The sequence below is a fragment of the Oceanicaulis sp. genome, from assembly GCF_051859625.1.
Taxonomy (GTDB): Bacteria; Pseudomonadota; Alphaproteobacteria; order Caulobacterales; family Maricaulaceae; genus Oceanicaulis.
The window spans coordinates 895,276-952,305 of sequence record NZ_JBHYFH010000001.1 but is presented as its reverse complement, the minus strand read 5'-3'; the positions used below and the strand labels follow the sequence as shown (position 1 = coordinate 952,305).

General features: G+C 61.5%; 49 protein-coding genes and 1 tRNA gene (2 of these 50 cut by a window edge). 26 read left to right on the top strand and 24 right to left on the bottom strand.

Features of this window, described 5'->3' with window-relative positions:
• Positions 1–900 carry the 5' portion of an MFS transporter gene (locus ACTIGF_RS04560; RefSeq protein WP_439635740.1) on the bottom strand. It extends 387 nt beyond the left edge of the window, so 900 of the gene's 1,287 nt are visible here — the first part of the coding sequence; the start codon lies at positions 898–900; its stop codon lies off the left edge, out of view.
• Between the two features lie 219 nt (positions 901–1,119).
• Here ACTIGF_RS04560 and motA point away from each other — a divergent pair, with 219 nt between their 5' ends.
• The 3 genes from motA (at position 1,120) to ACTIGF_RS04545 (ending at position 5,188) form a co-directional block, all read left to right on the top strand.
• Entirely contained in the window at positions 1,120–1,986 is an 867-nt protein-coding gene (gene motA / locus ACTIGF_RS04555) for a flagellar motor stator protein MotA (RefSeq protein ID WP_439635739.1), read from the top strand.
• 68 nt (positions 1,987–2,054) lie between these two features.
• Complete coding sequence (gene mnmD, locus ACTIGF_RS04550; protein ID WP_439635738.1) at positions 2,055–3,950, top strand: tRNA (5-methylaminomethyl-2-thiouridine)(34)-methyltransferase MnmD; 1,896 nt, start codon at positions 2,055–2,057, stop codon at positions 3,948–3,950.
• A 383-nt stretch (positions 3,951–4,333) separates the two neighbouring features.
• Entirely contained in the window at positions 4,334–5,188 is an 855-nt protein-coding gene (locus tag ACTIGF_RS04545; RefSeq protein ID WP_439635737.1) for a WecB/TagA/CpsF family glycosyltransferase, read from the top strand.
• Positions 5,189–5,301: 113 nt separating this feature from the next.
• Here ACTIGF_RS04545 and ACTIGF_RS04540 read toward each other — a convergent pair.
• Positions 5,302–5,378, bottom strand: a tRNA-Val gene (locus ACTIGF_RS04540).
• Between the two features lie 336 nt (positions 5,379–5,714).
• Between ACTIGF_RS04540 and ACTIGF_RS04535 the strand changes: the two genes are divergently transcribed.
• The 3 genes from ACTIGF_RS04535 (at position 5,715) to ACTIGF_RS04525 (ending at position 11,117) form a co-directional block, all read left to right on the top strand.
• A complete protein-coding gene (locus ACTIGF_RS04535; RefSeq protein ID WP_439635736.1) occupies positions 5,715–5,984 on the top strand; it encodes a hypothetical protein in 270 nt (89 codons plus the stop codon).
• Complete coding sequence (locus ACTIGF_RS04530) at positions 5,945–9,034, top strand: TonB-dependent receptor domain-containing protein (protein ID WP_439635735.1); 3,090 nt, start codon at positions 5,945–5,947, stop codon at positions 9,032–9,034. The genes ACTIGF_RS04535 and ACTIGF_RS04530 overlap by 40 nt, the downstream gene beginning before the upstream one ends.
• Before the next feature lie 103 nt (positions 9,035–9,137).
• Positions 9,138–11,117: an alpha/beta hydrolase family protein gene (locus ACTIGF_RS04525; protein WP_439635734.1), complete on the top strand. Its 1,980-nt coding sequence runs from the start codon at positions 9,138–9,140 to the stop codon at positions 11,115–11,117.
• A 79-nt stretch (positions 11,118–11,196) separates the two neighbouring features.
• On the opposite strand, the gene cpdR is transcribed toward ACTIGF_RS04525, so the two are convergent.
• Positions 11,197–11,565 (bottom strand): cell cycle two-component system response regulator CpdR, encoded by a 369-nt coding sequence (gene cpdR / locus ACTIGF_RS04520; RefSeq protein ID WP_107712318.1) that lies wholly within the window; start codon positions 11,563–11,565, stop codon positions 11,197–11,199.
• A gap of 146 nt (positions 11,566–11,711) precedes the next feature.
• Between cpdR and ACTIGF_RS04515 the strand changes: the two genes are divergently transcribed.
• The 3 genes from ACTIGF_RS04515 to ACTIGF_RS04505 all read left to right on the top strand — a co-directional run bounded on the left by ACTIGF_RS04515 (position 11,712) and on the right by ACTIGF_RS04505 (position 13,978).
• The gene (locus ACTIGF_RS04515) at positions 11,712–12,584 is read left to right on the top strand and encodes an N-formylglutamate amidohydrolase (RefSeq protein ID WP_439635733.1); all 873 of its coding nucleotides are present in this window, start codon (positions 11,712–11,714) and stop codon (positions 12,582–12,584) included.
• Positions 12,585–12,753: 169 nt separating this feature from the next.
• A complete protein-coding gene (locus tag ACTIGF_RS04510; protein WP_022700478.1) occupies positions 12,754–13,146 on the top strand; it encodes a helix-turn-helix domain-containing protein in 393 nt (130 codons plus the stop codon).
• Positions 13,147–13,174: 28 nt separating this feature from the next.
• Complete coding sequence (locus tag ACTIGF_RS04505) at positions 13,175–13,978, top strand: inositol monophosphatase family protein (RefSeq protein ID WP_439635732.1); 804 nt, start codon at positions 13,175–13,177, stop codon at positions 13,976–13,978.
• 56 nt (positions 13,979–14,034) lie between these two features.
• On the opposite strand, the gene ACTIGF_RS04500 is transcribed toward ACTIGF_RS04505, so the two are convergent.
• Complete coding sequence (locus tag ACTIGF_RS04500; RefSeq protein ID WP_439635731.1) at positions 14,035–15,003, bottom strand: class I SAM-dependent methyltransferase; 969 nt, start codon at positions 15,001–15,003, stop codon at positions 14,035–14,037.
• A 283-nt stretch (positions 15,004–15,286) separates the two neighbouring features.
• On the opposite strand from ACTIGF_RS04500, the gene ACTIGF_RS04495 reads away from it, so the two are divergent.
• Complete coding sequence (locus tag ACTIGF_RS04495; protein WP_375548165.1) at positions 15,287–15,757, top strand: Hsp20 family protein; 471 nt, start codon at positions 15,287–15,289, stop codon at positions 15,755–15,757.
• 150 nt (positions 15,758–15,907) lie between these two features.
• Here ACTIGF_RS04495 and ACTIGF_RS04490 read toward each other — a convergent pair whose 3' ends face one another.
• From ACTIGF_RS04490 to gpmA, 4 genes are all read right to left on the bottom strand, one after another.
• A complete protein-coding gene (locus ACTIGF_RS04490) occupies positions 15,908–17,965 on the bottom strand; it encodes an NAD(+) synthase (protein ID WP_439635730.1) in 2,058 nt (685 codons plus the stop codon).
• A gap of 76 nt (positions 17,966–18,041) precedes the next feature.
• Complete coding sequence (locus ACTIGF_RS04485; protein ID WP_439635729.1) at positions 18,042–19,340, bottom strand: pentapeptide repeat-containing protein; 1,299 nt, start codon at positions 19,338–19,340, stop codon at positions 18,042–18,044.
• A 100-nt stretch (positions 19,341–19,440) separates the two neighbouring features.
• Positions 19,441–20,028, bottom strand: coding sequence for a bifunctional diaminohydroxyphosphoribosylaminopyrimidine deaminase/5-amino-6-(5-phosphoribosylamino)uracil reductase RibD (gene ribD / locus ACTIGF_RS04480; protein WP_439635728.1), 588 nt, complete (start codon positions 20,026–20,028; stop codon positions 19,441–19,443).
• 6 nt (positions 20,029–20,034) lie between these two features.
• Positions 20,035–20,754 carry a 2,3-diphosphoglycerate-dependent phosphoglycerate mutase gene (gene gpmA / locus ACTIGF_RS04475; RefSeq protein WP_439635727.1) on the bottom strand — a complete coding sequence of 240 codons (720 nt, stop codon included), beginning with the start codon at positions 20,752–20,754 and terminating at the stop codon, positions 20,035–20,037.
• Between the two features lie 179 nt (positions 20,755–20,933).
• Here gpmA and ACTIGF_RS04470 point away from each other — a divergent pair, with 179 nt between their 5' ends.
• The 7 genes from ACTIGF_RS04470 (at position 20,934) to galU (ending at position 30,727) form a co-directional block, all read left to right on the top strand.
• Positions 20,934–21,923: a KpsF/GutQ family sugar-phosphate isomerase gene (locus ACTIGF_RS04470; RefSeq protein WP_439635726.1), complete on the top strand. Its 990-nt coding sequence runs from the start codon at positions 20,934–20,936 to the stop codon at positions 21,921–21,923.
• An 87-nt stretch (positions 21,924–22,010) separates the two neighbouring features.
• Entirely contained in the window at positions 22,011–22,943 is a 933-nt protein-coding gene (locus ACTIGF_RS04465; protein ID WP_439635725.1) for a Gfo/Idh/MocA family protein, read from the top strand.
• An 89-nt stretch (positions 22,944–23,032) separates the two neighbouring features.
• The gene (locus ACTIGF_RS04460) at positions 23,033–24,541 is read left to right on the top strand and encodes a phosphomannomutase/phosphoglucomutase (protein ID WP_439635724.1); all 1,509 of its coding nucleotides are present in this window, start codon (positions 23,033–23,035) and stop codon (positions 24,539–24,541) included.
• Positions 24,542–24,627: 86 nt separating this feature from the next.
• Positions 24,628–26,403, top strand: a complete 1,776-nt coding sequence (locus ACTIGF_RS04455) for a hypothetical protein (protein WP_439635723.1) — start codon at positions 24,628–24,630, stop codon at positions 26,401–26,403.
• 108 nt (positions 26,404–26,511) lie between these two features.
• Entirely contained in the window at positions 26,512–27,813 is a 1,302-nt protein-coding gene (locus ACTIGF_RS04450) for a UDP-glucose dehydrogenase family protein (RefSeq protein ID WP_439635722.1), read from the top strand.
• A gap of 135 nt (positions 27,814–27,948) precedes the next feature.
• Positions 27,949–29,772 carry a glutamine--fructose-6-phosphate transaminase (isomerizing) gene (gene glmS / locus ACTIGF_RS04445; RefSeq protein ID WP_439635721.1) on the top strand — a complete coding sequence of 608 codons (1,824 nt, stop codon included), beginning with the start codon at positions 27,949–27,951 and terminating at the stop codon, positions 29,770–29,772.
• A gap of 73 nt (positions 29,773–29,845) precedes the next feature.
• Positions 29,846–30,727 (top strand): UTP--glucose-1-phosphate uridylyltransferase GalU, encoded by an 882-nt coding sequence (gene galU / locus ACTIGF_RS04440; protein ID WP_439635720.1) that lies wholly within the window; start codon positions 29,846–29,848, stop codon positions 30,725–30,727.
• Here the strand turns inward: galU and glmM are convergent.
• Positions 30,724–32,067 (bottom strand): phosphoglucosamine mutase, encoded by a 1,344-nt coding sequence (gene glmM, locus ACTIGF_RS04435; RefSeq protein WP_439635719.1) that lies wholly within the window; start codon positions 32,065–32,067, stop codon positions 30,724–30,726. The two genes, galU and glmM, sit on opposite strands and share 4 nt — an antisense overlap.
• 182 nt (positions 32,068–32,249) lie before the next feature.
• Between glmM and ACTIGF_RS04430 the strand changes: the two genes are divergently transcribed.
• The 3 genes from ACTIGF_RS04430 to cysN all read left to right on the top strand — a co-directional run bounded on the left by ACTIGF_RS04430 (position 32,250) and on the right by cysN (position 36,448).
• A complete protein-coding gene (locus ACTIGF_RS04430; protein WP_439635718.1) occupies positions 32,250–33,362 on the top strand; it encodes a DegT/DnrJ/EryC1/StrS family aminotransferase in 1,113 nt (370 codons plus the stop codon).
• A gap of 214 nt (positions 33,363–33,576) precedes the next feature.
• The gene (gene cysD, locus ACTIGF_RS04425; protein WP_439635717.1) at positions 33,577–34,548 is read left to right on the top strand and encodes a sulfate adenylyltransferase subunit CysD; all 972 of its coding nucleotides are present in this window, start codon (positions 33,577–33,579) and stop codon (positions 34,546–34,548) included.
• A 1-nt stretch (position 34,549) separates the two neighbouring features.
• Entirely contained in the window at positions 34,550–36,448 is a 1,899-nt protein-coding gene (gene cysN / locus ACTIGF_RS04420) for a sulfate adenylyltransferase subunit CysN (protein ID WP_439635716.1), read from the top strand.
• 35 nt (positions 36,449–36,483) lie between these two features.
• On the opposite strand, the gene cysQ is transcribed toward cysN, so the two are convergent.
• Genes cysQ through ACTIGF_RS04390 form a run of 6 tightly spaced genes read right to left on the bottom strand, consistent with a single transcriptional unit; the run spans position 36,484 to position 42,702 of the window.
• Entirely contained in the window at positions 36,484–37,272 is a 789-nt protein-coding gene (gene cysQ / locus ACTIGF_RS04415) for a 3'(2'),5'-bisphosphate nucleotidase CysQ (protein ID WP_439635715.1), read from the bottom strand.
• 25 nt (positions 37,273–37,297) lie between these two features.
• Positions 37,298–38,182 (bottom strand): glucose-1-phosphate thymidylyltransferase RfbA, encoded by an 885-nt coding sequence (gene rfbA, locus ACTIGF_RS04410; RefSeq protein ID WP_439635714.1) that lies wholly within the window; start codon positions 38,180–38,182, stop codon positions 37,298–37,300.
• 13 nt (positions 38,183–38,195) lie between these two features.
• A complete protein-coding gene (gene rfbD, locus ACTIGF_RS04405) occupies positions 38,196–39,086 on the bottom strand; it encodes a dTDP-4-dehydrorhamnose reductase (RefSeq protein WP_439635713.1) in 891 nt (296 codons plus the stop codon).
• Positions 39,083–40,129 (bottom strand): dTDP-glucose 4,6-dehydratase, encoded by a 1,047-nt coding sequence (gene rfbB / locus ACTIGF_RS04400; protein ID WP_439635712.1) that lies wholly within the window; start codon positions 40,127–40,129, stop codon positions 39,083–39,085. Before rfbB ends, rfbD begins: the two co-directional genes overlap by 4 nt.
• A gap of 2 nt (positions 40,130–40,131) precedes the next feature.
• Positions 40,132–40,710, bottom strand: coding sequence for a dTDP-4-dehydrorhamnose 3,5-epimerase (gene rfbC / locus ACTIGF_RS04395; RefSeq protein ID WP_439635711.1), 579 nt, complete (start codon positions 40,708–40,710; stop codon positions 40,132–40,134).
• A 12-nt stretch (positions 40,711–40,722) separates the two neighbouring features.
• Positions 40,723–42,702, bottom strand: a complete 1,980-nt coding sequence (locus ACTIGF_RS04390) for a sulfotransferase (protein WP_439635710.1) — start codon at positions 42,700–42,702, stop codon at positions 40,723–40,725.
• 744 nt (positions 42,703–43,446) lie between these two features.
• Here ACTIGF_RS04390 and ACTIGF_RS04385 point away from each other — a divergent pair.
• The 4 genes from ACTIGF_RS04385 (at position 43,447) to ACTIGF_RS04370 (ending at position 48,610) form a co-directional block, all read left to right on the top strand.
• Positions 43,447–44,736 carry a hypothetical protein gene (locus ACTIGF_RS04385; RefSeq protein ID WP_439635709.1) on the top strand — a complete coding sequence of 430 codons (1,290 nt, stop codon included), beginning with the start codon at positions 43,447–43,449 and terminating at the stop codon, positions 44,734–44,736.
• Between the two features lie 179 nt (positions 44,737–44,915).
• Entirely contained in the window at positions 44,916–46,700 is a 1,785-nt protein-coding gene (locus tag ACTIGF_RS04380) for a GspE/PulE family protein (RefSeq protein ID WP_439635708.1), read from the top strand.
• 12 nt (positions 46,701–46,712) lie between these two features.
• The gene (locus ACTIGF_RS04375; protein WP_439635707.1) at positions 46,713–47,408 is read left to right on the top strand and encodes a hypothetical protein; all 696 of its coding nucleotides are present in this window, start codon (positions 46,713–46,715) and stop codon (positions 47,406–47,408) included.
• Between the two features lie 2 nt (positions 47,409–47,410).
• Positions 47,411–48,610 (top strand): type II secretion system F family protein, encoded by a 1,200-nt coding sequence (locus ACTIGF_RS04370; RefSeq protein WP_439635706.1) that lies wholly within the window; start codon positions 47,411–47,413, stop codon positions 48,608–48,610.
• Positions 48,611–48,624: 14 nt separating this feature from the next.
• On the opposite strand, the gene ACTIGF_RS04365 is transcribed toward ACTIGF_RS04370, so the two are convergent.
• On the bottom strand, positions 48,625–49,338 hold the full coding sequence (locus ACTIGF_RS04365) for a methyltransferase domain-containing protein (RefSeq protein WP_439635705.1): 714 nt from the start codon (positions 49,336–49,338) through the stop codon (positions 48,625–48,627).
• A 163-nt stretch (positions 49,339–49,501) separates the two neighbouring features.
• On the opposite strand from ACTIGF_RS04365, the gene gspG reads away from it, so the two are divergent.
• Together gspG and ACTIGF_RS04355 are read left to right on the top strand one after the other, a co-directional pair.
• Positions 49,502–49,954 (top strand): type II secretion system major pseudopilin GspG, encoded by a 453-nt coding sequence (gspG, locus tag ACTIGF_RS04360; RefSeq protein WP_439635704.1) that lies wholly within the window; start codon positions 49,502–49,504, stop codon positions 49,952–49,954.
• Positions 49,955–49,957: 3 nt separating this feature from the next.
• Entirely contained in the window at positions 49,958–50,371 is a 414-nt protein-coding gene (locus ACTIGF_RS04355) for a pilus assembly FimT family protein (protein WP_439635703.1), read from the top strand.
• Here ACTIGF_RS04355 and ACTIGF_RS04350 read toward each other — a convergent pair.
• From ACTIGF_RS04350 to ACTIGF_RS04315, 8 genes are all read right to left on the bottom strand, one after another.
• Positions 50,368–50,784, bottom strand: coding sequence for a type IV pilus modification PilV family protein (locus ACTIGF_RS04350; RefSeq protein WP_439635702.1), 417 nt, complete (start codon positions 50,782–50,784; stop codon positions 50,368–50,370). The genes ACTIGF_RS04355 and ACTIGF_RS04350 overlap by 4 nt on opposite strands.
• On the bottom strand, positions 50,781–51,404 hold the full coding sequence (locus ACTIGF_RS04345; protein ID WP_439635701.1) for a hypothetical protein: 624 nt from the start codon (positions 51,402–51,404) through the stop codon (positions 50,781–50,783). Before ACTIGF_RS04345 ends, ACTIGF_RS04350 begins: the two co-directional genes overlap by 4 nt.
• 8 nt (positions 51,405–51,412) lie before the next feature.
• The gene (locus ACTIGF_RS04340; RefSeq protein ID WP_439635700.1) at positions 51,413–53,323 is read right to left on the bottom strand and encodes a secretin N-terminal domain-containing protein; all 1,911 of its coding nucleotides are present in this window, start codon (positions 53,321–53,323) and stop codon (positions 51,413–51,415) included.
• A 242-nt stretch (positions 53,324–53,565) separates the two neighbouring features.
• The gene (locus ACTIGF_RS04335; RefSeq protein ID WP_439635699.1) at positions 53,566–54,054 is read right to left on the bottom strand and encodes a hypothetical protein; all 489 of its coding nucleotides are present in this window, start codon (positions 54,052–54,054) and stop codon (positions 53,566–53,568) included.
• Complete coding sequence (locus tag ACTIGF_RS04330) at positions 54,051–54,635, bottom strand: hypothetical protein (protein ID WP_439635698.1); 585 nt, start codon at positions 54,633–54,635, stop codon at positions 54,051–54,053. The genes ACTIGF_RS04335 and ACTIGF_RS04330 overlap by 4 nt, the downstream gene beginning before the upstream one ends.
• Positions 54,632–55,681, bottom strand: coding sequence for a hypothetical protein (locus ACTIGF_RS04325; RefSeq protein ID WP_439635697.1), 1,050 nt, complete (start codon positions 55,679–55,681; stop codon positions 54,632–54,634). The genes ACTIGF_RS04330 and ACTIGF_RS04325 overlap by 4 nt, the downstream gene beginning before the upstream one ends.
• Entirely contained in the window at positions 55,635–56,681 is a 1,047-nt protein-coding gene (locus tag ACTIGF_RS04320) for a hypothetical protein (protein ID WP_439635696.1), read from the bottom strand. Before ACTIGF_RS04320 ends, ACTIGF_RS04325 begins: the two co-directional genes overlap by 47 nt.
• A protein-coding gene (locus ACTIGF_RS04315) for a type II secretion system protein (protein ID WP_439635695.1) crosses the window boundary here: on the bottom strand, positions 56,678–57,030 show its end. The gene runs 397 nt beyond the window's last position; only the last 353 of its 750 coding nucleotides appear in the window; its start codon lies beyond the right edge, outside the window — the gene reads right to left on this strand; it ends in the stop codon at positions 56,678–56,680. The genes ACTIGF_RS04320 and ACTIGF_RS04315 overlap by 4 nt, the downstream gene beginning before the upstream one ends.

Genomic DNA, 57,030 nt, shown 5'->3' with positions numbered 1-57,030 from the left:
CACGCGCGGGCTGGTGTTCAGCACCGGGATCACCACCAGCTGGGCGAAAATCAGCCCCGCCGCGCCTGCTGTCAGCGCGATGGAGCCGAGCTGCAAACCACCCGCCGCATCCATGCCCAGCCGGTCCATGATGTAAAAGCTCAGCGATTGCAGGCTGGCGGCCTGGGCCATCCACATGGCGCAGCCATAGATCATGAAGGCGGTCAGGCGCGGATCCGCGGCGAACTGGAACTGAACCAGCGGATTGATGGGACGCCCTTTTTTCTTGGGCGGGGTCTGTTCGGGCAGGAACAAGCGCACACAGATTGCAGCGACCGCCACCATCACCGCCACCGCGATCATGAAGGTGGAAATGCCGATCCGGTGCGAGAAAAACCCCGCCAGCGCCGGACCGATCACGGTGCCCAGGCCAAACGCGGCCGTCAGGCTCGACAAAGCGCGGGTGCGCTGGGCGGGTTCGGTGCGGTCAGCCACATAGGCTTGCGCGGCGGGGTTGGTCGCCGAGCCCAGCCCGCCAAAGATCGAGCGCGCCATGGCCATGGCGATAATCGCGGCCATGGGCGGCAGCAGCCCCACCTGACCGGCCCAGGCGCCCGCGGCGAACACCAGGCAGGAGGAGGCGAAGGCGGACAGGCCGAATACGATCAGCGGACGGCGGCCATGACGGTCTGACAGGGCGCCCCAGACCGGGCTCATGATCAGGAACAGAAGCGCGGACACCGTGTAGATCGCGCCGACGAACACCTCGTCCACCTGAAGGTCCCGCGCCAGCGGCGGCAGGATCGCAAACAGCATGGAATTGCCGATGGAGGTCGCGATCAGGCACAAAAACAGAAGCCGGAAGGCGCGGCGGCGCGTCTGTTCACTCGAGGGATTGGCGGGATCATATAAAGGGGTCATGTGGCTACAGACATAAGCCCGGCCCCTCGCAAGGTCCATAATCATGCAAGCAAGGCCGCTATGCGTCGGGTTCAGGGGGAGAGTCTTTCCCACCTCCTAACGGCTTGAAAACCGGGCTTTAAGCATCAGCGGGTATAACCGTCCCGAAATCGGACGTTGAAGGCGACAGAGCGGCAGGAGCCGCCGGGTCTTTGACGAGACCTAGAACGGGTGGTGGGTATGTTTCAGATTATCGGGATTGTGGTCCTGTTCGGGATGGTGTTCGGCGGTTTCACGCTCGCGGGCGGCCATTTCGACATCATCGTCAAGGCATTGCCGTTCGAGCTGATGATGATCGGCGGCGCGGCGATCGGCGCCTTCTTGATCAGTAACGCCTTTTCGACGGTGACCAAGACCGGCGCGGACTTCGCCAAGCTGATCTCGGGGCCCAAATGGGGCAAGCAGGATTATATGGACCTGCTGACGCTGCTCTTTCAGCTGACCAAGACCATGAAGACCAAGGGCGTCATCGCGCTGGAAACTCATATCGAGAACCCGCATGACAGCTCGATCTTCTCCGCCTACCCGAAAATCATGAAGGACCATTTCGCCATCGACTTCATCTGCGACACGCTGCGGATGATGACGATGAACCTGGAAGACCCGCACCAGGTTGAAGACGCAATGGAAAAACAGATCGAAAAGCACCACCACGAGGCCGCCACTCCGGCCCATGCCCTGCAAAGCATGGCGGACGCCCTGCCGGCGCTGGGGATCGTGGCGGCGGTGCTGGGCATCATCAAGACCATGGGCGCGATCGACTCGCCGCCGACCGTGCTGGGCGCCAAGATCGGCTCGGCCCTGGTGGGCACCTTCCTCGGCGTGTTCCTGGCTTATGGTCTGGTGGGGCCGTTCGCAGCGCGCCTGAACGAGATCTATGAAGAAGAGGGCGCCTTCTACAAGATCATCCAGGCGGTTCTGGTGGCGCACCTGCATGGCAACGCCGCCCAGATCTCCGTCGAGATCGGACGCGGCAGCGTGCCGAGTTCTTTCCAGCCGAGCTTCGCCGAGCTTGAAGAAGCCAGCTCGAACGCGCCGACGATCTAGGTCCGAACGCTCCCCAGCGACATTTCCCCTTGCGCCCGCCCTGGTCTTTGGCCATGGCGGGCGCTGTCATGACTGAAACCAGTGATCCTCATCGGCTAAAACGCCCCCACGCAGTGCTCGACTGGGCCGAAACCGGCCCGGTGGCTGTGGATGCGGGCGATGTCTATTTCTCTGCAGAAGACGGGCTGGCGGAAACGCGCTCGGTTTTCTTGCAGGCTGCCGGGTTTCCAGATCGGTTTCGGACTGACCGCCCCACCATCGTCGCCGAACTGGGGTTTGGCACCGGCCTGAACTTTCTGGCGCTGTGGGATTTGTTTGTGAAGACCGCGCCAGCGCACGCGCGGCTGCACTTTGTCAGCGTTGAAGGCTTCCCCCTGCGCAAGTCCGACGCAATGCGCGCGCTCTCCGCTTTTCCTGAACTTCAAACCCTGAGCGCTCAGCTCACTGACGTCTGGCCCAGCCCGCATAAAGGCGCGCATCGACGGGTGTTTGAAAACGGCCGCGTCATGCTGACCGTGTTTCATGATCTGGCCGAGACCGCCTTGCCCAACATGGCGTTTGAAGCGGACGCCTGGTTTCTGGACGGGTTCGCCCCCGCCAAGAACCCGGACATGTGGGCGACCGATCTGTTCTCCGAGCTGGCGCGTTTAAGCGCAAAAGGCGCGCCTGCGGTCACCTTCACAGTGGCGGGCGCCGTGCGTCGGGGGTTGGCGGCCGCGGGGTTCAGCGTCGAGAAAAAGCCGGGCTTCGGCCGCAAGCGCGAACGGCTGGAAGCGATCTTCACGGGCGAACAGCCCGCAAGTGCGCCGACGCCGTTTCCTGATCCCTCTCCCATAGATGGTCCGATCGCCGTGATCGGCGGCGGCGTGGCGGCGGCGAGCCTGGTCAAGGCGTTCAGCTATCGCGGTCGCACGGTTGACGTGTTCGCGCATGGCGGGTGGGCATCGGGCGCATCCGGCGCGCCGCGCGGCCTGCTGACGCCGCGGCTGGAGCTGAGCGACCGTCCGCACAACCGCGCACTGCTGGCCGCTTTTGATTATGCGCGGATGATGCTTGGAGCATTAGAGGGCTTTGAAGCGACCGGCGTGGCGCGGCTGGCCAAGGACGAGGCCGGAGCGGCGCGCCTGGCCCAGCTGGCCGAGGCGCTGGATGATGAGTTTTCATTCCTGGATGCGGACGCCGCCAAAGCGCGGTGCGGGCTGGGCGGAGGCGCGCTGTGGATGAGCGGCGCCGGTCAGATCCGGCCTGACACTCTTGTTCCGGCGCTGGCGGGTGACGCGGAGAGTCACGACCAGCGGATCATCGGGCTTGAACCTGTCGCGGGCGGTTGGCGGCTCCAGGATGAAACAGGCCAGGCTTTCGGCCCCTATGCCGGCGTGATCCTGGCCGGCGGTTGGGACCAACACGCCTTGTTGAGTGCGACGGGCCTGGGATTAGAGCCCTCCGCCGGTCAGCTGGCTTTGTTTGAGAGCGAATTTGATCTGCGCGCACCCGCCGCCTGGGGCGGCTATGCGGCGCGGCTGGGAGACGCGCTCATGGTGGGCGCGACCCATGTGAAACGCGCCGAGCCTGACTCAGATGACGAGGCGGAAGCGGCGCTGCGGACGTTGGCGCAGGACGCGCCGGGAGGCCCTGTGACGCTGGGCGCGCGCCTTTCGGGCTGGTCGGGCGTGCGCGCTGCGGTCGCGGATCGCCTGCCGCTGGCGGGCGCTTTGGCGCCGCCTGGCTTTGAAGAGGTTTGGCGCGGACACGCCAAGGGCGGCCCTGCGCCCGCCCTGACAGACTTGAATCCTTCCGGGCTGATGGTGCTAGGCGGCTTCGGGGCGCGCGGGTTCGCACATGCTCCCTTGCTCGCCGAGGCTCTCGTCAGCGCGCTCTGCAATGAGCCGGCCCCGATGGAGCGCGCCGGGCTGACAAGCCTGCATCCGGCGCGAATGCTGTGGCGCGCCTTGCGCCGGGGCTGAGGTTTCAAGCGACAGGGCCATCATGGGACAGGCTTGCTCGAGGCAGTTCGGCGCCGTGTCGATCCGGGCCAGTCCCGGCCCGCCCAGCTGCACGGTCAGCGGCCCGGTTTGCAGTTGCAGATGATGATGACGGTTCCGTGGCTCTGCGGCAGGCCCGCCCACCAGCAGAACGCCGGCGGCGATGGAGCCCACCGTCAGAGCCAGGATGCGGTCGTAATGGGACACGGGCGCTCTCTCAAGTTTCTGCTCGGGTTGCTGCTTAGATGCAGCCAGGTGGGGCTTTGGATGCGGCCCGGCCCCTGAAAGCGATCGTGGTTTTGCATACGGCATTGAACTTGCTGGTCATCAGCCAAAGCAGTTCTGGCTGGAGCATTTCGACACGCATGACCGCCCATCTTGATTCCAAAAAGCTCGCCGCAATCTCGTCTGGCCTGCCTTGGACCGGAGATGATCGCCGTCACGGCGCGCGTCATGTCTGGTTCTTGAACGCTGCATTTGACCGGATCGCCTTTGATACCGCGCTCAAGCGAGTCGCCGAGCGTCCGGCGCTCGACCCGTTCGCCTTCGTCGTCACGCCGAACGTTGACCATCTGGTGCGGCTGCAGACTGAAAGTGTCCTGGCGCATCTCTATGCCCAGGCCTGGCTGACGGTGTGTGACAGTCGGGTTCTGGAGCTGATCGCCGACCTGTCCGGTGAAGCACTTGACGTCACGACCGGCGCGGATCTGACAGCCGCTCTCTTTGAGGGTGTGATCAGGCCCGATGAACCCATCGTGGTGGTTGGCGGCGATGAAAGTGTCATTGACGGACTGAAGGCGCGTTATGGCCTGTCAGACATCAGATGGCATCAGCCCCCCATGCACTTGCGTCACAAACCGGATGCGATTGCAGAGTGCGCCGCCTTTGTGGCTGACAATCCGGCGCGTTTCACCTTCCTGTGCGTGGGATCACCCCAGCAAGAACTGGTGGCCGAAGCGTGTCTGGAGCGCGGCGATTGTACCGGGGTCGGCCTGTGTGTGGGCGCATCGCTGGATTTTCTATCTGGCAAGTCCCGGCGGGCGCCGAAATGGCTGCAGAATCTGCGTCTGGAATGGCTGTTCCGTCTCGCCGAACAGCCGCGCCGCATGTGGAAGCGCTATCTGGTGGACGGTTCGCGCATCCTCTTTTTGTGGTGGCGCTGGCGCCGGGACCGTCAGCGTGTCAGCGCGTTCGAGCAACGCCTGCTTGAGCGGCTCTGACGCACCGTTCCTAGCTTGATCGCATGACGCGGCGCAGTGCGTTTCGCGCACGATCGCGCTTGGCCAAAGGCCAAGCGAAGCGTGGGATATGCCTGTCTTCAATAAGTAGGGAATGGTGGGCGCGACAAGATTCGAACTTGTGACCCCTACGATGTCAACGTAGTGCTCTAACCAACTGAGCTACGCGCCCGCTATGGCTCGCCATAGGTCCCTCGCGCCTGAGGGGCGTCGAGAGAGGACGCGTAATAAGTCGGCGGGCTTGCCGGTGTCAATTGGCAAGGCTGCCGGTGGCCAAATGTTTTGCAGCTTTCTCTGAAATCCCGCTCTGAAGCAGGGCGTGGCCCTTTTGAGGAACATTGCAAAAAAGCAACATGCATGGCGAAAGCGTTTCCAAAGTGTGTCAAATCTGTGATCTGGCTCTTTGAGCCTTGGCGTTCCTGATCTAGAAAAAATTACAAGCGCATAAAAATAGCGCGAAAAGTTCCTGTCATTTTATGGCGGGGTTCAATTCCGAAGGGGAACGATCGTGAGCATGACCAATAAAGAGCGCTTGTTGCGCTCGACCGTTCTGGCTGGCGTTGCGGCGCTGACCATGGGCGGCGCCCCGGTTTTCGCACAGCAAGCGGATGAGCCGGAACAAACGACCCAGGAAGAAGAGAGCGAAGCTCGCTCCAGCGACCGCGTTGTCATTACGGGTTCGCGTATCCGTCGTGATGAATTCTCTTCCATCAAGCCCGTGCAATCATTTCTGGTGAAGTGGCGCGCGATGTCGGCCTGTTTTCCGCTACGGAAATGATCCAGGAAAGCACCGTCGCGACTGGCCTTCAGATTGATGAGACCTTTATCGGTTTTGTGTCTGACAACGGTCCGGGCGCAACCAACATCGACCTGCGCGGCCTTGGCCCGCAGCGCACCCTGGTCCTGATCAATGGTCGCCGCGTTGGCCCTGCCGGGTCCGAGGGCGCGCCGAACATTCCTGACCTGTCGCTGCTTCCGAGCTCCTTGATCGAGCGCACCGAGCTGCTTCTGGATGGTTCGTCTTCCATCTACGGTTCTGACGCTGTGGCGGGTGTGGTGAACGCCATCCTGCGGACCGACTTTGACGGTTTTGAAGTTGAGGCCTCCACCAGCTTGCCTGAGCAGTCCGGTGGTGAAACCTTCACCGCGTCTGCACGCTGGGGCGTGAACGCCGACCGTGGCTTCATGGGCTTCGGCGCCGAGTATCAGCGTCAGTCCAATGTGACCTTGAACGACCGCGACTATTTCGGTGATTGCGCAACCAATGTGGAGATCACCTCTACGGGCGAAATTCGCACGATCAACCGTGGTCTGGAACGCTCTGATGACGCTTTCCCGACCGATTGCACCACTGCGTATGGCATCAATCGTCTGTTTATCAACGGCTTCGCCGATGTGGGTTCGCTGTACGGCACCCCGGGTCAAACCAATTTCGGTGTTCCGAACTATTCTGAATACAGCCTGTACTCCATTCAGGACTTCAACGGCGACGGCGTGACCGATGTGCGGATCTCCGATCCGTTCTGGCAGGCGAACGGTTATCCTCAGCAGCGTGTCGCGGACGTGCTTCCGGAAACCGAGCGTTTCTCGGCGTTCACCTACGGTGAATACAACCTGGGAAGCCGTTACGATGTGACCGCATTCTTTGAAGCGGGCGTGTCGACGCGTGAGACCGTTCTGGGCGGCAACGGCAGCATTGCTTTCCAGCCGACCACACCTGCGGACAACCCGTTCAACCCGTGTAACCCAAACACCCCGGCTGGCTCGCCCGTCCAGGGCGTGGATTGCGGCTTGGCTCATGACAGTGTGCTCAACAACCCCGATTACCGGGCCGCGTTTGCAGCCAACTATGAAGATCTTTGCGCCAGCTTTGGCTTCAACCTCTCTCAGTGCACGCCGAACCTCTTCGGTCTGTACACGGGCGGCACCGGTCCGCTGGCGACGGAAGCTCAGTTCCGTGTGAACCTTCAGGGCGAAGACCGTTTCACCCGCTCTGAAGTCACCCAGACCCGTTTGGTGGGTGGCTTCCGGGGTGTTCTGCCGAACCCTGAATTCCTGCCGCTGCGCAACATCACCTGGGAAGTGTCCGGGAGCTATGACCGTTCGCGCGGCACCACCGACCGTTTCCGTTTTGACGAAGACCGTCTGGCATTGTCTCTGGCCACCACGATTGAAGACCCCAGCAACCCTGGCAACTTCATCTGTGGCCTGGATGTGAACGGCGACGGCATTCCGGATTCTGGAACCCCGTTCCCGGGCGGCTCGAACGAAGCTCCGCTTTGCGTGCCGATCAATCCGTTTGCTGAAAGCCTGTTCGGCATCGGCGGCGGCGAGTTCGCCACCCAGGAAGAGTATGACTTCCTGCGTGCGAACCGTGGTTTTGCGACCACCGTGGAACAGACCCTGTTCCAGGGTTTCGTGACCGCTGACCTGTTCGAACTTCCGGCTGGCACCGTCGCCGGTGTGGTGGGCTTTGAGTATCGTGAAGACTCAATCGACTCTGATCCGCATGACACCACGCGTCAGGGCCGTGCTCTCGGCTTCTTCCGGGATTTGGGTTCAAACGGCACCCGTGACCTGTACGAAGTCTTCTATGAAGTTGAAGTGCCGCTCGTTGCTCAGAAGCCCTTCATTGAAGAGCTGACGATCAACCATTCGGGCCGCTACACCGACGAAAGCAACTTCGGCACCGCTTACACCTACGGCATTTCGGGCACGTATCGTCCGAATACCTGGTTCACGGTTCGCGGCGGTTACGGCACCTCTTACCGGGCGCCGAACCTGCAAGAGCAGTTCGTCGAGGGTATTTCCGGCTTCCTGGCGTACACCGACCCGTGCCTGGTGCCTGACAATGCCTATGACGCTGTCGGCGGTTATGATCCGACCGAAGATAATCGTGAACAGATCACCCTGGACAACTGCGTAGCAGATGGCGTCGACCCGACCACTCTGGGCGGACCGACTGCAGCTCCTGGCTCAATCGAAGTGTTCACGGTTGGTAATGACAGCCTGGCTGAAGAGACCTCCACCTCTTGGAATGCCGGCATCGTCTTTGAACAGCCGTGGTTGGACGCGTTTGATCTGCGTTTCAGCGCGACCTACTATGAGATTGAAGTGGAAGACACTTTGGTCCGTACGGGTCTCGCGACTGTTGTGGACCAGTGCTACAACCAGCGCGCAAATCTGAGCAGCCCGCTTTGCGGACTGATCACGCGTGATCCGAACAGCGGCTACATCATCGCCACCGATCTGCCTTTCGCCAACCAGGACTCTGAAACGGCGGTCGGCGTTGACTACAACCTGGTCGTCACCCGTGACTGGGACCTGTTTGACCGCAACTTCACCACCGGTCTGGACTTCCGCGCCAACAACTCGCTCGAGCGGGATTCTGTGACGCGTATTCCGGGTGGTGATCCGTCGCTGTTCAACAATCTCGGTACGGAATTCTTCCCGCATTGGAACGGCACGTTCCGTTTCTTCGGCGAGTATGACGACTGGCGCCTGACCTGGAACACCCGTTGGACCGGCAAAACCGATGACAACGAAGACCAGGAAGCATTTTCTGCTGGCGATACCGATACCTGTAACGCCAGTGAGGGTCTGCTTTGTAAGGACCTTGAGACCGTTGACGATCACTTCCGTCACGACGTCTCTGTGCGTTACTCCGCCGACACTTGGGCGATCGTCGCCGGTGTGCGGAACGTCTTCGACGAAGAGCCTGCTCTGGTTGATCCGGGCGAGAACTTCGAGCTCAATGGCACCAACCGCTTCGCGGGCCATGACTTCCTGGGCCGCCGGTTCTTCGTAAACGTCAGCAAGTCTTTCTAAGAGACTTCTGATGATCGAGTGAGAAAGCAGCCCGCTGACCCAGCGTCAGCGGGCTGTTTTTTGCCTCAGTTCTGTTCATATCGAGACTTGGAGCCTTAAGCACATGAAACTCCGCTTCTCCTTCAGTAGCGTACTTGTCGGAACAAGTTTGCTTCTGGGTGCGTTCATTGCCGGTCCCGCTTCTGCAACAGTGCAATCAGATGATGATCTGATCCCACTTGAGTATTTCGCAGTTCGCGAAAACATGACGAATGTGGAGCTGTCTCCGGACGGGCGCCATCTTGCTCTCATGCGGATTCCCGCACGCGAAGCCAATCCGCTTATCGAGATTTATCAGACCGATGACTTCTCGGCCCAGCCGCGTCGTCTGAACGCCGATCCGATGGAATTTCAGTCCCTGCAATGGGTCAGCAGCGACTTGCTGATCGTGGGGGCGCGTCAAAAAATCCGTAACCGGATTGATGGCTTCAACCGCGGCGTTTATGCGGGGAAAGTTGTCAGCTACTCATTGGAGAGTGGCGAATTTGAAGAGCTCTCCTCCGGCATGCAGGTGGAAGCGCTTCTGCCGGGGTCACCCGATGAGGTGATCGTGTCGCTGCCGCGGACCCGGGCTTCTTTTTCAGACGATGACCCGTTCATCGCGTTCCGTCCGCGCGCTTATTACCGGTTCAATCTTGAAACCGGCCAGCGTCAGCTGATCATCAATGGCAACCAGCGCATCGCGACGGCCGTCTTTGATGATGAGGGCAATCCTCGCTTTGCATCGGGCTACGATGCGGGGGCGCGTGAATTCGTCTACTATTATCGCGGTATTGGCGATGAAATCTGGGAAGAGTCTTACCGGGTGGATGGGTATGACCTGTCAACGTTCACGCCCGTGTCGTTTGACCAGGAAAACGAGGATCTCGCTTATGTCCTGGCCCATAACGGGCATGACAAAATCGGGTTCTGGGAATTCAACCTCGCAAGCGGCGAGTTTGGAGAGCTGATCTATCGTCGGGAAGATTCCGATGTTGCAGGGATCCGCTTTCATTCCAATTTCTGGGGTGAAGGTTCGGCCATGGCGGGCGTGAATTACTTCGCGGACCGCATCCGGACGGCCTGGATCGATCCTGATGAAGAGGCGCTGTTCGCCGGATTGCGTCAGGCCATTCCAAATGCGCATCAGCTCTCGGTGACGTCCAGAAGCCGTGATGGCAGTAAAATGGTGGTTTTCAATCGGGGCCCGCGGGACCCTGGAAGCTATTACTATCTGTCAGATGGGGCGATGCGTTATCTGGGCGGATATGCTCCGCAATTAGAGCCTGAGATGTTGGCGGATGTTGAATACATCCAGTACCCGTCCCGCCATGGCGATCTGATGATCCCGGCTTATCTGACGGTGCCGCATGGTGAGCCTCCGTTCCCGCTGATTGTCCTGCCGCATGGTGGTCCGTTTGTCTCTGAAGTCATTACCTATGATGAATGGGGGCAGTTCCTGGCCAGCCGCGGATATATGGTGTTGCAACCTCAATATCGCGGGTCTCTCGGACATGGCCTGCAGCATTACACGAGTGCTCTTGGCCAAGCGGGCTTGGCCATGCAGGACGATAAGGATGACGGTGCGCTTTACCTGGTCGAGCAAGGCTTGGCTGATCCGGATCGTCTGGCCATGTTTGGCTGGAGTTATGGCGGTTATGCTGCGCTGGTGGCGGCCTCTCGCGAGGATAACATCTATCAGTGTGCGATCGCCGGCGCTGCGGTGGCGGACCCGAACATGCAGCTCAACTATTACCGTGACGGTTTGTTGCCGTTCCAGGAAGAGTTCGAGTTGCGTCGTCGAGACGGCATTCAGCCGATTGATGAGGTGGAGAACGTCAATATTCCGCTATTCCTGATCCATGGGGATGTGGACCAACGCGTTCCTCTCGAACATATGCGCGTTTACATTCCGCGCTTGGAGAGAGCGGGCATCCCCTATCGTTATCTCGAACTTGAGGGTGCTGACCACTTCAGCAACACGCTGTTCTATAACCACCAGACAGACCTGTACACGGGGCTGGAAGAGTATCTGGCCAATGATTGCGGCCCTGGCGGGCTGTAAAATCGAGGCGGTATACGTCAAGGAAAAGGCCTGCTTCGGTACCGAAGCAGGCCTTTTTTCTGTTCTGAGAGGGGGCGTCTTAAGCCGCCGCCATCACCTTGGCGACTTCGTCCACAAGGTCACGCAGGTGAAAGGGCTTGGAGAGCACTTTGGCCTGGTTGGGCGCGGCTTCGCCGGCGTTGAGCGCCACGGCCGCAAAGCCCGTGATGAACATGATTTTCAGACCCGTATCGATCTGAGCGGCGCGCCGCGCCAGTTCGATCCCGTCAACGCCGGGCATGACAATGTCTGTGAGCAGCAGTTCGTACGCGCCCGGGGCTTCGCCAAGCGCATCCAGGCCTTCCTCGCCATCAGCCACGGCGTCCACTTCATGGCCGGCGCGATTGAGCGCCTTGGCCAGGAAGTCACGCATGGAGTCGTCATCTTCTGCGAGCAGAATGCGGGCCATCGCCGCCCCCTTGTCTGTTATCCACCGGCGTCAAATCTAAACCAAACTCGTAAAAGTCCACTGAACGCGTGGTGAGACATTCAGCTTTTTTCTCAGTGGGCCGTATGTCTCATTGACCTGGCCCGTACACCGATCACAATTGTCTGATGCAATCTGTTTCTGATTATATGATCGCCCCGATAGATGAACCGGTTCTTGTTCATGCGCCGGAGGTGCGGACATCGCCCTTCATTTTCGCCTCACCGCATTCCGGGCGCTGTTATGAAACAGACTTCCTGGATCAGACGTGTGCGCCCGTATCGGTCCTGCGCCGGTCAGAGGACGCTTATGTCGACACATTCTTCTCGCACGTCCCGTCTCTGGGCGCGAGTTTTGTCGAGGCGATCTTTGCGCGGGCCTTCGTTGACCCCAATCGAGGGCCGGACGAACTTGATGCACGCCTGTTCGACGCTGCGCCAGAGCAGGGGTTCACCGCGCCCAATGCACGCACCTCGGCCGGGCTGGGCGTGGTTCCGCGTCTGGCCGCAGACGGGCGTTGCATTCATCCAGGATTGATCGCCTATGCAGAGGGGCGTCGCAGGATCGAACGGTATTACCGCCCCTATCATGCTGCATTAAAGGCGGAAATAAACGCAGCAGTTGAGCAATTCGGATATGCGGTCGTGATTGACTGCCATTCCATGCCGTCTTCAAGCGCGCGCGGGGCGGACATGGTTCTCGGTGACCGGTTCGGCGCATCTTGCGGGCGAAACCTCGTCAACCATGCAGAATCGTATTTTAAAGCTTTGGGCTTTACGGTAACCCGGAACCGCCCGTATGCGGGGGGGTATACGACCGAGCATTATGGAGATCCGGTGAATGGCGTTCACGTCATGCAACTGGAAATCAATCGCGGATTGTATTTGCGAGAGGTGGAAGTTCGGCCGTCTGCGCATATGGATAGTCTGAGAGAGCGTTTGGCCAAATGGACTAAGTCCATGGTTTATACAGAATACACAGGTAGACTTGTCGCGGAGTGAAGTGTTTGGGAAAGCATATTTCAAACGTGTTTCCTCTGAGTAGATTTGTGCTGTTGTGTTCACTTGCTACGCGAAGATGAGTGTGCCATATCTCAGATGTCATTGAAGTGTCGTGTTGCGGTGATGACGGGGGAGTCGCAACTCAAATGTTTGATCGAGGGTTTTCACAATGACCAATGCCATTGACCATCATGTGGGAAAGCGCATCCGCCGCCGCCGTCGTCTGTTGGGGCTGACGCAACAACAGCTTGCGCAGTCCGTCGGCATTCGCTTTCAGCAAATTCAGAAATATGAAAGCGGCGCCAACCGGGTGAGCGCATCGCGTTTGTTCGAGCTTGCTGAAGCGCTCGACGTTCCGGTGCAGTACTTCTACGAAGGCCTGCAAGGGTCTGGAGAATCTGCGGCTCCGGAAGGCGAGAACGTCGCTGCTGACGTCCTGTCGCAAAAAGAAACGCTGGATCTCGTCCGAGCCTATTACAAGCTCAATGAGCGTCCGCGCCGTCGCCTGCTCGAGCTGGCGCGGTCTTTGGACCCGGATGCCCGCGGTGAAAGCGCTGCGTAATCTCAGGCCTTTGTAAGCTGAGAGACTGATGCCTGATCTGGATGTGGAAGCGGAGCTGGCGGTCGCTGCTCAACTGGCGGACGCCGCACGACCTATAGCGCTGCTCCACTTTCGCTCCGGATTGAGCGTCGACGCCAAACCTGCAGCCGAGTTTGATCCTGTCACGGAAGCGGATCGGGCGATCGAGGCGCGTATGCGCGCCTTGCTCGGCCATTTGCGTCCTGATGACGGGGTTTTGGGCGAGGAACAGGCGCAAACGCCCAGTCGTTCGGGGCGCACTTGGGTCGTGGATCCCATAGACGGGACGCGCGCCTTTATTGCGGGCCTGCCGACCTGGTGCGTGCTCATCGCCCTTTACGGGCCTGACGGGCCGCTCCTCTCCATCATTGATCAGCCTTTCACCGGCGAGCGTTTCACCGGAGTCTCCGGCGCGGGCGCCTGGTTTGAGCGTGCAAGCGGACGCGAGCGTTTGCGAACACGTGACACCGTGTTGCGCGTCGAGGACGCGATCGTCTCCACCACGGATCCGGGGTTGTTCGCCGGCGCTGAAGCGGATGCGTTCGCCCGGATCGCGCAAAGCGCCAAGGTGCGCCGCTACGGGCTGGACGCTTATGGCTACGCGGCGCTGGCGTTGGGCGGCGTGGACCTGGTCATTGAAAGCGGGCTCAAGCCCTGGGATGTGGGCGCGCTCATTCCTGTCGTCAGCGGGGCGGGCGGCGTCATCACCAACTGGCGGGGCGGACCGGCTCATGAAGGCGGGCAGCTGATCGCAGCCGCCAATCGGTCCTTGCATGCTCAGGCGCTCGACCGACTCGCCAGCGCGGCGGTCTGATCGGTCAAAAGAAAAACGCCGACCCGGAGGGATCCGGGCCGGCGTTCTGTCAGGCTTTAGCCGCCCGCATCACCTTCAGGCTTGAAGAACAGCAAGGTCATGCGATCTGATTCCCCGATTGCGTCGTATGGCGTGCGATCAAATTCGGGATCGGCAGGCTCGCCAAAGGCGGATGAGCGGGAAACCGGCGGCAGGGTCCAAACGCCAAACGGGTGGTCCGCCGTGTCCATCGGGTTGGCGTTGACTTCGCTGCTGTCGATCAGCTCAAAGCCCGCTTCCTCGGCCATGGAGATCACGAGGTCCTCTTGCACATAACCGGTGCTGGCGCGCGGATCCTGCACGCGGTCCGCCGGCAGGCGGTGCTGGACCAGGCCCAGAATGCCGCCCGGAGCGAGCACGTCGTAGAAGTCGCTGAAGGCTTTTTCCGCGGCGCCGCGGCCCATCCAGGAATGGGTGTTGCGGAAGGTCACGATGGCGTCGACGGAACCCGGTTCGCCCAAGGGGCCGCTCTCGCTATCGAAGGTGGCGAGCTCGACATCGCCGAACCGCGGATCGTCAAACTTTTCCACAAAGCGCGCCTGGAAGGCGACGGCGCGTTCATTGTCGGCGGGAATGTCGGGCCAGACGGCGATATACTGACCGCCATTGGCTGCGATCCAGGGCGCCAGAATATCGGTGTACCAGCCGCCGCCCGGCCAGATCTCCATGACGCGCCATGACGGATCCACGCCGAAAAACTCCAGCGTCTCCATCGGATGACGATAAGGGTCGCGCGCCTGGTCTTCCTCGCTGCGCCACTCGCCGCTCATGGCCCAGGCCAGGGTGCCTGGCTCGGGGCGGTTTTCCTCCATCATCGCCGCTTCGTCGGCGGCCATGTCATCCTCGGTCAGTGCGGTTTCGCCGTCATCGATCATTTCGGCGGATGGCTCAGACGTGGTCGTGTCGTCCTCGGGGGAAGGCGCGCCGCACGCCGTCAGGAAGGCGAGGGCGGATGCAGCGGATAGCAGGGCGGTCAGACGTGTCATGGGCTCACTCCGGATTGGCCATAATTGCGTTTATCATAAAGGGATAACGAGCCGCGCCACAATGGCGCTCGCACGCCTCAGGACGCCGGTTTGAAAAAAATTCCGTCTCCCTCTTGCGAGGTCTGATCCGCTTTCCCAATTCTTTTAGGGTGAGGCCGCCAAACGGGGCTTTACGGATTGCCGGACAGGCCGCGCTGCAACAGGCGGGCGGTTTGGAAGGCGGACCCTGAAACATGACATAGCCCTTGCGAGGGCCCGATCGCTTCCAAGGAGGATCGATACCATGCGTACGACTGATTTCACCCCGCTTTACCGTACGATTGTCGGATTTGACCGTCTGGCCAATATGATCGACAACGCGGCCAAGCTTGAACCTTCGGGCGGCTACCCGCCTTACAATATCGAACAGCTGTCCGAACACGAATACCGGATCGAACTGGCCGTCGCCGGCTTCAGTGAAGACGATCTGGATTTGCAGGTTCAGGAAAACGTACTGACCGTTTCAGGCAAGCGTATCCCCGCCGAGGATGCGGAAGATCGCAATTATCTGCATCGCGGCATCGCCGAGCGTTCGTTCGAGCGCCGCTTCCATCTGGCCGATCATGTCCAGGTGCGTGATGCTTCGCTTGCGAATGGGTTGCTGTCCATCCGCCTGGAGCGGGAGATTCCCGAGGCCAAGAAGCCTCGCCGGATCGCTGTGAACGGCAAGACGGATGCGAAACTCATCTCGGCGAACAAGGCGGACGCCGCCTAGCCGAGACAAGGCCCGGTCGGACGGACGTGCGTCGTCCCTCCCCCCGATTGTCGGCGTCTGGCTGATCGGGCCGAACTTCTTTGACGACCTTCCCCTGATTTTAGACTTTGGCGGCGCTTCATCCTCAAGACGAAGCGCCGCTTTTTTATGTCAGAGAATCTCGTCTTTCAGCGCGGCGACGGCGTCACGCCAGACTTTCGCGCTTGAATCAGAGGGCATGCGCCAGTCTCCGCGCGGGCTGAGGGCGCCGGCCGAGGTCAGCTTGGGGCCGTTTGGAACCGCCGAACGCTTGAACTGGCTGGTTCCGAAAAAGCGCCGCGCGAACTCACCCAGCCAATGCAGGATGGTTGCGCGGTCAAAGGCGCGCTTGTCCGCCGCGCTCACATGAGGCGGCCAGTGGCCGGTCTTCGCGTCGCTCCAGGCCGCTTCCGCCAGAAAGGCGATCTTGGCGGGGCTGAATCCGTGACGCACCACATAGTGCAGGAAGAAATCATTGAGCGGGTAGGGGCCGATGGCGTCCTCGGTGCTCTGGATCGCGCCGTCTTCGCCGGCCGGGATCAGCTCGGGCGAAATTTCGGTGTTCAGGACATCCAGCAGCGCTTTTGAAACCGCCGCGCCGTATTCCTCGCGCCGGGCGGCCCATCCGATCAGGTGCTGGATCAGGGTCTTCGCCACGCCGCCATTCACATTGTAATGGCTCATATGGTCGCCGACGCCATAGGTGCACCAGCCGAGCGCCAGCTCGGACAAATCGCCCGTGCCGATGACCAGCCCGCCCTCATGGTTCGCCAGGCGGAACAGATAATCGGTGCGCAAGCCCGCCTGAACGTTTTCAAAGGTGATGTCGTACTGGCTCGCGCCGTCTGAATAGGGATGGTCCAGATCGGCCAGCATGCGCTCGGCGGCGGGTTTGATATCGATCTCGCGATGGGTGGCGCCCAGGCCTTCGATCAGCGCCAGGGCGTTTGATCGCGTTCCCGCCGACGTGGCGAAACCGGGCAGGGTGACGGCGAGAATGCCGGAGCGGTCGAGCCCCAGCCTGTCAAAGGCGCGGGCGGTGATGATCAACGCCTGGGTGGAATCAAGCCCGCCCGAAACGCCGATCACGGCGGTCTTGATCCTGGTCGCCTTCAGGCGCTGGACCAGCCCCTGAACCTGGATGTTATAGGCCTCATAGCAATCTTCATCGAGGCGGGCGGCGTCGTTCGGCACGAACGGAAAGCGCGCCACTTCGCGCTGGAGCGGGATGTCGGCTTCAAGGTCCGGGTCCAGCGTGAAGCCGATTCGGGAGAAGCTACGCAGGTCCTCCACATGGCGCGCGCAGGCGTCACGCCATGTGGACAGGCGCGCGCGTTCCGAGGTGATGCGGTCAAGGTCGATATCGGCGTACAGCATGGCCGGCGCGTCATTGAGAAAGCGCTTGCCCTCTGCGATGAGCTCGCCTTGTTGGTAGGCCAGGAGTTGGCCGTCCCAGGCCAGATCCGTGGTGGATTCACCCGTACCTGCGGCCGAGAAGATATAGGCGCCCTGGGTGCGGCGGGATTGGGCGTCGCACAGAGCGGCGCGTTCACGCGCCTTGCCGATGGTGACGTTTGAGGCGGAGAGGTTCACCATGACGGTCGCCCCCGCCAGCGCCCCGAAGAGGCTGGGTGGGATCGGCGACCAGAAATCCTCACAAATCTCCGCATGCACGACGAGGCCGGGCGCGTCCAGCGCTTCAAATAGCAAATCGGTTCCGAATGGCGCGATGTGGTCGCCGACCGAAATCGTGTCCTCGATCACGCTCGAGGAGTCAGCGAACCAGCGCTTTTCGTAAAACTCGCGATAATTTGGCAGATAGCTTTTGGGCACGACGCCCAGAAGCTGGCCATTCTGCACCGCCAGCGCGCAGTTGAACAGCTGCCCGGCGCTACGCAGGGCGCAGCCGAAGAGGATCAGGGGACGCAGCCCTTCGCTGGCCTCGATGATCCGGGCCGCAGCGGATTCTGACGCGTCCAGAAGCGCGCTTTGATGATGCAGATCGTCAACCGAATACCCGGTCAGCCCCAGTTCGGGAAACAGCGCCACGGCGGCGTGACGCTCATGGGCGGTGCGCACCAGCTCGATCAGGGTCTCGGCGTTGCTTAGCGGATCGGCCAGATGCACTTCGGGCGCAAAGGCTGAAATCCGGGCGAAGCCGTGGCGATAGATATTCGTGAAAGCGGTCATCAGGTCACCGGTCAGAGGGGCGTGCGCCCCTTATGCTCAGGATGAGTATTTATCGGCTGACGGGGGAAACGTCCACTCAGGCGGCGTTGATGTCGATCGCGTCCGTCAGGTCTTCGACCGTTTTGGTGAAGTTCGCGCCCAGTTTCGCGCCGGTGAACAGGGCGCGCGTGAACACGGCCTTGCGGGCGTCTGCGCCATGAAGGCGGGCGAAGGACATGTCCGCGCTTTCAGCGTTCAGATGGTGCAGGTCCGCGCCGGACAGATCGGCGTAGCGCAGGCAGGCTTCGGCGATTGAAGCGGCCAGGAGCCGGTCATTGGGCAGGACGAGCGGGCCCAGTTGCACTTCGCGCAAATCGGCGTTGTTGAGCTTGGCGCCCTTCAGGTCGGCGCCGCGCAGGTCGGCGCCGCGCAGCGAAGTCATCCGCATGTCCGCGCCGGACAGTTTCGCGCCCTGCAATTCCACGCCCTCCATGTCGAGGCCATAGAGAATGGCGTTGCGCGCCTGCAGCGCGGTGAGATTGCGGCCGGCCAGAGATTTCAGGCCGCGCAAATCCTTGTCGTTAAAGGTGGAGGGCTCTCCCTCCGCGCCGCCGGTCTCACACCAGCGCGCATGCCGGTCGAGCGCTTTGGCGGTTTCCCCGCCCGGATCGGCGATTTCAGGCGGCGGCGCGTCCCGCAAGGCGCCTTCCATATTGGCGCGCTGGAACTGGGCCATATCGGTTTTTGCGCCGATCAGCACGCAATCGCGCATGTCCGCATCGCTGAGGTCGGCGCCATACAGGTCAGCGCCTTGCAGATTGGCGCCGGGGAAGCGCGAACCGCGCAGATTGGCGCGGGTCAGGCGCGCGCCGATCAGAACGGCGTCGGTGAAGTCAGAGGACTGGGCCACGGCGCCGGTCATCTTGGTCTGTGACAGGTTTGCGCCCTTGAAACGCGCCTCGCTGGCTTCGCCGGGGCGTTGTTCGTGGGTGATGACGGCGAGGCCTTTCTCGCGATCCACCTGGGCGATGGCGCCTTCACGCAGATCGGCCTGGCTGAGATCGGCGCCGGTCAGGTCCGCGCCGCGCAGGATCACGCCGCGCATATCCGCCCGGTGCAGCACGGCGCCCGACAGGTTGGCCTGGCGCATGTCGGCGGCGAAAATCGTCGCGCGGGTCAGGTTGGCGCCGGAAAAATTGGTGCCTTCCAGAATGGCGCCGGACAGATCAGCGTCGGCGAGATTGCGACCGGACAGGTCCAGGCCCTTGAGAATCTTGTAGGAGAAGTTCGCCCGTGCGCCGCCCATGCGCCCGTTCATCAAGAACTCGTGCTTGCGACAGGCGTCATCAACCTCAAGCTGGCTCATGGGCTGATACTGGATGGGCTTGCCGATCATCTGCGGTCCGTTACGGATAAGGGCTCACGCGCCCAGAGAGGCGTAGTGTGGACGCAGTCCTCTTAACGCTATCTTGTCGCAAAGCGCGCCGCGGACGTTTTTACACCTGACGTATGCGCGTCAGGCCCGCTTCTCCGAGACGGTCCAGCGCTGCATCGAGGCTTTCACCTGGCTCAAGGCTCAAGTCTGCGTCGAAAAGCGCGGGCCGGGGATCGCGCGTCAGCAAGGGCCGCCCCGTCTTCAGTCTGTGAAAGAAACCGGCGTTCATTGCCAGGGCCTGCGCCTCACGCACGCCCTCCAGAACGTCTATGCCCGCGTCTTGCAACATGGCGACGCCCCGCCCCGCCACAGGCTCGAACGTGTCGCGGCAGGCGATGATCACTTCGGCGGGCCGCGCCTTGATCAACGCCTCGGCGCAAGGCGGCGTCTGGCCGTAATGGGCGCATGGCTCCAGCGAAACATAGACGCGCGCGCCCTGCGCCGCCTCGCCCGCCTGGGCCAATGCCTGGGGTTCGGCATGGGGGCGACCGGCCGGCGCCGTGGCGGCGGCGCCGATAATCTGGTCGTCTTTGACGATGACGCAGCCCACAGACGGGTTTGGCGCTGTGGCGCCCAGTCGGGCATAGGCCAGCGCCAGCGCCACATCCATGTAGCGCAAATCCTCGACGCTGACCGGGCGGGCGCTCATCAGGCTTTAATCCGCAAAGCTCAGCGGCTGGGCGCGGTCTTCATCAAGATAGCACGCGGAGGTCGGCTTGAGGCCGTCCAGCTCGATCATCAGCGGATTGCCGGTGGGCACCTCGACCTTGACGATGTCGTCGGCGGAGACGTCAAACAGCATCTTGATCAGCGCGCGCAGGGAATTGCCATGCGCGGAGATCAGGATGTCTTCGCCGGCTTTGATTTTTGGCGCGATCGTGTTGTGGAAATAGGGGGCGACGCGATCAAGGGTCAGTTTCAGGCTTTCCGTGCCGGGCAGCAGCGCCGGATCGAGGTTGGCGTACCGATCATCAAAGCGCGGATGGCGCTTATCGTCTGCATCCAGCGCGGGCGGCGGGATGTCATAGGAGCGCCGCCAGATCTTCACCTGCTCATCGCCGTGCTTGGCTGCGGTCTCCGCCTTGTTCAGGCCCGTCAGCGCGCCGTAATGGCGTTCGTTCAGCAGCCAGGTTTTCTCGACGGGGACCCAGACCCGGTCCACGCCTTCCAGCGAGAACCACAAGGTGCGGATGGCGCGTTTGAGCACCGAGGTGCAGGCGAAGTCAGGTTTGAAACCGGCTTCGGCCAGCAACTGACCGCCGCGCTTGGCCTGTTTGACGCCTTCGTCAGTCAGGTCCACATCCACCCAGCCTGTAAATCGGTTCTCAAGGTTCCAGACGCTCTGGCCGTGACGGGTGAGCACAAGACGGGTCATGATGGCGTTCCTTTGACGGACAGACTGCTGTGGCGCGCGGTTTACCCCTTTTACCGCCTGTCCGTCGAGCCCATCTGCAGACGCATCCGTGTCTAGCCTGTTCGCGCCCGGCTTGGTACAGGGGGCGCCCACCCGCCCCAGACCCGGATCAGAGCCGGGACAGACCGAGGGAATGGACCATGTCGCCGTCCGAAACCGCTCTTCAAACCGCTCCGATCCTGGAGGCCATGCGCCGCACCTTGAGTCTGGAACAGGACGGGCTGGCGCAATTGAGCGCCGCACTGGACGAGGTCAGCGTCGAGGCGGTGCGCCTGATCAGCGGGCTCAAGGGCCGTCTGATTTGCGCCGGGGTCGGCAAGTCGGGTCATGTGGCGCGCAAGATCGCAGCCACGCTCGCCTCCACCGGGACGCCCGCGTCCTATGTGCATCCAGCCGAAGCCAGCCATGGGGATCTGGGCATGATCACGGCGGATGACGCGGTGCTGGCGCTGTCCAATTCTGGTGAAACCAGAGAACTCGGTGATCTGATCGCCTATTGCCGCCGGTTCGGCGTGCCGCTGATCGGCATGACGGCGGGCGCTGACTCCACCCTCGCAAAGGGATCTGATGTGGTCCTGCTGTGCCCCAAGGCGCCTGAAGCGTGCGGAGAGACCCGCGCGCCCACCACCTCAACCACCATGATGATGGCCTTCGGGGATGCCTTGGCGGTGGCGTTGATCGAGGCGCGGGGATTCACCGCGACCGATTTCGCCCGCTTCCACCCCGGTGGCGCGCTGGGTTCGGCGCTGGCGCGCGTGGATGAGCTGATGCACGCCGGCGACGCCATACCGCTCGCGCCCGAACTCGCCAGCATGGGCGACGCCTTGATCGTGATGAGCGAGAAGGGATTCGGCTGTATCGGCGTGACCGATGGCGACGGCAAGCTGTCCGGCATCGTCACCGATGGAGATTTGCGCCGCAAAATGGGCCCGGACCTGATCGAGCAATCGGTGAAAAGCGTGATGACGGCCAGCCCGGTCACCACCAGACCCAATGCGCTGGCGTCCGACGCCTTGCGGATCATGACGGCGGGGGACCGCAAGATCACCCAGCTCTTCGTCTGTGATGACCAAGGCAAGCCTGTCGGCCTTCTGCATATCCACGATCTTCTTCGCGCCGGCGTCAGCTAGGCGCGGCGATACGGCCCTTTGCCTCTGGCCCAAACGCGTTTTATGACACCGCACACCGTTCAGCCTTCAGCATGACAGGGCATCTCCATGACCAAGACGGCGACCTCTCCCTTGCGCGCAGGCGTTATCGGCGCGGGTGTTTTCGGCGGCTATCACGCTGGCAAATATGTCGAGAACCCTGACACCACGCTGACGGCGATCTTTGATCCGGACGCGGAGCGGGCGCAGGCGCTGGCGGATACGCATGGCGCGACGCCGTATTCCGATCTCGACGCCTTCCTGCAGGCTGTGGACGTGGTCACCATTGCAAGCCCGGGCGTCACTCATGCCGGGATGGGCGCCAAAGCGCTCATGGCGGGCAAGCCCGTGTTGATTGAAAAGCCGCTCGCCGTCACCGGTGAAGACGCAGACCGTCTGGTCGCGCTGGCGGCTGAACACGATCTTGTGCTGGCGTGCGGGCACCAGGAACGCCTGGTCTTTGACGTGATGGGGCTGACGGCGATCCAGACGCCGCCCAAACGCATCACCGCCTGGCGCGAAGGGCCCTGGAGCGGTCGCAGCACCGACATTTCGGTGACGTTTGATCTGATGGTGCATGACCTGGACCTCGCCCTGACCCTGATCGGCCAGTCAGAGGCCGAAACACTGAGCGTTGAGGGCAAGACAGAGCGCAGCGACAGTCTGGACGAGGTGAGCATCGAGGCGCGCTTTGAAAACGGCGCTGAGCTGAAGCTCAAGGCCAGTCGCATCGCTGACGACCGCCGCCGGGGCATGGTGGTTGAGTATGACAGCGGCGTCATCGAGATTGATTTCGTGGCGCGCACCTTCAACAACACCACCGGGTTTGATCTCAACCCTGACTATATGGACACGCCCGAAGGCCGTGATCCGCTGGGCGCGAATGTGGCGCGGTTTGTCGATGCGGTGCTGGGGCGTGCGGACGGTCCCGCCGCGCCAGGCGAAGCAGGCGCCGCCGCCGTGCGGTTCGCGCAGCGTATCGACGAGACGGCGTCGCACTAGACGTCACACTTGTTTGCTAATTCCGTACGCGGCAGAGTTGAAATTGAGCGTGGGCGCGCCGCAGGCCGCGCCGACAAGAGGGGATGACAATGCGCACCGATCTTCAGCCTAATACCTGGGATTACGAGACCGAAGCTTTCGTCACGCCGACCGGCTTTCGGGAGTATGATGCGCGCTGGTGGTTCGGCCATCCGGGCTCTGACAAGCCGCCCCAGATCAACCTTTACGGCATACAGGCGCTTGGCCTGGGCCTCGGCACGCTGATCCATGAATTGGGCAAAGCGCCCAAGATCGTCACCGGCCATGACTTCCGCAGCTATTCGCTTAGCGTCAAGCAGGCTCTGGAAGTGGGGCTGATGCAGGCGGGCGTTGAAGTTCATGATATCGGCCTCGCTCTGTCGCCGACCGCCTATTTCGCGCAATTCCATCTTGATATTGAATCTGTGGCGATGGTCACCGCCAGCCATAATTCAAACGGTTGGACCGGGGTGAAAATGGGCGTCGAGCGCCCCCTGACCTTCGGCCCCAAGGAGATGAGCCGTCTGAAGGAAATCGTCCTGAATGACGAAGGCGTGGCGCGACCGGGCGGCGGATATGTGCGCGAAATGGGCGTGGCGGAGGCTTATAAGGCCGAGCTGTCAGACAGTCTGTCGCTGAAGCGCAAGATCAAGGCCGTGGTCGCGTGCGGCAATGGCACGGCGGGCGCGTTTGCTCCTGAGGTGCTTGAAGCCATGGGAGTGGAGGTCATCGCCATGGATTGCGAGCTCGACCACACCTTCCCCAAATACAATCCCAACCCTGAAGACATGAAAATGCTGCACGCCATGTCGGCGCGGGTGAAGGAGACCGGCGCGGATATCGGTCTCGCCTTTGACGGCGATGGCGATCGCTGCGGCGTGGTGGACAATACCGGTGAGGAAATCTTCGCCGACAAGGTGGGCCTCATGCTCGCCCGCGATCTGTCCGAGCGCCATAAGGGCGCGAAGTTTGTGGTCGACGTGAAATCCACCGGCCTGTTCGCCATCGACCCGGTGCTCAAGGCCAATGGCTGCGAGACCGAGTACTGGAAGACCGGCCATTCCTACATCAAGCGCCGCGCCAATGAGTTGGGCGCGCTGGCGGGCTTTGAAAAGTCGGGCCATTTCTTCCTGCAGCCGCCGGTGGGGCGCGGCTATGACGACGGCATCGTCGCCGCGCGCTGCATTCTGGAAATGCTGGAGCGCAATCCCGGCAAGACGGTTGCGGATCTGAAGAACGATCTGCCCGTCAGCTACGGCTCGCCGACCATGTCGCCGGCGTGCTCGGACGAAGAAAAATACGACGTAGTCGACCGCATTGTGGCGGCGTTCCAGAAACGCCATGCCGACGGCGCCCAGCTGGCGGGGCGTACGATCATTGATGTGAACACCGTCAATGGGGTGCGCTTCACCCTGGAGGGCGGCGCCTGGGGGCTGGTGCGCGCCAGTTCCAACACGCCCAATCTTGTGATTGTGGTGGAAAGCCCCGACAGCAAGGATGATGTGAAAGCGATCTTCGCCGCCATAAAGGACGAGCTGGCCCATCATCCCGAGATCGGCGCTTTCGATCAGGAGCTGTAACACCGCGTCTCAGCCTGTTTTGTTGAGACACGCCACGCCCAGCACAGACGCATTCAGACGATTAAGCGCCTCAATTGGAGAGCATTTTGAAAGTAGTGATTATCGGGCAGCACCCTGTCATTCAGCCCGGGTTCTGCGGAGTGATGTCCCTGAACGAGGCGCGCTGGCTGTCTCATTGGGGCCATGAGGTCGAGCTGGTGATCCCCTTTCGGGAACGCGCCGAGCTGGATCACATTATCTCCCTGAATGAATTTGATGATCTCAACGAATTGCCGAAGCTGGGCGAAGCGTTTGATATCCGCCCGATCTTCGTCGAAGAGATTGAGGATATCGCGCCGTGTGACGTGTTGATCTGGCAGGTGACCGACCATGCTGTCTGGGACGCGTATTTCAAACGCTTTGCCGCCAAATCCCGTGTCGTGACGAAGAATTTCCCGAAAACCGCGCCTGTGCGCGACGGCGTCGCGGCCCGAAACATGTTCTCGACCTTCGATTACGCCGCTTTTGCGCTGAAAGAAGACGTGGCGGTCGTCACAAATTACAAGTCTGACTCCTATTCGCCGGATCGGTACGGCTTTGTCGGCCGCGGCGCGGATCCCGAGCTGTTTCATCCCAATATGAAGTCAGAAACGCCCTTCATCGCGGTTGACGTGCCCAACACCGCTGATGACTGGGCGATCGCACACTTTGTGGAGCCGCTTGAGCGCCTGCGAGAGCGATATCCTGATCTTCAAATCGTATCCCTGGGACGACCCATCGGCGTTGAGGGCGCGACGCATCTTGATTTCATGCCCTATGATCAGCTGGCTGAGCAGTTCATCAATCCGGCCTGGGTCTATTGCTTCATAGATTACGCCCAGAGCGCGCCCCATGTCCGCGGCACGATCCACAAGTTCGAGCCCTTGTGGAGAGACCGCGCGATCTATGAAGTCCAGAACATTGAGGCCCAGATGGCGGGCGCTGTGATGTGCGGCTATGACCGCAACATCATTGCCGAGCTGCATGACCCGCAGTTGAGCGCAACCTTCCCCTTCCCATCCGATTCAGACGCGATTTATCAACAATTGTGCTGGGCGATCGAGAACCAGGCGGACCTGGCTGCGCGCATTCGGGCTCGGACGGAGCAGATGCATGACTGGAAGCTTTGCATCTCGCGTTGGGAAGCGGGCCTGCGGACCTTGCTCGAAAGCGGGTATGACCGCAATGCGAAGAAAAAGAGCGCGAAACCTGCCGTCGAACACCTAGAGACCACGCCTATCCGTGTGCTCGAAGAGGATATCGTGGATGTCCCGGCGGCGCTCGATGATGAAGGACGACGCTGCGTGGCCGAGTTCTATGACGCGGCGCGGGTCGCGGTTGAGTTCGGCATTGGCGGTTCGACCCGGATCGCGGCCAAAACGGGCGTGGGTCACCTTTACAGCGTCGAGACGGATCCGAACTGGATCGAACACATCCAATCTGATCCGAATGTACAAGCGTTGCAGGCTGGACGGCGTGTGAGTTTCATCCATGCCGATGTCGGGGCGGTCAAGGAATGGGGTTATCCTGTTCAAATGTCTTCGGCTGCAAGTGACGCCTATCTCAAGGGGCCATGGTCCCAAATCCCTGTTGATGAAGTGGATTTTGTCCTGGTCGATGGGCGATTCAGGGTCGCCACCACGGTCAATGCGTCCTTGCGCACTGACGATCATGTGATCTACGCCGTTGATGATTACGGAGATCGCTCACATTACGAAGAGCTGGAAGAGCTGTTTGATGTCGTGCGCCGCAGTGGCCGAGTGATTCTTCTGAAAAAAGGGCGGAACTGGAGTTTGCCGGCGGCCGACGCCATGCTGGCGAAATACAGGATGGACCCGCGCTAGGGTGATCCGTGGGTGCTTGGCCGCTGCGCAGCGTGCGTGCGCGACATGCCGGACTGAGCAAGACTTTTCTTTGGGCGGGGCGCTGTTCAGCCCGATTGGAGATTTATGATGCGCGTAGCAATGATTGGCACCGGGTATGTGGGGCTTGTGTCCGGGGCGTGTTTCGCGGACTTCGGTCATCATGTGACCTGCATCGACAAGAATGCGGACAAGATCGAACAGCTGCGCTCGGGCGGCGTGCCGATTTATGAGCCCGGTCTGGACCTGCTGATCGAGCGCAATGTGCGCGAGGGGCGTCTGGATTTTGAAACCGACCTGACCGAAGCGGTGAAGGCGGCGGATGTGGTGTTCATCGCGGTGGGGACGCCCTCGCGCCGTGGCGATGGCCATGCTGATCTAAGCTATGTCTACGCAGCGGCCGAAGAAATCGCCAAGGCGATGGACGGCTTCACGGTCGTCGTGACCAAATCCACCGTGCCGGTCGGCACGGGCGATGAGGTGGAGGCGGTGATCCGCAAGACGCGGCCCGATGCTGAGTTCGCGGTGGTCTCCAACCCTGAGTTCTTGCGCGAAGGCGCTGCGATCGAAGACTTCAAGCGCCCGGACCGGGTTGTCGTCGGCGTTGAAGACGACACCGCGCGCGATGTGATGCGTGAACTGTATCGTCCGCTCTTTCTCAACGAGACGCCGATCGTGTTCACCGCGCGCCGGACGTCGGAGCTGATCAAATACGCCGCGAACGCCTTCCTGGCGATGAAGATCACCTTCATCAACGAGATGGCGGATCTGTGCGAGGCTGTGGGCGCGGATGTGCAGCAAGTGGCCAAGGGCATCGGGCTGGATAACCGCATTGGCGGCAAGTTCCTGCACGCCGGCCCTGGCTATGGCGGCTCATGCTTTCCCAAGGATACGTTGGCGCTGACCCGTACGGCGCAGGAATATGACAGCCCGGTGCGTCTGGTGGAGACGGTGGTCGAGATCAATGATGCGCGCAAGGCGGCGATGGCCGACAAGGTCATCAAGGCGTGCGACGGCGATGTCTCGGGCAAGACCGTCGCGGTGCTGGGGCTGACCTTCAAGCCGAATACGGACGATATGCGCGACGCGCCCAGCCTCGACATCATTCCGGCGCTTCAGAAAGCCGGCGCGAAGATCAAGGCCTATGACCCGGCCGGCGCGCTGGAAGCGGAAAAGCTTCTGAGTGATGTGGAGATGACCACAGGCGCCTATCTGTGTGCGGAAGACGCTGACGTGATGGTGATCATCACCGAGTGGAATGAATTCCGGGCGCTCGACCTTGATCGGGTGCGTGAATGCATGAAGGGCTCGATCCTGGTGGATCTGCGCAATATCTACGATCCTTCCGACATGGCCGAGCGCGGCTTCAAATATGTCAGCATCGGACGATAGCCGCATCTTCGCCTGAAACCCGCCGCAGTAATTGTTGAAGCCTTTCGTGCGATTACGGCACGTCTTTCGCTAGTCAGGGCCAAGCGCTCTGACTATCGAAGACGGGCGCGAACGGTTTGAGCTCAGGAGCAGTCTATGTGCGGTATTGTCGGCATTGTCGGTTCGACCCAGGTTACGGAACGTCTTGTGGACGGGCTGCGGCGACTGGAATACCGCGGTTATGACTCAGCGGGCGTCGCCGTCATCACGCCTCAGGGCGTGCTCGAGCGTCGCCGTGCGCCCGGCAAGATCGCAGGTCTGGACCAGGCGATCGCCCAGGCGCCCACGGACGGCGTCATCGGCATCGGGCATACGCGCTGGGCCACTCATGGCGCTCCCACCCTTGAGAACGCGCACCCTCACGCCTCAGGGCCGGTCGCCATCGTGCATAACGGCATCATTGAGAACTTCCAGGATTTGCGCGCGGAATTGGAAACCGAAGGCTTTGCGTGCACGACGCCGACCGATTCAGAAGTCATCGCGCATCTGATCGCCTCAGGCCTCAAACAGGGTCTGGACATGGCCGCAGCTTTCAATGCGGCGGTCGACCGCTTGCGCGGCGCCTATGCGCTGGCGGCGCTGAATGTGGACGAGCCCGGGGCGCTCTATGTGGCGCGGTCAGGGTGTCCGCTGGTGGTCGGTCTGGGTGAAGCCGAGGGCTATGTGGGTTCAGATTCCCTCGCGCTCGCAGGCTGGACGAACAAGGTGATTTATCTTGAGGAAGGCGACCGCGCGGTTGTGACCGCCGATGACGTGCGCATCCTCGACGCGGAGAAACGCCCCGCCAATCGCGAAGTGCATGTGTCCCGCGCTGTGGCCGGGTTCGCCGACAAGGGCGAGTATCGCCACTTCATGGAAAAGGAAATCCATGAGCAGCCCGACGCCATCGCCCATACCCTGTCGCGTTATGTCGATGTGGATGCGGGACGTTTCAATACGGGTGAGCTGCTGGACTGGGCCCATGTCAATCGCTTGCTGAGCACGGCGTGCGGCACGGCGTTCTATGCCGGCGCGATCGCCAAGCACTGGTTTGAAGCGCATGCACGCTTGGCGGTGGAGATCGATGTGGCGTCGGAGTTCCGCTATCGCGACCCGGTGATCGGCCCCCAGGATGCGGCGCTGTTCATCTCGCAATCGGGTGAAACCGCCGATACGCTGGCGGCGCTTCGCTATTGCAAGGCCGCGGGCGCGAAAACCCTGGCGGTGGTCAATGTCGCGGAGTCCTCCATTGCGCGGGAAGCGGACGCGATCGCCCAGACCCAGGCCGGCCCTGAAATCGGCGTGGCGTCGACCAAGGCTTTCACTGCGCAATTGACCGCGCTGGCGTGCCTCGCCATTGGGGCAGGGCGGGCACGGGGTGTTTTGAGCGAGGCGGATGAAGCGCGTTTCGTCACAGCGCTTCTCGAAACGCCGCGCCTGATCAACGCCGCGCTGGCGGCGGAGCCGCAGATCGAGGCGATCGCCCATCGTCTGACCCAGGTGCGCGACGTGCTCTATCTGGGGCGCGGCGTCTACCACCCGCTGGCCATGGAAGGCGCGCTGAAGCTTAAGGAAATCAGCTATATTCACGCTGAGGGCTATGCCGCCGGCGAGCTCAAGCACGGCCCGATCGCGCTGATCGAAGAGGGAACGCCGGTTGTTGTGGTCGCTCCCCATGACGCGCTGTTCGAGAAGACGCTCTCGAACATGCAGGAAGTCGCCGCGCGCGGCGCCGAAGTCATTTTGATCACGGACGACAAAGGCGCTGCCTTGGCGGGTGACGCCGCCGCTCATGTGGTGATGATGCCTGATTGCCCCGATTTTATCCGCCCCATCGTCGCGGCGGCGCCCATCCAGCTGCTCGCCTATCACACGGCGTCGCTCAAAGGCACCGATGTGGACCAGCCGCGAAATCTGGCGAAGTCTGTGACGGTTGAATAAACCGGCTCGCGCAGACATTGCGGCGGCGCGGTCCACAAGCTATCAACCACGCTGAACACGCTAGGGGGTGAGTATGTCGCGGGCCGTTCGCAAAGCCGTAATTCCAGTCGCCGGGTTCGGGACGCGTGTCCTGCCCGCCACCAAGGTCATCCCCAAAGAGCTGCTGCCGGTCTATGACCGTCCGGCGCTGCAATATGTGGTCGATGAGGCCATCGCCGCCGGGATCGAGCATTTCATCTTCATCACCGGGCGCAATAAGGGCGCGATCGAGGATTATTTCGATCACGCCTTCGAGTTGGAAACGGCGCTGGCCCAGAAGAACAAGACCGATCTGCTGGACACCCTCAATGCGCTGCGCCCTGAAGCCGGCGCGTGCAGCTTTGTTCGCCAGCAGGCTCCCAAAGGTCTGGGACACGCCATCTGGTGCGCGCGCGATCTGGTGGGCGATGATCCGTTCGCGGTGATGCTGCCCGACATGATCATGGATGGCGCCAAGCCGTGCCTGAAGGGCATGGTCGACGCCTATGCCGACACGGGCGGCAATATGGTCTCCGTCGAGGCCGTGCCGCATGAGGACGTCTCAAAATACGGCGTGATCGAACCGGGCGAGGACAAGGGCGTGCTTCTGGAAATGACGGGCATGGTTGAAAAACCGCCCGTGGACCAGGCGCCGTCCAACCTGATGCTGTCAGGCCGATATATCCTCGAGCCGCAGATCATGGATCTGCTGGGCGCTCAGTCGCCGGGCGCGGGCGGTGAGATCCAGCTGACGGATTCCATGGTCACGCTGCTCAAGAGCCGGCATTTCCACGCCTACAAGTTTGACGGCGTCACCTATGACACCGGCTCGCCGCAGGGCTATCTCGAAGCGTTTGCGGCGATGGCGCTGAAGGCGGACGAAACCGCCAGCACCGCGCTGTTGTCGGGGCTTCTGAACGGTGAGCGGCGGGTTTAACCCGCCGCCTGCCGGATCGCCTCGGCGAGATCCTCCGCCACTGATTTGACCAGCTGGTCGTCATCACCCTGGGTCATCACCCGGATCAGCGGCTCGGTGCCTGATTTTCGCAACACCAACCGGCCCTGATTGCCCAGCCGGGCTTCGGCGTCGGCTTGCGCCTTCTGCACGCTCTCAAGCTCCAGCGGCGAAGCGCCCTCATAGCGCACATTGATCAGGATCTGAGGCGCCGGTTCGAAGAGATGGCAAATCTCGCTGGCCGGCTTCTGGGCGCGCACGCAGCTCGCCAGAACCTGAAGCGCGGCGATCAGCCCGTCGCCGGTGGTGGCGTGATCAAGCAAGACCACATGGCCAGACTGCTCGCCGCCCACATTATAGCCGCCGCTACGCATGGCCTCGACCACATGGCGGTCGCCGACTTTGGTTCTGATGAGCTTGAGGTTTTCTGACGTCAGGTAACGCTCCAGCCCGAAATTGCTCATCACCGTGGTCACCACGCCATCGCCGCGCAGCTGGCCGGTGTCATACTGGTCCTTGCCGATGCGGGCGATGATCTGATCGCCGTCGATCAGATGGCCCTTCTCGTCACACAATATGGCGCGGTCCGCATCACCATCGAGGGCGATGCCGATATCCGCGCCCAGCTCACGCACGGCCTTGATCATGGCGTCTGGCGCGGTGGAGCCGCATTCGCGATTGATGTTGGTGCCGTTGGGCGACACACCGATGGGGTGAACATCCGCGCCCAGCTCCCACAGCGCGATGGGCGCGGTCTTGTAGCCGCCGCCATTGGCGCAATCGACCACCACCTTGATGCCCGCCAGCGACAGCTCACGTGGGAAGCTCGCCTTGGCGCCCTCGATATAGCGGCCATAGGCGTCCTTGTAGTGATCGAGCTTGCCGATCTTTTCGCCGTCCACGGATGACGCGTCCGGATCCTGTTCGATCAGGCGTTCGATCTCCAGCTCGCTGGCGTCTGCCAGCTTGAAGCCGTCGGGGCCGAACAGCTTGATGCCGTTATCGGTGTAGGGATTGTGCGACGCCGTGATCATGATGCCGAGATCGGCGCGCATGGAGCGGGTCAGCATGCCGATGGCGGGGGTTGGGCACGGACCGATCAGCCGTACATCCATCCCGGCTGCGGTCAGACCGCCCACCATGGCGTGTTCGATCATGTATCCCGACAATCGGGTGTCCTTGCCGATGACGACCATGTGGCGGCGTTCGCCCTGACGGACGAAGGAGCCTATGGCCCGGCCCAGCTTCAAGGCGACTTCGGGGGTCATGGGCGGCTGGTTCGCCCGACCGCGGATGCCGTCAGTGCCAAAATACTGTTTCATGGGCTCGATCCCCGTGCTGGCTACGGTGCTGAGGTGGTAGGCTGATCGCGGACCGGATGCAATCGCGCGGCCCTGGGCGCCTCAGGTGAAATAAAACGACAGGCTTCGTGACTTTTCTCCAAACACCGAAGCCAATAAGAGCGTGACGTCATCTTATTCGCACAGCGTCAGGAATCCGCGCCATGCTGCCTTTCATCGATCTCGCCACTCAGCGCGCCCGCCTTCAGCCCAGGCTCGATCAGGCCATCGCCAAAGTGATCGAGGAGGGGCGCTATATCTTCGGGCCCGAAGTCACCGAGCTCGAAGAGCGTCTGTCGCAATTCGGCGCGGCCAGGCATGCGCTGACCTGCGCCAATGGCACTGATGCGCTGGCTTTGCCGCTCATGGCCTGGCAGGTCGGTGAGAAAGACGCGATCTTCGTGCCGAGCTTCACCTTCGCCTCGACGGCTGAAATGCCGGCCCATCTGGGCGCGCACCCGGTGTTCGTGGATATCGACCCTGACACCTATTGCATGGACCCTGCACACCTGGAGCAGGCGGTCGCCTGGGCGAAGGCGGAAGGCCTGAACCCGCATACGGTGATCGCTGTGGACCTGTTCGGCCAGCCAGCGGACTATCCCGCGATCGCCGAGATCTGCAAAGCCAACGGTATGAAGCTGATCGCTGACAGCGCCCAAGGCTATGGCTGCACCCTGAATGGTCGGCACCCGGCCGAATGGGCGGATGTGACCACTGTCAGCTTTTATCCCGCAAAGCCTTTGGGCTGTTACGGCGATGGCGGCGCGGTGTTGACCCAGGATGATGAGCTGCAGCATCTGATGAAGTCGCTGCGCAATCACGGCGAGGCGGATGAGCGCTATTACTATGCCCGCATCGGCCTCAATTCGCGTCTGGATACGATCCAGGCGGCGGTGTTGTTGCTGAAGCTCGAAATCTTCGCAGACGAAATAAAAGGCCGCAATGTCGCGGCCGACGCCTACGCCAAGGGCTTTGGCGATGTGGTGAAAGCGCCCAAGGTCATCGAGGGCGGCGTCTCCACCTGGGCGCAATACACTGTGGAAGTCGAGGATCGCGACGCGTTCCGCGCCAAGCTGGCCGAGCGTCAGGTGCCGACCGCGGTCTATTATCCGGTGCCGTTGCACCTGCAAGATTGCTATGCGGCGTTCACCCAGATGCCGGGCGGCCTGCCGGTCACCGAAGCGGCTGCGGGTCGCGTCGTGTCGCTGCCCATGGACGCGTATCTGGAAGGCGATCGGCTTGAGCAGGTGATCGCAGCGGTGCGTGCATCCGTCTAGGCTGGCGCGCGCGGCCGGGATGCTGCGCTGCATTGAAATTCAAGCGACGAAAGCGGGCGGCCCCTACAGGGTCGCCCGTTTCATATTCGTCACAAGCGTGCAGAATTATGGTGCGCTGCACACAAGGTTTGATTTGACCGGTTTCTAGACTTTGCAAAAGTTCATAAACTGACTACCACAACTGCTGATCTTCTCCTGACCAAGGGACGTCGATATGACCGACATCCAGTCGCGTATTCGAGCTTATGCGCAGCGCTTCAACGGTAGCTCCGCCGAGCCGAGACGACGGCTTTCGCCGCATCTACAGGCGCTGGAAGCGGAAGCCATTCATATCATGCGCGAAGTGGCGGCCGAGTTTGAGCGCCCGGTCATGCTCTATTCGATCGGCAAGGACTCCACGGTCATGCTGCATCTGGCGATGAAGGCGTTTTTCCCGTCCAAGCCGCCTTTCCCGTTCCTGCACATCGACTCTTTGTGGGAATTTCAGGCCATGGGCGCCTTTCGCGACACGCTGAGCGAAGCGCTGGGGCTCGACATGATCGTCTGGGTGAATGAGGAAGGCCGCAAGCAGGCGATCAATCCGTTCACTGACGGCTCAGCGCTCCACACCCAGGTCATGCGCACGGAAGGCCTTCTGCAGGCGCTCAATGACGGCCGGTATGACGCAGCCTTTGGCGGCGGGCGTCGCGATGAAGAGAAATCCCGCGCCAAGGAGCGCGTCTTCTCCTTCCGCAACGCCTCCCATGCCTGGGACCCGCGCAATCAGCGCCCCGAATTGTGGCGCACCTATAACACCCGCATCCGCAAGGGTGAGAGCATACGCGTGTTCCCGCTGTCCAACTGGACCGAAGTGGATATCTGGCAGTACATCCTCGAAGAGGACATCCCGATTGTCCCACTTTATTTCGCAGGCGAACGACCTGTGGTAGAGCGTGACGGCACGCTGATCATGGTCGATGACGACCGGATGGATTTGCAGGCGGGCGAAACGCCGCAAATGCGCAAGATCCGCTTCCGCACGCTGGGCTGCTACCCGCTCACTGGCGCTGTGGAGAGCGAGGCGGAAACGCTGGACGACATCGTACTGGAGATGCTGACCGCGCGGACGTCTGAACGCGCCGGCCGCCTGATCGACTTTGACGAGGCGGGCTCCATGGAGAAGAAAAAGCGCGAGGGGTATTTCTAAGATGGCTGATGATGCGATCCGCACCGAAGTCACAGAACGCCTCACACGTGCGGGTGAGAACGGCGTTCTGCGGGTCATCACCTGCGGCTCCGTGGACGACGGAAAGTCGACCCTGATCGGTCGTTTGTTGTTTGATTCCAAGCTGCTCTTTGAAGACCAGATCAAGATTCTCGAACGCGACTCCCGCAAGCACGGCACGGCGGGCGAAGAGATTGATTTCGCGTTGTTGCTGGATGGTCTGGAAGCCGAGCGCGAGCAGGGCATCACGATTGATGTGGCCTATCGGTTCTTCAACACCGAAAAGCGCAAATTCATCGTCGCAGACACGCCCGGCCATGAACAATATACGCGCAACATGGCGACGGGCGCCTCCACGGCTGACCTTGCCATCATCTTGGTGGATGCGCGCAAGGGCGTGCTGACCCAGACCAAGCGCCACACCTATATCGCCAACATGATGGGCATTCGCCATGCCGTGGTGGCGGTGAACAAGATGGATCTGGTGGATCATTCGCGCGCGCGATTCCACGAGATCGTATCTGAATATCTGACCATCGCCGAAGATCTTGGGTTCGCGTCCATCACGCCGATCCCGATTTCGGCGCGTTATGGCGACAATATCTTTGCGCGCTCTGACTCCATGCAATGGCATGACGGCCCGACCTTGATGGAGCATCTGGAGCGGGTGGACACCAATGTGGACAAGGAAGCGGCCTATGCGTTCCGCTTCCCCGTGCAGTGGGTGAACCGGCCTAATCTGGATTTCCGCGGCTTTTCCGGCACGGTTGCGTCTGGCGAGGTGTCGCGCGGCGATGACGTGGTGGTGGCTCATTCAGGGAAAAGCGCCCAGATCGCACGCGTCGTGACCGCAGACGGCGATCGCGACAGCGCCAAGGCGGGCGATGCGGTGACCCTGGTGCTGGATCGCGAGATCGATATCGCGCGCGGCGACATGTTGGCCGATCCGCAGCAGCGCCCCGAAGTCTCGGATCAGTTCGCAGCCGAAATACTTTGGATGACCGATGAAGAGATGCTGCCGGGGCGCTCTTATCTTCTGAAGGCGGGGGGCCAGATCGTTCCGGCCTCTGTGACGACGCTCAAGCACAAGCTCAACGTCAACAGTTTCGAGAAAGAGCCGGGCAAGTCGCTCAAGCTCAATGAAATCGGCGTTTGCACCCTGTCGACCTCGCGCCCCATCGCATTTGATCCTTATACCGATCAACGTGAAACAGGATCCTTCATCCTGATCGACCGCTTCACCAATCAGACGGTGGGTGCGGGCATGGTCGAGTTCTCCTTGCGCCGTGCGAGCAATATTCACACCCACGCCATGGATGTGAACAAGGATCGCCGCGCTGACATGAAGGGGCAAAAGCCCGCCGTGCTGTGGTTCACCGGGCTTTCGGGCGCTGGCAAATCCACCATCGCCAATCTGGTCGAGCGCAAGCTGGCGGAAGCGGGCCGTCACACCTATTCGCTGGATGGCGACAATGTGCGCCACGGCCTGAACAAGGATCTCGGCTTCACCGATGCGGACCGGGTGGAAAACATCCGCCGCATTGGCGAGGTGGCCAAGCTGTTCGTCGACGCAGGCCTGATCGTGACCTGCTCGTTCATCTCGCCCTTCCGGTCCGAGCGTCAGATGGTGCGCGAACAGGTTGAGGCGGGCGAATTCGTCGAGATCTTTGTTGATGCGCCGCTTGAGGTCTGCATCGAGCGGGACCCCAAAGGGCTCTACAAGAAGGCTCAGGCGGGCGAAATCAAGAACTTCACCGGGTTTGACAGCCCGTATGAAGCGCCTGAGAGCGCCGAGATTCACCTCAAGACGGATGATCTGTCAGCGGAGGACGCGGCCGAGCGTGTGATCGAGGAACTGATCGCACGCGGCTTTATCGGCTAGGCCCGCTCACCCAATCTGGATGTCAGCCGCGGCCACTAGTGCGGCGGCTGGCCCCAGGCGACGAATGCGCCGTTTTTGTAGCCGTCCGCAGTCTTGCCATAGCGGAAGGGCGCGCCGTCCGGCTCTGTCACCGCGCCGCCAGCGGCGTTGAGCACGGCGTGGCCAGCAGCGGTGTCCCATTCCATGGTGGGGCCAAAGCGCGGATACAGATCCGCCGCGCCCTCGGCGAGTTTGCAAAACTTCAGCGATGACCCTGCCGAGATCGCTTCAACCACGCCCTTGGCTTCAGCGAAGGCCTTGGTCTGCTCGTCCGCATGAGAGCGGCTCATCACAGCGGTCATGCCGGCGTCTGGCGTGGGACGGGTTTGCGCTTTTGACAGCCGCGTTTCGTCCAGCGTCTCACCGGGCTCAAACGTGCCCGTAAACGCGGTTTCGCCGCCCAGATAGAGCTGTTTGAGCGCCGGTGCGTAGACCGCGCCCGCCACCGGAACGCCCTTGCGGATCAGGGCGATATTGATGGTGAACTCACCGCGTTTTGCGATGAATTCCTTGGTGCCGTCCACCGGGTCCACCAGCAAGAACTCATCGCTGACGGAGGGGCGAACGCCCGCCTCAAAGCTTTCCTCAGCCAGCACCGGCGTATCGGGCAACAGCTTTGAAAGCGCGTCCAGTATGATGACTTCAGCGCGCTTGTCGGCTTCGGTCACAGGCGACTTGTCGGCTTTTTGCTCAGCCGTGAAGTCGCTTTCATAGACCTCCATCACTGGGATGGCGGCCTCAAGGCAGATCTGACCGAAAGACCGTGCGAGAGCGTTAAGGGACATGGTCAGATCCTTTGTCTGATATGGCTTAGCGGCGTTCCGCCTTGAGCAGGTTTTTCAAGTACGCGCCATAGGCGTTGGGAATGGCGTTGGCGGTCTTCTTGAGCTGTTCGTCGGTGATGAAGCCGTTGCGCCAGGCGATCTCTTCCGGGCAGGCGATCTTCAGGCCCTGGCGCTTCTCGATGGCGCGGACATATTCCGTCGCCTCCACCATGCCTTCCACCGTGCCCGTGTCCAGCCAGGCGACGCCGCGCGACAAGAGCTGAACCTTCAGCTGGCCGCGCTCCATATAGGCTTCGTTGACGGAGGTGATCTCAAGCTCGCCGCGTGCGGAGGGCGTGATGGACTTGGCGATCTCGACAACGCTGGAATCATAGAAATAAAGCCCGGTCACCGCCCAGTTGCTGCGCGGTTTTTTCGGCTTTTCCTCCAGGCTGACGGCGCGTCCCTCATCATCAAGCTCGACAACGCCGAAGGCGGTCGGATCGGCCACATGATAGGCGAAGACCAGCGCGCCCTCGTCAAACTCGCCAGCCGTGCGCAGCCCCTCGACGAGCCCGGCGCCATGAAAGAGGTTGTCGCCCAGGATCAGGGCCACATTGTCGTCGCCGATGAACTCTTCACCGATAAGAAAGGCCTCGGCCAGGCCGCGCGGCTCGTCCTGCTCAGCGTACTGAATGGTCACGCCATAGCGAGAGCCATCCCCCAGCAAGAGCTCATAAGACGACTTCGCCTCAGGCGTGGTGATGATCATGATCTCGCGGATGCCGGCGAGAAGGAGCGTCGAAAACGGATAGAAGATCAGTGGCTTGTCATAGATTGGCAGGAGTTGCTTTGACACCGCCAATGTGATCGGGCGCAAGCGGCTGCCTAATCCGCCAGCCAGAATAATACCCTTTGTTGTTTTCGACATGACGCACGCTCACTCAACCTATGCGCTGCTCATAGCGCTGAGCGATCACTTCAGGCAAGCCCGCGCGCCAGTCTCCGGCGTCGATTCCAGCCGCATCCAGCAAGGCTTGGGCGTTCAACCGCGTGTCTTTCGGGCGTTCGGCGGCTTGCGGGAAGGCGCTTGAATCCACCGCTTCGATCACGGGTTCGCCGTTCAGGTGCGGCCGCGCCAGGTCCGCAGCGGCCCTGGCGAAATCATACCAGCTGGCATAGTCACCGCCCTTATAGTGAAAGACGCCGCTCGGCCGTTCAGTCTTAGCGGCGAGGGTCAGGAGCGCCTGCGCCAGATCGGGCGCCCAGCTGGGCGTGCTGATCTGGTCATCCACGACCTTGAGCGGCTGTCCTTGATCGAGCCGGTTCAGGATGGCGTTGAGAAAGCTGCCGCCGCGTGCGTCAAAGATCCAGGCGGCGCGCAGGATCAGCGCGGTGTCGCAGACATCAAGGATGGCCTGCTCGCCCTGATGCTTGGTGCGTGCATAGACATTGAGCGGGTTGGTCGGCGCCGTCTCGGCATAGGGAGCCTGCCCCGGCGTCCCATCAAACACATAGTCAGTGGAGACATGGAGAAAGCCGACGCCGCGGGCCTTGCAGGCCGCCGCGAGTCGCGCGGGGCCGGCGCAATTGAGCGCATGGGCGGCCATCTCGTCGTTTTCCGCGCCGTTCACATCGGTATAGGCGGCGGCGTTGATCACGATCCGGGGGCGATGATGGTCCAGCAAAGCGGCGGGGTCATGCTGGGCGAGGTCGAACTGATCACGCCCGCAGGTCGTTACAGCGTCGCTTTGCGACGCCAGCGCTCGCGCCAATTGCCCCGTGCGCCCGATCACAAGGATCGGGGAGTCGGCGTCCCTCGGGTCCGGCGTCATGCGCTCAGACCCAGCCGTTCGCCCTGATAGCTCTTGTCGAGGATGGGTCGCCACCAGTCCTCATGCGCCAGATACCAGTCGAGCGTTGCGGCGAGGCCGTCTTCGAAGCTGACGGACGGGCTCCAGCCCAGCTTGGCCTTTATGGTGCTGGCGTCGATCGCATAGCGCTGATCATGACCGGGGCGATCGGTGACGAACTGGATCTGTTCAGAGCGGTCTGACTCTGCTGGGCGGATCGCGTCCAGCCGGTCGCAAATCGCACGGACGACCTGAAGATTTGTCCGCTCGGCGTCGCCGCCGATGCAATAGGTTTGCCCCGCCTCGCCCTGGCTGACCACCAGCTCCAGCGCCCGCGCATGGTCGTCCACATACAGCCAGTCGCGCACGTTTGAGCCGTCGCCATAAACCGGAAGGGCTTCGCCTGACAGCGCTTTCAGGATCATCAGGGGGATCAGTTTCTCCGGAAACTGACGCGGCCCGTAATTGTTGGAACAGTTCGACACCCGCACATCCAGCCCGTAGGTGCGGCCCCAGGCGCGCGCCAGATGATCGGACGCCGCCTTGGAAGCCGAATAGGGCGAGGACGGATCATAGGCCGTCGTTTCGGAGAATTTGCCGTCTTCACCAAGCGAGCCGAACACTTCATCAGTCGACACATGCAAGAAGCAGAACCGGTCCGCCGCGGCGCCGCGCGTGTCGCGATAGGCGCGCGCGGCCTCCAGGAGGGTGAACGTGCCCAGCACATTGGTGTCGACGAAGTCTTTTGCCCCGGTGATCGAGCGATCCACATGGCTTTCCGCCGCCAGATGCATCACGGCGTCAGGTTCAAACCGGTCAAACGCCTGGTGAACCGCCTCCGCGTTGCGAATGTCCGCGTGCAGGAAGCTGTATCGGGGATGACCGTCGAGATCCGCCAGAGACGCGGGAGAGGCGGCGTAGGTCAGCGCGTCGAGATTGAGCACGTCCCAGCCGGTCTCCAGCACAAGGCGTCGCACCAGCGCCGAGCCGATAAAGCCGGATCCGCCTGTCACCAACACTCGCATTGCTAGGCTCCCTCCCACCCCGCGGGGAAGAGCGGGGCCACGTCTTTCAGGCGCGGCGCGGCGGCGTCTTTATCCGATAACACCGGATCATCCACCCCCCAGTCGACACCCAGATCGGGATCGTTGTACGCCACCGATCCATCGTGCTCCTTGGAGTAATAGTCGGTCACCTTATAGGCAACCCGGGTGTTCGCGACCAAAGTCACAAAGCCATGCAGATAGCCCGGCGGAACCCAGAGCTGACGCCCGTTCTCCTCGCTCAGCTCCACCGCCGCCCACTGGCCATAGGTGTCGGAGCCCATCCGAATATCCACCACCACATCCCGAATCGCGCCGGTCATCACCCCGACCAGCTTGCCCTGGGCGTGGGGCGGAGATTGATAATGCAGGCCGCGCAACGTGCCGGCATGGGCCGAGAAGGACAGGTTGTCCTGCACGAAACGTTGATCGAAGCCGGCGTCGGCCAGGCGGCGCTGATTATAGCTCTCGCTGAACCAGCCCCGCGAATCGCCGAATCGGGTGGGCGTGATCAGAAGAGGAGCGTCCGGACCAAAATCCGTATCTGGGATGAGTTCAAGCATGTCAGTTGATCGTTACGCGTAACCAAAATGTTTGCGCCAAGGCTCGAGTGGGGCGAGCGCGCCATCTGTCAGGGCGCTATATCGTGTCCAGCGCCCTTGCGACGTTGTGTAGAGTTTCTGGATAACCTGATCAGCGGAGGCGGTTCGAATGACTTCTCGCTCGCGCGCCGTTTTCCAGAAGTCGACAAGTCCATCCTCCCACGGCAGACCCAAACCTTCCACAATGGGTTGCACGACCTTTTGCAGGTCGGTGACCAGGTCTTCATAACGCACATAGCTGACGTCGATATCGAGGATCTCTTCCGCCTTCACCCAGTAGCTCATGATCTGGTCATAGAGCGCGACCGCGCGCTCTATCGAGGTGAAGTGATACATGGCGTCATTCATCAGAAAGTTTTGCGCGAAGCAGGATGTGACGACGTCCGCCGGGTCTCGCAGGGAAAAGATATGCTTGGCGTCCGGGAACATGTACTTGATCAACCGGGCGTAAGGCGTGTTCAGCGGCATCTTGTCGACATAGGTGATCTGTGGATCGAGCTCAGTGCGTGCGTACTTCGCCAGATTGTTGAAATAGAATTGTTGAAGCAATTCTGGGTCGGTGTCGTAGAAGGCGCGCAACAAATCCTCGGTTTTCGCCCCGTTTTGTACGGGCTGATCGCGAAAGCGGGCGTCCAGCAGCGTGTCCCGGATCACCGGCAGCTCCTCCAGGACTTCGATTTTTGAGTGTGTCCGGAAGATCGTGTCCAGCAATGTCGTGCCTGAGCGCGGAAAGCTGTATATGAACGCGACTTGCGGCGCGTCTGTCGGGGATTTTACGGTATGAGCGCCAAGCGAGTCGGAAGCCTTGGACAAAAGGTCGTCTGTTAAAGCCTTGACCCGGGCCGGGTAGTTGGCAGGGGACAAGCGTCCTGTTTTGACGGCCATCTGGGCATGCAATTCATTGCCGAACTGGTACTTTTCGAAGGCTTTGTCGTATTCGCCGACCTTATCGTAAAGTCGGCCAGCGATCATGGCGAAGTTCGCCTGATCGTCGCTGGCGAGCTCATCAGGATCAAAATGACTCTCGAGTATGGCGAGCGCCTTGTCGGTTTCCCCCAGATTATTGTGCATCATGGCGCGGAAGAAGTGACCGGCGACACGAGTCGTTTTCACACCGTTCTCGTCCATGATGTCGATGACCTGCTTCATCTGCGTCCCGCCGCCAGGTTTGTTCAGGATCCGAAGCGCATTGAGCAAAGTCTCTTCATCGGTCGGGTTTTGCCGGGCGAGCTCCAGCACCACAGACTGGGCTTGGGTGTGCAGATCCATGTCTGACAAGGCATTGGCATAGGCGAAACGGAAGCGACGGTCCTTGCGGGCTTCCGCATCGGCGGACTCAAAGAGCGCAATGGCTTCATCAGCGCGCGAATCAGCCGCAAAGGCATAGCTGGCGGTGGTCAAAAGCCGCGTATCCGAAGGAATGCGCTGCAGGCTGCGCTTGGCGCTGGCGGCTGCGAGGTAATTGAGCCCGCCAAAACTCAACAGCTCGATGTTCAGGATATGCAGGCTGACATCATCAGGAGCCAGCGCCATGGCGGCGAGGGCGGCGCCCTGTGCCTGGTGAACTTGCGTCGTCATCCGATAGGCCTGAGCCAGAATGCGCCAAATCCGAGGGTCAGGCATGTCCTGAAACAGCTGATTCTCGACGAGGGAGATGATTCGCTCGAACTGGCCGCTCTGGGCCAAGGCGTTCAGCTCTTCCAGGGGTGTGACGACCGGTTTGCGAGCCAGAAAGGCCGTCAGGGCGCTCCTGCTCAAATTGGCTTTCTCGGCAATCTGTTTTTTGAGGGGGTCCAGGCTGGTTGGATTGTCCAGATGAGGCTGAATGAGATGGATGTATCGAAGCGCCAGTTTGGGTTTGCCGATATTATAAAGCGCGATGGCGAAATCAGCGCGGTACTGGTCGGTCTTGAGCAGAGTGGCGGCGACCTTGAATAGAAAAAGCCCGCTCATTTTTTGTGCGGCTGAGTTGGCGCCCATTTGCAAAGCCGCGAGATTGTGGAGTGCGACAGCATTCGCCGGGGCCAGATGAAGCGCTTCATGATACTTCAACGATGCGCTCAGGGGCTCTTGACGCTGAAAAAAGTCATTTGCTTCACGCATCAAGGCTATGGATTGGTTCGCTAGCGCATTCATCTTCGGTTCCCCGTTTCAGGCTCTTGCCGCGATCGCTAAGGGGTCATTCAGCTCGGGTCAATGCGCGAGCAAGGGCCTCATGATCCGCAATAATCGCGCGAGCACAGGGGCAATGGCTTGTTAAGCATTCGCCGCTAGACCTAAAAGCGCCTAACCGAGCTGCAACTGAGGAGCGATCAATTGCGTTGGCATTCTTCTGGCGCGGGGGCGTGCCCCAAAGGCCACAACTGTTTCAGAAGAGCCCGGATTAGGTATGAAGGCGAAGGCCGTAAACCAATAAACCGGTTGACACTGACACCATAGCTCGCCTTTATTCCGATCGTTCGGCGCCTCGCTTGAGGGGGGCGTGAAACCGTGTTCTCTGCAGGAGCACGACAAATTCATGTTTGGCCCCATGGCGCTGAACAGCCATGGCTAAAAATCAATTGGGGGATTCCCAGATGAAACTGACTAACCTTCTCACCGGCGTTGCTGCCGCCGCTCTTCTGACCGGTGCTGCGAACGCACAGATCGCTTCCGGCGACCAGAACGGCAACGCAACCAACGACCTGGGTGCGTCCCTTGTCTTTAGCTTCCGAGCTGGATCTGACCGAAGCTGCACCGACCGGTAACGTTGAACTGACCCTCGGCGCAGACGAGACCACCGCTCTGGCCGCTCTGGCCGCGACCGACTCCGTCACCGTCAAGTTTGACCTCTCCGGCGGTCTGTCTTGGGACGGCAACCTGTCTGACGCCAACCACATCGGCACCACCACCACCTGCGAATTCAACATTTCCGCAGCTGGCGGCACCGGCACCCAGACCGTGTCCTACGCTCTGGACGGCACCACTGAAGACGCCACCACCTGCGTCGACACCAATGGCGACCTGGCGTTCTCTTTCCCGATCGAAATCACCGGCGCTGGCAACATCTCTTTCGAGATGACCCTGACCGCAACCGGCACCGTTCTGGAATCCGGCACCCTTGACGTTGACGGCGGCACCGCCGGCACCCAGGGCTATGTCCGCACCGCCAAGGCGTTCACCTATGCCTTCGCTGACGACGCCACCTCCGAAGCCGTGTCTCTGGCTGGCGACTATGAAGTGTTCACCGGCACCGGTGTTCTCGGCACCCTGACCGGCACCGACACTGCTGGCGTCATCGTTGCTGCTGCAAACGCTGGCAACACCGCAGCTGACTCGTCTGCTGACACTCAGGTTGACGGTGGCGAACTGACCGTGACCTTCCCGGCGCCTGCTGGTATCGCGTCTGTGACCCTGGGTCTCGGCACTCCGGTGACCGAAGATCTGGTTGCTGGCGTTGCTACGTTCGACCTGGACGCATCCGACATGGACGATTTTGACGGTGCTTCCGTCACCATCACCGCCAACGAAGCAACCGGTGCTGACGTTGCGGCTATTGCTAACCAGCAGCCGACCGCAACCTTCACCGTGTCTGCTCCGGCCGCGTCTGACCTGACGGTCGCTGGCGACTCCGCGGTGAACAACACCGACCTCGACGAGCTGCTTCGTCAGGGTTCCAACATCGGCACCTTTGAGTGGGTTGGCGACACGAATGCTTCCACCAGCAATGTGTTCCGCGCAGTTGGCCTCGGCGCCACCCTGCCGACCATCCGCGTGACCCTCGACAACTCCACCGCTGACGTTGACGGTGAGTACGTGGTGACCCCGGCTGGCACGCTGACCAACGGCGAACTGCTGATGACCGAAGCTGATATCGAAGCTGCTGTGGGCTCTGCCTTCGGCCGCGCTGACATCGACTTCTCCTTCGAAGCTGCTGGCGTCTCCGTCCGCCGCTTCCTGGTCGGCACCAACGGCACCCTGACCGACATGGGTGACGACAACGGCTAATCCTACTGATCTTCGGATCAATGGATGGAAAGGGCGGCTTCGGCCGCCCTTTCTTTTTGTCTGGATACGAGTGGGGCTCAGCGTTTTGACTGAACCGCGCGGCTTTCCCCGATGGGGAGATGCAGTATGCTCTGCGCAGGATCGCCAAAGCTCAGCGGCGTATCGGGGCAAGTGATTTCATGGACCACAGACGGATTGGCGACATTTTGCTGGAGCGCGGCTATGTGACCGCGACCGATGTTGAGCGCGCAGCCCGTTATCAGGGCGAGATCGGGGCGCTGTTCGGCCAGGCCTTGCTCCGCTTGGGCGCCGTTTCAGAAGACGTGTTGCTGTCCGCGCTCTCTGATCAGCTTGACCTGCCTGTGCTGACGCCTGATCACTTGCCTGAAACACCCTCGCTCTATCGTCAGGCGGCGGACTCGCTGGGCGTGTCCGTGGACTGGCTTTTGCTGCACGACACCGTGCTCTGGTATGCGCCGGAGTCTGGTGATGCGTCATTGACCGCCGAAGCGGCAGATGATCATGACGCGACATCGCCGCACGATTACGGCGCCCGCGCCCTGATCGTGTTTGCGCGCTCGCCCATGGATCCGGCCTTGCATGAAACCCTGTCGCGACAGGCGCAGGGCGATGTGCAGATCGTGCTCGGTCCAAACCGCCTGCTCGACACGGCGCTTGCGGGTTTGCGTTCAGCGGGCCGGGTGCAAGCGCGCGATGATATGGAAGATGCGCAGCGCCTGCGCGAGATGGCGGAAGAGGCGCCGGTCATCGACTTTGTGAACGGCGTGTTCGAAGACGCCCTGCAGCGGCGCGCGTCGGATGTTCATATCGAGCCGTTTGAAAGCCATTTCCAGATCCGCTTTCGTGTGGACGGCGTGCTGCACCAGATGCAGACCCTGCCGCGCGCGCGTTTTGACGCCGTAGCCAGCCGGATCAAGCTCTTGTCCAACATGGACATCGCCGAGCGGCGCTTGCCGCAGGACGGGCGTCAGTCAGTGCGTTTTGCGGGACAGGATATTGACCTGCGCGTGTCTTCTCTGCCCGGCGCCTGGGGGGAAAGCCTGGTGCTGCGTCTTCTGCGAAAGCAGCAAGAATTGCCAAGCCTTGAGGGGTTGGGGCTTGAAGGCCACGCCATGAGCGTGTTCCAGCAGCTGATCGCCGAGCCCAACGGCGTGATCCTGGTCACCGGCCCCACGGGCTCGGGTAAGTCCACCACGCTTTATCGTGGCCTGGAGCTGGTGAATGACGGCGAACGCAAGATCATCACCATTGAAGACCCGGTCGAATATGACATGGCCGGCATCACCCAGGTGCAGGCGCGGTCCGAGATCGGCTACACCTTCGCCAAGGGGCTTCGCGCCATCCTGCGTCAGGATCCTGATGTGATCATGATTGGTGAGATCCGGGACGGCGAGACCGCATCCATCTCCGCCCAGGCGGCGCTGACCGGTCACCTGGTTCTGTCGACGCTTCACACCAATTCGGCGTTGGCGGCGATCGAGCGCCTGATTGATCTCGGGGTTGAACCCTTCCTCGTGTCATCGGCTTTGCGCGGACTTATGGGCCAGCGCCTTGTGCGGCGCTTGTGCGAACATTGCACCCGCCCAGCGGGCCCTGACGACGTGGCGTTGGGCGAAAAGATGTTGGCGGAAGCCCGGCGCGATGGCGCGACAGGTCTGCCGGCGCATTCGCACTGGCGCAGCGCGGACGGCTGCCATCATTGCGGCGGTCAGGGCTATACCGGCCGGGTCGCCGTGTTTGAAGCGGCGCGCGTGACGCCAGCCTTGCGCAGCGCCATCAATGACCGGGCGGATGCGGCGGGCCTGCTGGCCGCCGCGCGTCAGGACGGTTATCTGACCATGCTGGAAGATGGCTTGATCAAAGCGTCCCAAGGCGTCACCTCGGTTGGTGAAGTCTTGCGGGTTCTGGGCGCCGGTCAGGCGCGGCAACAGGCCCGAGCCTGAGGGGATCAATCGATGAGCTCGCACTACAGCCATTACGACGCCCTTGAGAACATGAAAAAGGCTGTAGCGGACGGCCATCATCGCGCCGTGATCGGCGGCATGTGGGATGAGCTGGGGGCGTTGCAGAAACGCTTCTTGCTGGCCCAGGGGCTCAAACCCCATCACCGCTTCATTGATATGGGCTGCGGATCCCTGCGCGCAGGCGTACCGTTGACCGAGTATCTGGATACGGACCGCTATTACGGCGTGGATATCAGCGCTGACCTGCTGGACGCCGGGTATGAGCGAGAGATCATTCCCGCCGGTCTCGACATCAAGCTGCCAAGGGATCATCTGGCGGCGAACGCGGACTTTGATGCGACGGGTTTCGGGGTGATGTTTGACTATGGCATCGCCCAGTCGGTCTTCACCCATATGCCAATCGCGCGGCTGACGGATTGCCTGACGGCGCTGGCGCCGGTGTTCGCTCAAGACGGCCGGTTTTATGTGACCTTCTTTGAGCGCCCCGCCGATGCGGCGGCTGACGCGCCTTTGCCGCACGAGCCGGGCGGGGTGGTGACCTATCCCGATCGTGATCCGTATGACACGACGATCACGGCGCTCACCGCTGCGACGCCCAAAGGCTGGCGGCTGGATGTGCTGAACCATTGGGACCACCCCCGGGATCAGCGCATGGCCCTGTTCATTCGCGACACTGGTCAGGACTGATCATGCCCACCTATCTCTATCGCGGCTTGAATTCAGACGGCGCTGAGGTGGACGGCCGTCTGACAGCGGCAGACGAGGTGGAGGCGCTTCGCCAGCTCGAAGCCCAGCGCATCGCGCCGTTCAAGCTCAATGAAGCCGGTCTGGAGCCGCGCAAGTACGAGCGCAAGAAAGCGCGTCCCCAGGACCGTTTCCGGTTCATGCGGCAATTGTCGGTCTTGCTCAAAGCCGGCACGCCTTTGCTGGACGCGTTTGACTCGCTGAGCGCAGACGAGCCGTGCAAGGATTTGGCGGAGCAGGCGTTGAGCGTGCGTCGGGATCTGCGCTCGGGCGCGCAATTATCCCTGGCCATGCGGGATGGGTTTGTGGATCTGCCGGCCTATGCCCCGCGCCTGATCGAGCTGGGCGAGGCGACCGGGCAATTGCCCAAGGCGCTGGCTGATATCTCCACCCAGATGGAGCATGATCTGAAGGCTGCGTCCGAAATCCGCAATGCGCTGGCCTATCCCGCGTTTCTGGCGGTGGCGGGCGTCTTCGCCATCGTCTTCATCTTCCTGTTTGTGGTGCCGCGCTTCGCAAACCTTTTGGGTGATGATCGCAGTTCCCTACCGGCGCTGTCGCGCTGGGTGATCGAGACCGGCGTCTTCATGAGCGAGAACATGATCCAGACAGGGCTGTTCGTCGCGGGTTTGGTGGCTGTGGTGTTTGCGCTGTCTCGCAACAAGGGCGTTCGAACCAGCCTGTCTGAGCTTATGCACCGCATGCCGGTGGTCGGCAGCTTCCTGACCGCCTCGGAAGTCGCGCGCTGGGCGCGGGCGTGCGGCACTGCGTTGTCTGGCGGCGCGCCGCTGGTGGACGCGTTGGTGTTGGCGGAATCCGCGGTCAGTTCGGCTCGTCGCAAGCAGGGCCTGGCCGAGGCGCGACGCGCGATTCGGTCAGGCGAGCCGATCGACGCCGCGCTGAAAACCCATGCCGGGTTTGATTCCATGACCGTCAATCTGGTGCGCACGGGCCGGGCGTCGGCCAGCCTGGATGAAATGCTGCTTTTCGTGGCGGACCTCTATGAGGAGGAATCGCGCAACCGGGCCAAGCGGCTGACCTCTCTGGCGGAGCCGCTCGCCATTTTGTTCATCGCCATGGTGGTGGGCACGATCGTGATCAGCCTGGTGCTGGCGATGACGAGCATTTACGACATCGCCATCTGACGCGCACGCCGTGGTCAGGCGCGCCAGCGCTTCGCCGGCTTGCCAGCCAGCCCCAACTGGTCATCAAGCGCTTCGAGCCGGCGTGGGTCGCGTGCGATCGCCGCCCATTGCGCGCCAGGATGGTGCCAGTTGATCAACTTCATCACCAGGCCATTATCCGCGCATTGCTGATCCAGCCAGGGCTTGGGATAGGGCACGTTGAACGGATAGGTCCAGTCCGCCTCGGGCAGGGGCGTGTCGTCTTCTCCAAGGATGAAGCTGAATAGAAACAGGCCGTCCTGTTTCAGGCTTTGCGCCGCAGTCCGGATCAGGTTCGCGGTCGGTTTGGGGCCGGAATGGGTGACGATGGATTGCGCCATGATGAAATCGAACTCGGCGTCAAACACGGTGCAGTCAAATGTATCGTCATTGGAAAACAGCGGCGCCTTGAGGGTGCGAAGCTGGCCGCCGGTTTCATGGGTGAACCCGTCCTGGATCAGCCAGTCATGGGGCTCGATCCCGTAATACTTGCCGCGCAGCAGGAACGGGATCAGGCATCGCCCCAGACGCAGCGAGCCGCAGCCGAAATCGAGCACGGTGTCTGTTTCCTCAAGACCCAGAGCCGTCAGCAGGTTCATCTGCAGCAGACCCAGCAAGCCATAGCGGCCCGGCGGGCCCACATAGGCGCGGTAATGGTCATCGCCGGCTTGAAGCTGGTTGGCGTCGGTCGCGGAAAGATGGCGGGTCATGTTCGGCTCCTCTGGGTTCAAGAGCTATATCAGCGCCTTGCCCGTGCGAAAACCGATCAAACCGCACTTGCGTCTTTCATTGCCTGTTTGGCGGGTGGTATGAGTGTCTGAAGCGGCGAGGGGAGCCGCGTTATGACACTCCAGTATTGGATGAGGTTCGCCCATGATCAGTCTGGCTCGACGCTTTCAGCCCATCACGCGCGCGGCGCGGAAGACGCGCTCGGGGTATTCTCTCATGGAAGTCCTGATCGCGGTGGCGATCATCGCTGTGCTGGCGACTTTGGTCGGGCCGCGCCTTCTGGGGCAGCTGGACCGCTCAAAAGTCACCGCCGCGACCACGCAGATCCGTATGATCGAAACTGCGCTGGATACGATGCGGCTCGATATCGGACGTTATCCGACCGAAGAGGAAGGCCTGGGTCTTCTCCAGACCCCGAACGAAGCCGTCTCTGCGATGTGGACGGGTCCTTATCTTGATGGCGGCTTGCCGGCCGATCCTTGGGGCCGCCCGTACCAGTACCGGGTCGGCGGCGGGTCAGACCGTGGCCAGGTCTTCTCTTACGGCGCGGATGGTCAGGAAGGCGGATCGGGGCTCGACGCCGATATCGGCCTCTAGATCATGACCCTTGGGCTCAATCGCGCCCTGTGTTGCGTGCGGGCGGGATATTCCCTGCTAGAGGTGATCGTCGTGGTCGCGATCCTGGGGATTGCGGCCACCGTCAGCGGCCCCTCTATCGGTCGGATGATCTCAGGCCAGCAGGCCCAGCAAGTGGTCCGCGGGGTGGCGACCGAAATGGGCGCCCTGCGCGCCGAGGCCTTTCTGAGCAGCAAATCTCTAAGCGCGGAAGATGTTCAGGCCCGGCTGGACGCGCAGATTCCGTCTGATTGGCGCATCGAAGTGGATGAAACCCTTCACCTCGCATCCAGCGGATATTGTACGGGGGGAGGCGTGGTCCTGATCGCGCCGGCGGGGCGCCGCTGGACGTTTGATGTGTCTGAGGGCGATTGCGCACTCACACAGACGACATCCTAGAACCGGGTGGGGTCGTAGACCTGGACCCAGCCCACGCGCCGGATTGTCAGATCTCTCCGGGTTTCACCGCGTTCGAGGGTCGCCTGGACTTCATAAAGCCCCACACCCCAGATGCTTGCCCCCAGATAGCCGTCGGCAGGGCTCTCCGACGCAAGCTCACGGCTTTCCCAGCTCAGCCGCCACTCGCCAAGGTCCATCTCGCCTGTGGGTTGGGCGATCGGGTCTATCGTTTGCAGCACGGCCAGAGCGCTTTCCTGTGCGTCCAGCAGATCTGACGCGGTTTGAAGCCGCGCGGCGGTGTTCGCCAGAGTTTGCTGAAACGCATAGAGCGGGATGATGGCGATCGCCAGCAAGGCGACGGCCACCAACGTCTCCATCACGGAAAAGCCGGGCCGGGTGCGGATCGAAGTCATGACAGCCTGTCTACGATAAACGCCAGGATGAAACCAGCAGCGAGGCCCGGTGCGAAGGGCAAGCGGGTTTGGCGGCGCGCCCTGGCGAGCAAGCCCAGGGCCAGTGTCACTGCGGCCCCGATGGCCACCCCGAGAGCGGCGGTGACAGGCGAGCACCACAAGCCCAACGCTCCGACAAGTACGATGTCGCCGCCTCCCAATCCCATCTCGCCGCGTCTCAAGCGGCCATACAGACCCGCCAGTCCCAGAATTCCCATGGCCAGGACGGCGGCGATCGCCATGTCCAGACGTGTGAGACCCGGCGTCAGGAGCGGTGCAGCAACCAGTGCAGCCAGAGCGATGATGACGCTGGTGAGGTCGGCGAGCACCCCGAAACGCCAGTCCATGCTGACCGCGACGCAAAGTCCGGACAGCGCCGCCAGAAGCGCGCTGGCGATGATCAGGTCGCGGGTGACGACATATGCGCTGAAGGCCAGCAGTCCGCCCACTCCGCCACAAAGGGCGGGGCTGATGCGTGACGGCGCCCCCGTCTGCTGGGCGCTGATTTCACGATCAATCCAGAGCGCGGACAGGCTGGCCAACACGCCTGCGATGAGCGCCAGACCTGCCACGCTGCTCATGCCTGGCCCTAGTCTTGCGCCGGGTCTTGATTGGCCGCTACGCCGCCCGCGGCGCGAATCTGGAAGGGTTCACTGGGCGGCAACAGCGTGCCATTGGCTTGCGTCTGGTTCTCGAAACCTGAGTTCAGTGCGCGCACCAGAGTGTCCACCACCTGTTGGCGGTCACTGCGCGTATCCAGCACGAAGGGCGTGACGAGAACCACCAGCATGGTGCGCGTGGCGCTCAGGGTCTCACTGCGGAACGGAGCGCCCAGGACCGGAACGTCCTTGAGCAGCGGTATGCCGGAATTGCCGCGCGTGAAGCGGTTCTCGATCAGGCCGCCCAGGACCGCCGTCTGGCCGTCTTGCAAAGACATCTGGGAAATCATGGACCGGGTGGAGATGAGCGGGCTCGAGATCGCGGAACTGTTGTTCGCTTCGGCGGCGCTGGTCTCCTGAGAAATCTCCAGATCGATCCGGTTGCCCGAATACACACGGGGGGTGACGCTCAGCAGAACGCCCGTTGAACGATACTGGACAGTTTGCAGAACATCCGTCGAGCCGCTGGACTGTGAGTTTGCAGCACGCTGGGTGGTGATGATCGGCACATCATTGCCGACCTGCACAGTGGCTTCAGTGCCTGAGCGCGCCACGATGCGCGGTGTGGACAGCACATTGATCTGATTGCTGCTGGCTTCTGCACTGGCGGTCAGGGTCACCTGGCCCGTTTCAACCGTGCCGGAAAAACTGCCATTGCTGGTCAGGTCCGCCCGGAAAGTCGGCGCAATTTCAGAGTCAAACACCGCATCAAGGCCATAGGAGGAGTCATCTGTGAGCGTGACTTCGGCGATGGTCACCTCGATCATGACTTCCGGAACGGGCGTGTCGAGCTGGCGCGCCAGAGTCGTGAACTCGTCAAATTCGGACTGAGTGCCGTAGAAAATAACGCGATTGCCCTGCTCGTCGACAGTCATGTTCTCAAAGGACTGAGCCGGACCTTGTCCCCCACTTTCGCCCTCAGAGGACGATTCGTTGCGCGCAGGGGCGCCCGATTGTCCGGAACCCGTCCCCAGAACGCCCGCAATAATGCTGGCGAGCGCAGACGCTTCTGTATTCTGGGCTTGATAGACATGGGGTGAGCGCACTTCAGCGTTATACGCTTCACGATCCAGACGAACTGCGAGCGCCAGGGCGTGATCGGCCAGCTGGCGATTGGACGCGAAGATCATGATCTGGTTGGTGAACCCGAGCGGCAACAGGGTCAAGGATCGCGGCGCGTTGACGCCGACGCCGACGATATAGCCTTCAAGGGTCAGGATTTGCCCCATGGACGTGGCGAGCTCCAGCGCTTCCCAATTGCGCAGGCTGACAGTCACGACCTGAGTGCCTGCAAAACGCAGCTCATCCATTTGTTGGATAATGGCGTTCGCCGCATTCACGTCTTCGCCCAGCCCGCTGAGCGTGATCGTATTCAGGTTGCGATTGGAATTGATGGTCAGCACGTCCCGGTCAGGAAAAGCCTGCCGGAGAATCTGTTCCATGTCGGCCGCGTCGATCGCCTGAAGTTCAATGAACTGGACGACCGGGCGCAGACTGGAGGGAACGTTCGAATGCGCGCGGGCACGGACGAAGCGAGGCATTTGCGAACGCAGTTCTGACAGTTCGACAACGCGGAACAGCCCGCCCTCGCTGTTATAGGTCACGCCCAGCCCGTAATCTTGCAGGGCCTGTTCCACCAGCGTGAGGAAGGTGGAGGCTTCCATGTCGTTCACGCTTCTCAGCGAGATCACTTCCTCACGCTCAGCAACGTTTGGCCCAAGGCTGAACGGTTGTTCGAGGATGTCGCTGAAAACTGTGTTGATGAACACCGGCAGAGGTTGAGGCGGCAGCGTGACGTTGATCGGAGATGTCGGCAGATTCGGTGCGTCTTGACCGCTCATCTCGCCGCCGCTCCGCTGCTGGCGCAAAGTCGGCACAGTGCTGCGCGTAACCAGCGGCCCCTGCTGTTGCGGAACATAGGCGTCTTCATCCGCGTCAGAAACGGCGTCTTGACCGTCTGTTCGCCCCTGTGAGGCTACGGAATCTGGCAAGACAAGCCACTCAGGGCGGCTTGGTCCGCCTTGTGTCGCACAGCCTGTGGCGAACAGCGCGGTCGCGCAGACGAGTGAAATGCGATGTGCGTTCATTGTGTGTCAGGCTCCGCCTTGAAAACCTCAATACGACGAGATTGCTCGCCCTTGATCAGAAGGACTGAAGTCGAGTCGATATTTTGAATGATCCAGCCGTCGGCCAGCTGATCCCCGATCTCGCGCACCTGCGCCCCCTCGCCGTCACCATAGAGAAAGATCCGCCAGACGTCTTCCCGTTTGACGAGGGCTGAAAGCGACGGATCATTCAAGGATTGTTCGAGTTGTTCGAGGGTTTGCGCAGCGCCAGAGGGCTCGGTTTCGACATCGGTCATGCGCAGGCGCGCGTCCGGAAACAGATCGGATCGGTCGATCACATGCACAAAGCGATCAATATCGTCAGAAGCGGCGAGCTGCGGCGTATTCAGGCCTGAGCTGCGTCCTGACGGGGCGGGACCGTTCTGGTCCACGCCATTGAGCACCCCGGCCAATAGAGCGAGGCAGGCGGCGAGGGCGGCGGCCAGCAATCGAAAGCGTGATGTCATGACGCGGCCTCCGGCGTTTGGATGCGTGCGGGGGCCTGGATGCGTATGTCGAGCGCGCCGTTGCTGCGTCGCCAGTTGAAGCGCGTGATGACGAGCTGATGATCGGTCCGGCTCAGCTCTTGAAACAGCGCCAGGAATTGCCCGTCCGTGTCCCGCGCCGTCAGAGAGATTTCGAAGGTCTGGGCTTCAGCGCCCAGAGCGTCCGGCGCTGATTCCACAGCGACTCTGATGCGGGTCAATTCGGCGTTCCGGGCCGCGCGCTCCACAGCGCCTTGCAGTTGCGCCGCGACAATGCCGTTCGTATCGCCTTCCCAGAAGCTGTTCTGGGTTTCGCGCAGCTGCGCTTGCAGATCCCTGGCTTGCTCGACCCAGTTCTGGTCGTTGAGCAGGCTGAGCTCCAGGCGTCGCGCACGCTGCACTTCTTCAACATCCTGGCGCAGGCTGGAGACGCTGGCGCTGAGCTCGCCCAGGCCCCAGAGCGCAAGGATAAGGACAAGGGCTGCGAGGCCGGCCATCGCCCGCGGCGTGGCCTGTTCTCGAAGTTGGCGGCCCCAACGACTCTCACGCATGGCTTGGATCATTGCGCGCTCTCCAGCTGGGCGGTCAGAAGCCATTCACCGCGACCGCGTCCAGGTTCCAGACTGACGCTGTTCATGAGTGGATTGTTCTCCATCGTACGAACCAGCTCTTCCGGGGCGAAATCACCATCCGCGTGAAGATTCAGCGACAGAAGGGCATCATTCTGTTCAAAGGCGTCCAGTCTGATGGAGAAGCGGGCGAGTTCTTCGCTGACGCTGGCCAGCAGCTCGGCTGGGTGACGACGATTGAGCGCCTGGGCGTATAACGCCAGTTCATTGGATGCCGATTGCGCGGTCAGTCGCGCCGTTCCGATTTCAGCGGTTTCTTCAGACAGGGCGGCCAATTCGGTGCTGGCCGCAGCATGCGTTCGGCTCAGTTGAGCCCATTGTCCCAGCAAATAGAGGCCGGGTACGGCGATGCAGACCAGGGCCAGGGCGGTCATATCGCGAAGGCTGATGGATTTAACCCTGTCCAGTAGCGCGGTGTATGGCTGAGCATGCGCGGGACGGTCGGTCAGGACGAGGTCTTCAGGCGCGGGCCGGATCTGATCGGCGCCGGCTGACCGCGTCATCCGCAAGAAGCTGGCCCAGTCAGCGTCGCCAGGCTGGCTTGGCCACCACCGGCTCGCTCGCAACTGACCGTCGCGCCAGACCTGGCCTTCGTATCCGTCAATCGTCGTCATCAGACGTGCGCCGTCCTGCAAGGGCGGATGCAAGACTGTTTCGGGCAGGATTTCGCCCTCAAACTCGGTCAAATCGGCTGTGAGGGTTTTCGGCCAGCTCCATACGCCGATCTGATCGTCTCCCCAGTCAAAATAGAAATCCGGGTCGGCGATCGGGGTGCGAGCGCGGGCGCTGAGCTTGGCGGCTTCATAACGGCGCAGGCTCTGCCCGCCGGGCAAGGCGTTCATGGTTTCAAAATGGCAAAGCGCACGGCTGATGACGACCCGTTCGCCCAGGATCAGACGTTCAACAGGCCCACCCCGGCGTTCGACGCCGCGCCTAGCGCTCAGTACGGATTGAGGTCGTTTGGGGAAGCGGCGCGACATCGTCGATTCTCTCAATTCGCAAAATGTTTTGCGTATAATCTCCCCCAATAGCGTACTTGCTGTGAACCACAAAGGGCGAGATCAGGCTGTTGGGTGTGAGTTCGATAACCGTTCGCTGAGCCATGCCCGCTTCCGGCGTGTGTGAGACCAGCGTCAGGATGGGCCCGGGCGCAGTCAGCGTGCTGAGAGGGTCACGGACGATGTCAAATGCGTCCGCGCCAATCTGGGCGAAATGCGTATACGACGTCGTGGCGAAGTTGGTGTGCGCCTCAGTGATGGCCTCAGGACTGGCCTCCGGCATTAAAAGCCCCAGCAGCGCTTCGGATGTCAGCCTGGGGTTGAGCCGATCAGTCCTGCGCGTCCGCATCGTCAGCAGCAAGCGTCCAGCATCGTCACAAACCGGAGAATCCTCCCAGTATTTGATTGCGCACAGCTCCAAGGCGTCCCGCAGGGGTTTGTTGGCGGGCAGGCCAGGTTGATCATAATCTGACGCTTCAGCGCCGCTGAGCGTTCTCAGATCATCTTCATCCTGATAATCGCGCAATGTGGCCGCATATCTCGCATGATCAGTCCTGGGGACGCCAAAAAGTGACAGAATGTCAGAGATATAGGCCGGGTCCGAGCTGGCCGCGTTCAGAAAGCTCTGATCATCGTAAAGCCGGATGATGACAGGCGTTGGCAGGCCGATCTGGTACGGGCTTCCATTGGCGCGAACCACAGATGAGTCCGGACTTGATGCGCTGGACCCCATAGCGAGCAGCGTGACATCGCTCTGAGAACCGATCGCTATTCCATCAACCGCCATGGGCTCTGTGAGCATTTCGTAGATCAGGGATTGCTCAGCGGAAATGAGCGAGGTCCGGGACCGGACTTGATCTGAAAGCGCGGTGATGGTGCGCGTTGAGCTGCGAACCTGTTCGGCCGCAATCGCCGCGACCAGGGCGATCACGATGATGGCGGCGAGCGTCAGAGGCAGCGCATATCCGGTTCTCGTCGTCATGGCTCGAGCGTGCCCAGCATGTCCTCAATCCGTGGTTTCGGCGGGGCGGTCGCCGGGACTTGAAAAACGATGTTGTGCGCCTCTCCGTTCGGCAGCTCAATTTCGGCGCGGACCGCCAGCGGCAGGACCTGGAAGTAGGATTGGCCGGATCGCGAGCGAAGTCCGGACTGAAACGGCCATTCAGAGCGCCACGCCCTGGCCGTCGGCTCGCCCGGTCGGGCGACGAAGCCGACCCGCTGTTCCGCTTCGGGGCCGTAGTATGAAAAACGACCCTGAGCGCCGGGCCAATATGAAACTCGAAACTCGCCTGAGCCGTCTTCATAAATCATCGATACGCCGTCTCGTTCAT

Bases quoted from the DNA above. Each gene is read 5' to 3' on its own strand.
- rfbA (WP_439635714.1), bottom strand. From the start codon at position 38,182: ATGTCGAAAACAACAAAGGGTATTATTCTGGCTGGCGGATTAGGCAGC.
- ACTIGF_RS04370 (WP_439635706.1), top strand. From the start codon at position 47,411: ATGCCCACCTATCTCTATCGCGGCTTGAATTCAGACGGCGCTGAGGTG.
- ACTIGF_RS04340 (WP_439635700.1), bottom strand. From the start codon at position 53,323: ATGAGCGGTCAAGACGCACCGAATCTGCCGACATCTCCGATCAACGTC.
- ACTIGF_RS04525 (WP_439635734.1), top strand. From the start codon at position 9,138: ATGAAACTCCGCTTCTCCTTCAGTAGCGTACTTGTCGGAACAAGTTTG.
- cpdR (WP_107712318.1), bottom strand. From the start codon at position 11,565: ATGGCCCGCATTCTGCTCGCAGAAGATGACGACTCCATGCGTGACTTC.
- gpmA (WP_439635727.1), bottom strand. From the start codon at position 20,754: ATGACCCGTCTTGTGCTCACCCGTCACGGCCAGAGCGTCTGGAACCTT.
- ACTIGF_RS04470 (WP_439635726.1), top strand. From the start codon at position 20,934: ATGTCGCCGTCCGAAACCGCTCTTCAAACCGCTCCGATCCTGGAGGCC.
- ACTIGF_RS04380 (WP_439635708.1), top strand. From the start codon at position 44,916: ATGGACCACAGACGGATTGGCGACATTTTGCTGGAGCGCGGCTATGTG.
- galU (WP_439635720.1), top strand. From the start codon at position 29,846: ATGTCGCGGGCCGTTCGCAAAGCCGTAATTCCAGTCGCCGGGTTCGGG.
- ACTIGF_RS04485 (WP_439635729.1), bottom strand. From the start codon at position 19,340: ATGATCGGCAAGCCCATCCAGTATCAGCCCATGAGCCAGCTTGAGGTT.
- ACTIGF_RS04355 (WP_439635703.1), top strand. From the start codon at position 49,958: ATGACCCTTGGGCTCAATCGCGCCCTGTGTTGCGTGCGGGCGGGATAT.
- ACTIGF_RS04510 (WP_022700478.1), top strand. From the start codon at position 12,754: ATGACCAATGCCATTGACCATCATGTGGGAAAGCGCATCCGCCGCCGC.
- motA (WP_439635739.1), top strand. From the start codon at position 1,120: ATGTTTCAGATTATCGGGATTGTGGTCCTGTTCGGGATGGTGTTCGGC.
- rfbC (WP_439635711.1), bottom strand. From the start codon at position 40,710: ATGCTTGAACTCATCCCAGATACGGATTTTGGTCCGGACGCTCCTCTT.
- ACTIGF_RS04500 (WP_439635731.1), bottom strand. From the start codon at position 15,003: ATGACACGTCTGACCGCCCTGCTATCCGCTGCATCCGCCCTCGCCTTC.
- gspG (WP_439635704.1), top strand. From the start codon at position 49,502: ATGATCAGTCTGGCTCGACGCTTTCAGCCCATCACGCGCGCGGCGCGG.
- ACTIGF_RS04365 (WP_439635705.1), bottom strand. From the start codon at position 49,338: ATGACCCGCCATCTTTCCGCGACCGACGCCAACCAGCTTCAAGCCGGC.
- ACTIGF_RS04350 (WP_439635702.1), bottom strand. From the start codon at position 50,784: ATGACTTCGATCCGCACCCGGCCCGGCTTTTCCGTGATGGAGACGTTG.
- ACTIGF_RS04320 (WP_439635696.1), bottom strand. From the start codon at position 56,681: ATGACGACGAGAACCGGATATGCGCTGCCTCTGACGCTCGCCGCCATC.
- ACTIGF_RS04335 (WP_439635699.1), bottom strand. From the start codon at position 54,054: ATGACATCACGCTTTCGATTGCTGGCCGCCGCCCTCGCCGCCTGCCTC.
- ACTIGF_RS04325 (WP_439635697.1), bottom strand. From the start codon at position 55,681: ATGTCGCGCCGCTTCCCCAAACGACCTCAATCCGTACTGAGCGCTAGG.
- ACTIGF_RS04430 (WP_439635718.1), top strand. From the start codon at position 32,250: ATGCTGCCTTTCATCGATCTCGCCACTCAGCGCGCCCGCCTTCAGCCC.
- ACTIGF_RS04495 (WP_375548165.1), top strand. From the start codon at position 15,287: ATGCGTACGACTGATTTCACCCCGCTTTACCGTACGATTGTCGGATTT.
- ACTIGF_RS04450 (WP_439635722.1), top strand. From the start codon at position 26,512: ATGCGCGTAGCAATGATTGGCACCGGGTATGTGGGGCTTGTGTCCGGG.
- ACTIGF_RS04460 (WP_439635724.1), top strand. From the start codon at position 23,033: ATGCGCACCGATCTTCAGCCTAATACCTGGGATTACGAGACCGAAGCT.
- cysQ (WP_439635715.1), bottom strand. From the start codon at position 37,272: ATGTCCCTTAACGCTCTCGCACGGTCTTTCGGTCAGATCTGCCTTGAG.
- ACTIGF_RS04515 (WP_439635733.1), top strand. From the start codon at position 11,712: ATGCAATCTGTTTCTGATTATATGATCGCCCCGATAGATGAACCGGTT.
- ACTIGF_RS04505 (WP_439635732.1), top strand. From the start codon at position 13,175: ATGCCTGATCTGGATGTGGAAGCGGAGCTGGCGGTCGCTGCTCAACTG.
- ACTIGF_RS04465 (WP_439635725.1), top strand. From the start codon at position 22,011: ATGACCAAGACGGCGACCTCTCCCTTGCGCGCAGGCGTTATCGGCGCG.
- ACTIGF_RS04345 (WP_439635701.1), bottom strand. From the start codon at position 51,404: ATGAGCAGCGTGGCAGGTCTGGCGCTCATCGCAGGCGTGTTGGCCAGC.
- cysD (WP_439635717.1), top strand. From the start codon at position 33,577: ATGACCGACATCCAGTCGCGTATTCGAGCTTATGCGCAGCGCTTCAAC.
- rfbB (WP_439635712.1), bottom strand. From the start codon at position 40,129: ATGCGAGTGTTGGTGACAGGCGGATCCGGCTTTATCGGCTCGGCGCTG.
- ACTIGF_RS04490 (WP_439635730.1), bottom strand. From the start codon at position 17,965: ATGACCGCTTTCACGAATATCTATCGCCACGGCTTCGCCCGGATTTCA.
- ribD (WP_439635728.1), bottom strand. From the start codon at position 20,028: ATGAGCGCCCGCCCGGTCAGCGTCGAGGATTTGCGCTACATGGATGTG.
- cysN (WP_439635716.1), top strand. From the start codon at position 34,550: ATGGCTGATGATGCGATCCGCACCGAAGTCACAGAACGCCTCACACGT.
- ACTIGF_RS04390 (WP_439635710.1), bottom strand. From the start codon at position 42,702: ATGAGCGGGCTTTTTCTATTCAAGGTCGCCGCCACTCTGCTCAAGACC.
- mnmD (WP_439635738.1), top strand. From the start codon at position 2,055: ATGACTGAAACCAGTGATCCTCATCGGCTAAAACGCCCCCACGCAGTG.
- rfbD (WP_439635713.1), bottom strand. From the start codon at position 39,086: ATGACGCCGGACCCGAGGGACGCCGACTCCCCGATCCTTGTGATCGGG.
- ACTIGF_RS04375 (WP_439635707.1), top strand. From the start codon at position 46,713: ATGAGCTCGCACTACAGCCATTACGACGCCCTTGAGAACATGAAAAAG.
- glmM (WP_439635719.1), bottom strand. From the start codon at position 32,067: ATGAAACAGTATTTTGGCACTGACGGCATCCGCGGTCGGGCGAACCAG.
- ACTIGF_RS04330 (WP_439635698.1), bottom strand. From the start codon at position 54,635: ATGATCCAAGCCATGCGTGAGAGTCGTTGGGGCCGCCAACTTCGAGAA.
- glmS (WP_439635721.1), top strand. From the start codon at position 27,949: ATGTGCGGTATTGTCGGCATTGTCGGTTCGACCCAGGTTACGGAACGT.
- ACTIGF_RS04545 (WP_439635737.1), top strand. From the start codon at position 4,334: ATGACCGCCCATCTTGATTCCAAAAAGCTCGCCGCAATCTCGTCTGGC.